Origin of the sequence: Mesobacillus zeae, from assembly GCF_003570705.1 — a bacterium.
In the GTDB taxonomy this organism is placed as follows: Bacteria; Bacillota; Bacilli; order Bacillales; family Cytobacillaceae; genus Mesobacillus_C; species Mesobacillus_C zeae.
Genome location: NZ_QWVT01000029.1, coordinates 113,762 through 171,432, shown reverse-complemented (window position 1 = coordinate 171,432; position 57,671 = coordinate 113,762). Strand labels below are relative to the sequence as shown.

58 protein-coding genes, 1 pseudogene and 1 riboswitch (1 of these 60 cut by a window edge) are annotated in these 57,671 nt (G+C 44.4%); of the genes and pseudogenes, 16 read left to right on the top strand and 43 right to left on the bottom strand.

All coding sequences use genetic code 11. The features are described 5' to 3' along the window. Positions 1-100: 100 nt before the first annotated feature. The 5 genes from D1970_RS16775 to D1970_RS16755 all read right to left on the bottom strand — a co-directional run bounded on the left by D1970_RS16775 (position 101) and on the right by D1970_RS16755 (position 5,121). Positions 101-577, bottom strand: a complete 477-nt coding sequence (locus D1970_RS16775; RefSeq protein ID WP_119114017.1) for a MaoC/PaaZ C-terminal domain-containing protein — start codon at positions 575-577, stop codon at positions 101-103. A 116-nt stretch (positions 578-693) separates the two neighbouring features. Next, positions 694-1,632: a malate dehydrogenase gene (gene mdh / locus D1970_RS16770; RefSeq protein ID WP_119114016.1), complete on the bottom strand. Its 939-nt coding sequence runs from the start codon at positions 1,630-1,632 to the stop codon at positions 694-696. Between the two features lie 99 nt (positions 1,633-1,731). Next, a complete protein-coding gene (gene icd, locus D1970_RS16765; protein ID WP_119114015.1) occupies positions 1,732-3,000 on the bottom strand; it encodes an NADP-dependent isocitrate dehydrogenase in 1,269 nt (422 codons plus the stop codon). Positions 3,001-3,188: 188 nt separating this feature from the next. Beyond that, a complete protein-coding gene (gene citZ / locus D1970_RS16760) occupies positions 3,189-4,307 on the bottom strand; it encodes a citrate synthase (protein WP_119114014.1) in 1,119 nt (372 codons plus the stop codon). Positions 4,308-4,659: 352 nt separating this feature from the next. Continuing rightward, positions 4,660-5,121 carry a DUF441 domain-containing protein gene (locus D1970_RS16755; RefSeq protein ID WP_119114013.1) on the bottom strand — a complete coding sequence of 154 codons (462 nt, stop codon included), beginning with the start codon at positions 5,119-5,121 and terminating at the stop codon, positions 4,660-4,662. A gap of 191 nt (positions 5,122-5,312) precedes the next feature. On the opposite strand from D1970_RS16755, the gene ytvI reads away from it, so the two are divergent. After that, entirely contained in the window at positions 5,313-6,419 is a 1,107-nt protein-coding gene (gene ytvI / locus D1970_RS16750) for a sporulation integral membrane protein YtvI (protein WP_119114012.1), read from the top strand. Between the two features lie 64 nt (positions 6,420-6,483). On the opposite strand, the gene D1970_RS16745 is transcribed toward ytvI, so the two are convergent. From D1970_RS16745 to dnaE, 8 genes are all read right to left on the bottom strand, one after another. Beyond that, entirely contained in the window at positions 6,484-6,867 is a 384-nt protein-coding gene (locus D1970_RS16745) for an FxsA family protein (protein ID WP_119114011.1), read from the bottom strand. Positions 6,868-6,972: 105 nt separating this feature from the next. Further along, on the bottom strand, positions 6,973-8,733 hold the full coding sequence (gene pyk / locus D1970_RS16740) for a pyruvate kinase (RefSeq protein ID WP_119114010.1): 1,761 nt from the start codon (positions 8,731-8,733) through the stop codon (positions 6,973-6,975). Between the two features lie 43 nt (positions 8,734-8,776). Next, positions 8,777-9,736 (bottom strand): 6-phosphofructokinase, encoded by a 960-nt coding sequence (gene pfkA / locus D1970_RS16735; protein WP_119114009.1) that lies wholly within the window; start codon positions 9,734-9,736, stop codon positions 8,777-8,779. A 351-nt stretch (positions 9,737-10,087) separates the two neighbouring features. Continuing rightward, positions 10,088-11,065 carry an acetyl-CoA carboxylase carboxyl transferase subunit alpha gene (accA, locus tag D1970_RS16730; protein ID WP_119114008.1) on the bottom strand — a complete coding sequence of 326 codons (978 nt, stop codon included), beginning with the start codon at positions 11,063-11,065 and terminating at the stop codon, positions 10,088-10,090. Then, positions 11,050-11,928, bottom strand: a complete 879-nt coding sequence (gene accD / locus D1970_RS16725; protein WP_119114007.1) for an acetyl-CoA carboxylase, carboxyltransferase subunit beta — start codon at positions 11,926-11,928, stop codon at positions 11,050-11,052. Before accD ends, accA begins: the two co-directional genes overlap by 16 nt. A gap of 195 nt (positions 11,929-12,123) precedes the next feature. After that, complete coding sequence (locus D1970_RS16720; RefSeq protein WP_119114006.1) at positions 12,124-12,747, bottom strand: FadR/GntR family transcriptional regulator; 624 nt, start codon at positions 12,745-12,747, stop codon at positions 12,124-12,126. 5 nt (positions 12,748-12,752) lie between these two features. Continuing rightward, the gene (ystJ, locus tag D1970_RS16715) at positions 12,753-13,991 is read right to left on the bottom strand and encodes an NADP-dependent malic enzyme (protein ID WP_119114005.1); all 1,239 of its coding nucleotides are present in this window, start codon (positions 13,989-13,991) and stop codon (positions 12,753-12,755) included. Between the two features lie 116 nt (positions 13,992-14,107). Then, positions 14,108-17,470 carry a DNA polymerase III subunit alpha gene (gene dnaE, locus D1970_RS16710; RefSeq protein ID WP_119114004.1) on the bottom strand — a complete coding sequence of 1,121 codons (3,363 nt, stop codon included), beginning with the start codon at positions 17,468-17,470 and terminating at the stop codon, positions 14,108-14,110. 163 nt (positions 17,471-17,633) lie between these two features. Here dnaE and ytrH point away from each other — a divergent pair, with 163 nt between their 5' ends. Beyond that, a complete protein-coding gene (gene ytrH, locus D1970_RS16705) occupies positions 17,634-17,963 on the top strand; it encodes a sporulation membrane protein YtrH (RefSeq protein WP_119114003.1) in 330 nt (109 codons plus the stop codon). Continuing rightward, positions 17,964-18,467, top strand: a complete 504-nt coding sequence (ytrI, locus tag D1970_RS16700) for a sporulation membrane protein YtrI (RefSeq protein WP_119114002.1) — start codon at positions 17,964-17,966, stop codon at positions 18,465-18,467. It abuts the gene before it with no gap. A gap of 39 nt (positions 18,468-18,506) precedes the next feature. Here the strand turns inward: ytrI and D1970_RS16695 are convergent, their stop codons facing one another. Beyond that, positions 18,507-19,457, bottom strand: coding sequence for a DHH family phosphoesterase (locus D1970_RS16695; protein ID WP_119114001.1), 951 nt, complete (start codon positions 19,455-19,457; stop codon positions 18,507-18,509). A 108-nt stretch (positions 19,458-19,565) separates the two neighbouring features. Between D1970_RS16695 and D1970_RS16690 the strand changes: the two genes are divergently transcribed. Further along, entirely contained in the window at positions 19,566-19,871 is a 306-nt protein-coding gene (locus D1970_RS16690) for a YtpI family protein (RefSeq protein ID WP_119114000.1), read from the top strand. A gap of 53 nt (positions 19,872-19,924) precedes the next feature. On the opposite strand, the gene D1970_RS16685 is transcribed toward D1970_RS16690, so the two are convergent. From D1970_RS16685 to D1970_RS16675, 3 genes are all read right to left on the bottom strand, one after another. Further along, on the bottom strand, positions 19,925-21,244 hold the full coding sequence (locus D1970_RS16685) for a CBS domain-containing protein (RefSeq protein ID WP_119113999.1): 1,320 nt from the start codon (positions 21,242-21,244) through the stop codon (positions 19,925-19,927). A 131-nt stretch (positions 21,245-21,375) separates the two neighbouring features. Continuing rightward, entirely contained in the window at positions 21,376-21,618 is a 243-nt protein-coding gene (locus D1970_RS16680) for a hypothetical protein (protein ID WP_119113998.1), read from the bottom strand. Between the two features lie 212 nt (positions 21,619-21,830). After that, entirely contained in the window at positions 21,831-22,511 is a 681-nt protein-coding gene (locus D1970_RS16675) for a metal-dependent hydrolase (RefSeq protein ID WP_119113997.1), read from the bottom strand. 161 nt (positions 22,512-22,672) lie between these two features. On the opposite strand from D1970_RS16675, the gene D1970_RS16670 reads away from it, so the two are divergent. Further along, entirely contained in the window at positions 22,673-23,770 is a 1,098-nt protein-coding gene (locus D1970_RS16670) for a M24 family metallopeptidase (protein ID WP_119113996.1), read from the top strand. A gap of 75 nt (positions 23,771-23,845) precedes the next feature. Here D1970_RS16670 and queF read toward each other — a convergent pair whose 3' ends face one another. Further along, the gene (gene queF, locus D1970_RS16665) at positions 23,846-24,343 is read right to left on the bottom strand and encodes a preQ(1) synthase (protein ID WP_119113995.1); all 498 of its coding nucleotides are present in this window, start codon (positions 24,341-24,343) and stop codon (positions 23,846-23,848) included. Between the two features lie 91 nt (positions 24,344-24,434). Continuing rightward, a riboswitch (PreQ1 riboswitch) is annotated at positions 24,435-24,480 on the bottom strand. A 184-nt stretch (positions 24,481-24,664) separates the two neighbouring features. Here queF and deoR point away from each other — a divergent pair. The 5 genes and pseudogenes from deoR (at position 24,665) to D1970_RS16640 (ending at position 28,903) form a co-directional block, all read left to right on the top strand. Next, positions 24,665-25,615, top strand: a complete 951-nt coding sequence (gene deoR, locus D1970_RS16660) for a DNA-binding transcriptional repressor DeoR (protein ID WP_374978560.1) — start codon at positions 24,665-24,667, stop codon at positions 25,613-25,615. Positions 25,616-25,797: 182 nt separating this feature from the next. Beyond that, positions 25,798-26,472, top strand: coding sequence for a deoxyribose-phosphate aldolase (gene deoC / locus D1970_RS16655; RefSeq protein WP_119114149.1), 675 nt, complete (start codon positions 25,798-25,800; stop codon positions 26,470-26,472). A gap of 42 nt (positions 26,473-26,514) precedes the next feature. Next, positions 26,515-26,913: a cytidine deaminase gene (locus D1970_RS16650; RefSeq protein ID WP_119113993.1), complete on the top strand. Its 399-nt coding sequence runs from the start codon at positions 26,515-26,517 to the stop codon at positions 26,911-26,913. Positions 26,914-26,973: 60 nt separating this feature from the next. Next, positions 26,974-28,156: pseudogene (locus D1970_RS16645) on the top strand (NupC/NupG family nucleoside CNT transporter). Positions 28,157-28,276: 120 nt separating this feature from the next. Continuing rightward, positions 28,277-28,903: an AmiS/UreI family transporter gene (locus tag D1970_RS16640; protein ID WP_119114148.1), complete on the top strand. Its 627-nt coding sequence runs from the start codon at positions 28,277-28,279 to the stop codon at positions 28,901-28,903. 50 nt (positions 28,904-28,953) lie between these two features. Here the strand turns inward: D1970_RS16640 and D1970_RS16635 are convergent, their stop codons facing one another. The 3 genes from D1970_RS16635 to D1970_RS23115 form a co-directional block, all read right to left on the bottom strand. Further along, positions 28,954-29,886, bottom strand: a complete 933-nt coding sequence (locus D1970_RS16635) for a manganese-dependent inorganic pyrophosphatase (protein WP_119113992.1) — start codon at positions 29,884-29,886, stop codon at positions 28,954-28,956. 167 nt (positions 29,887-30,053) lie between these two features. Beyond that, positions 30,054-31,175, bottom strand: coding sequence for an alanine dehydrogenase (gene ald, locus D1970_RS16630; protein ID WP_119113991.1), 1,122 nt, complete (start codon positions 31,173-31,175; stop codon positions 30,054-30,056). A 228-nt stretch (positions 31,176-31,403) separates the two neighbouring features. After that, positions 31,404-31,529: a hypothetical protein gene (locus tag D1970_RS23115; RefSeq protein WP_259339695.1), complete on the bottom strand. Its 126-nt coding sequence runs from the start codon at positions 31,527-31,529 to the stop codon at positions 31,404-31,406. A 105-nt stretch (positions 31,530-31,634) separates the two neighbouring features. On the opposite strand from D1970_RS23115, the gene D1970_RS16625 reads away from it, so the two are divergent. Further along, positions 31,635-32,093: a universal stress protein gene (locus tag D1970_RS16625; protein ID WP_119113990.1), complete on the top strand. Its 459-nt coding sequence runs from the start codon at positions 31,635-31,637 to the stop codon at positions 32,091-32,093. A 62-nt stretch (positions 32,094-32,155) separates the two neighbouring features. On the opposite strand, the gene argH is transcribed toward D1970_RS16625, so the two are convergent. Together argH and D1970_RS16615 are read right to left on the bottom strand one after the other, a co-directional pair. Then, positions 32,156-33,550: an argininosuccinate lyase gene (gene argH / locus D1970_RS16620; RefSeq protein WP_119113989.1), complete on the bottom strand. Its 1,395-nt coding sequence runs from the start codon at positions 33,548-33,550 to the stop codon at positions 32,156-32,158. Next, positions 33,547-34,752: an argininosuccinate synthase gene (locus tag D1970_RS16615; protein ID WP_119113988.1), complete on the bottom strand. Its 1,206-nt coding sequence runs from the start codon at positions 34,750-34,752 to the stop codon at positions 33,547-33,549. Before D1970_RS16615 ends, argH begins: the two co-directional genes overlap by 4 nt. 220 nt (positions 34,753-34,972) lie before the next feature. Here D1970_RS16615 and D1970_RS16610 point away from each other — a divergent pair, with 220 nt between their 5' ends. Further along, positions 34,973-35,293, top strand: coding sequence for a hypothetical protein (locus D1970_RS16610; protein ID WP_119113987.1), 321 nt, complete (start codon positions 34,973-34,975; stop codon positions 35,291-35,293). 39 nt (positions 35,294-35,332) lie between these two features. Here D1970_RS16610 and D1970_RS16605 read toward each other — a convergent pair whose 3' ends face one another. The 9 genes from D1970_RS16605 to sppA all read right to left on the bottom strand — a co-directional run bounded on the left by D1970_RS16605 (position 35,333) and on the right by sppA (position 43,102). Then, positions 35,333-35,845, bottom strand: coding sequence for a MogA/MoaB family molybdenum cofactor biosynthesis protein (locus D1970_RS16605; protein ID WP_119113986.1), 513 nt, complete (start codon positions 35,843-35,845; stop codon positions 35,333-35,335). Further along, positions 35,842-36,684 (bottom strand): EcsC family protein, encoded by an 843-nt coding sequence (locus D1970_RS16600; RefSeq protein ID WP_119113985.1) that lies wholly within the window; start codon positions 36,682-36,684, stop codon positions 35,842-35,844. The genes D1970_RS16605 and D1970_RS16600 overlap by 4 nt, the downstream gene beginning before the upstream one ends. Positions 36,685-36,817: 133 nt before the next feature. Then, positions 36,818-38,005: an acetate kinase gene (locus D1970_RS16595; RefSeq protein WP_119113984.1), complete on the bottom strand. Its 1,188-nt coding sequence runs from the start codon at positions 38,003-38,005 to the stop codon at positions 36,818-36,820. A gap of 262 nt (positions 38,006-38,267) precedes the next feature. Next, the gene (locus D1970_RS16590; RefSeq protein WP_119113983.1) at positions 38,268-39,257 is read right to left on the bottom strand and encodes a class I SAM-dependent methyltransferase; all 990 of its coding nucleotides are present in this window, start codon (positions 39,255-39,257) and stop codon (positions 38,268-38,270) included. 111 nt (positions 39,258-39,368) lie between these two features. Next, positions 39,369-39,869, bottom strand: a complete 501-nt coding sequence (gene tpx / locus D1970_RS16585) for a thiol peroxidase (RefSeq protein WP_119113982.1) — start codon at positions 39,867-39,869, stop codon at positions 39,369-39,371. A gap of 314 nt (positions 39,870-40,183) precedes the next feature. Continuing rightward, entirely contained in the window at positions 40,184-40,642 is a 459-nt protein-coding gene (gene ytfJ, locus D1970_RS16580) for a GerW family sporulation protein (protein WP_119113981.1), read from the bottom strand. 16 nt (positions 40,643-40,658) lie between these two features. Continuing rightward, the gene (locus D1970_RS16575) at positions 40,659-41,357 is read right to left on the bottom strand and encodes a DUF2953 domain-containing protein (protein ID WP_119113980.1); all 699 of its coding nucleotides are present in this window, start codon (positions 41,355-41,357) and stop codon (positions 40,659-40,661) included. A gap of 79 nt (positions 41,358-41,436) precedes the next feature. After that, positions 41,437-41,904, bottom strand: a complete 468-nt coding sequence (locus D1970_RS16570) for an RDD family protein (RefSeq protein ID WP_119114147.1) — start codon at positions 41,902-41,904, stop codon at positions 41,437-41,439. A gap of 187 nt (positions 41,905-42,091) precedes the next feature. Further along, positions 42,092-43,102 (bottom strand): signal peptide peptidase SppA, encoded by a 1,011-nt coding sequence (gene sppA, locus D1970_RS16565; RefSeq protein ID WP_119113979.1) that lies wholly within the window; start codon positions 43,100-43,102, stop codon positions 42,092-42,094. 131 nt (positions 43,103-43,233) lie between these two features. On the opposite strand from sppA, the gene D1970_RS16560 reads away from it, so the two are divergent. Further along, the gene (locus D1970_RS16560; RefSeq protein WP_119113978.1) at positions 43,234-44,034 is read left to right on the top strand and encodes an NAD kinase; all 801 of its coding nucleotides are present in this window, start codon (positions 43,234-43,236) and stop codon (positions 44,032-44,034) included. Positions 44,035-44,094: 60 nt separating this feature from the next. Here the strand turns inward: D1970_RS16560 and rarD are convergent, their stop codons facing one another. The 6 genes from rarD to ezrA all read right to left on the bottom strand — a co-directional run bounded on the left by rarD (position 44,095) and on the right by ezrA (position 51,361). Continuing rightward, positions 44,095-45,024, bottom strand: a complete 930-nt coding sequence (rarD, locus tag D1970_RS16555) for an EamA family transporter RarD (protein ID WP_119113977.1) — start codon at positions 45,022-45,024, stop codon at positions 44,095-44,097. A 136-nt stretch (positions 45,025-45,160) separates the two neighbouring features. Next, positions 45,161-46,744, bottom strand: coding sequence for an acyl-CoA synthetase MbcS (gene mbcS, locus D1970_RS16550; RefSeq protein WP_119113976.1), 1,584 nt, complete (start codon positions 46,742-46,744; stop codon positions 45,161-45,163). 148 nt (positions 46,745-46,892) lie between these two features. Next, positions 46,893-47,093, bottom strand: a complete 201-nt coding sequence (locus D1970_RS16545) for an alpha/beta-type small acid-soluble spore protein (RefSeq protein WP_119113975.1) — start codon at positions 47,091-47,093, stop codon at positions 46,893-46,895. 93 nt (positions 47,094-47,186) lie between these two features. Then, positions 47,187-48,395 carry a tRNA uracil 4-sulfurtransferase ThiI gene (gene thiI, locus D1970_RS16540; RefSeq protein WP_119113974.1) on the bottom strand — a complete coding sequence of 403 codons (1,209 nt, stop codon included), beginning with the start codon at positions 48,393-48,395 and terminating at the stop codon, positions 47,187-47,189. Next, positions 48,392-49,537, bottom strand: coding sequence for a cysteine desulfurase family protein (locus D1970_RS16535; protein ID WP_119113973.1), 1,146 nt, complete (start codon positions 49,535-49,537; stop codon positions 48,392-48,394). Before D1970_RS16535 ends, thiI begins: the two co-directional genes overlap by 4 nt. Before the next feature lie 129 nt (positions 49,538-49,666). Continuing rightward, positions 49,667-51,361: a septation ring formation regulator EzrA gene (ezrA, locus tag D1970_RS16530; RefSeq protein WP_119113972.1), complete on the bottom strand. Its 1,695-nt coding sequence runs from the start codon at positions 51,359-51,361 to the stop codon at positions 49,667-49,669. A gap of 201 nt (positions 51,362-51,562) precedes the next feature. Here ezrA and hisJ point away from each other — a divergent pair, with 201 nt between their 5' ends. After that, positions 51,563-52,375, top strand: coding sequence for a histidinol-phosphatase HisJ (gene hisJ / locus D1970_RS16525; protein ID WP_119113971.1), 813 nt, complete (start codon positions 51,563-51,565; stop codon positions 52,373-52,375). 7 nt (positions 52,376-52,382) lie between these two features. On the opposite strand, the gene refZ is transcribed toward hisJ, so the two are convergent. Further along, on the bottom strand, positions 52,383-53,018 hold the full coding sequence (gene refZ / locus D1970_RS16520) for a forespore capture DNA-binding protein RefZ (protein ID WP_119113970.1): 636 nt from the start codon (positions 53,016-53,018) through the stop codon (positions 52,383-52,385). A gap of 162 nt (positions 53,019-53,180) precedes the next feature. Between refZ and msrC the strand changes: the two genes are divergently transcribed. Then, positions 53,181-53,666, top strand: a complete 486-nt coding sequence (msrC, locus tag D1970_RS16515; protein WP_119113969.1) for a free L-methionine (R)-S-oxide reductase MsrC — start codon at positions 53,181-53,183, stop codon at positions 53,664-53,666. Between the two features lie 225 nt (positions 53,667-53,891). On the opposite strand, the gene megL is transcribed toward msrC, so the two are convergent. Beyond that, complete coding sequence (gene megL, locus D1970_RS16505) at positions 53,892-55,070, bottom strand: methionine gamma-lyase (protein ID WP_119113967.1); 1,179 nt, start codon at positions 55,068-55,070, stop codon at positions 53,892-53,894. A 331-nt stretch (positions 55,071-55,401) separates the two neighbouring features. Here megL and D1970_RS16500 point away from each other — a divergent pair, with 331 nt between their 5' ends. Next, entirely contained in the window at positions 55,402-55,836 is a 435-nt protein-coding gene (locus D1970_RS16500) for a hypothetical protein (RefSeq protein ID WP_119113966.1), read from the top strand. Between the two features lie 177 nt (positions 55,837-56,013). On the opposite strand, the gene clpP is transcribed toward D1970_RS16500, so the two are convergent. The 3 genes from clpP to D1970_RS16485 form a co-directional block, all read right to left on the bottom strand. Further along, positions 56,014-56,595 carry an ATP-dependent Clp endopeptidase proteolytic subunit ClpP gene (clpP, locus tag D1970_RS16495; protein WP_119113965.1) on the bottom strand — a complete coding sequence of 194 codons (582 nt, stop codon included), beginning with the start codon at positions 56,593-56,595 and terminating at the stop codon, positions 56,014-56,016. Positions 56,596-56,615: 20 nt separating this feature from the next. Beyond that, on the bottom strand, positions 56,616-57,314 hold the full coding sequence (locus D1970_RS16490; protein ID WP_119113964.1) for a sigma-70 family RNA polymerase sigma factor: 699 nt from the start codon (positions 57,312-57,314) through the stop codon (positions 56,616-56,618). A 206-nt stretch (positions 57,315-57,520) separates the two neighbouring features. Continuing rightward, a protein-coding gene (locus D1970_RS16485) for a sensor domain-containing diguanylate cyclase (RefSeq protein ID WP_119113963.1) crosses the window boundary here: on the bottom strand, positions 57,521-57,671 show its 3' portion. The gene runs 1,727 nt beyond the window's last position; the window shows 151 of its 1,878 coding nt (coding positions 1,728-1,878); the start codon falls outside the window, past its right edge; the stop codon is at positions 57,521-57,523.

The window sequence follows — 57,671 nt, the reverse complement described above, 5'->3', positions numbered from 1 at the left end:
ATAAAAAAATTACCCCTGTCTTCATCCAAAATGCTTATTACTATTATAGAGTTAAAATTGAAAACAAAAAAGAGGTGTACATTTGTACACCTTGAGGAAATTAAAAATTCTCAAGAATGTGACCCTCCATTTTTTGTGGCGCGTAAGGAGGGCAAACAAGAAGTTTCCCTTTAATCACAGTTTCATTCTCGTCATCGGTAGCTTGAACTTCAATCACAAGTGTATGTTTTTTGCTGTCAACCTCTTTGACTTCAAACAAAAACTGGATTGTGGCATAGTCATAAACAGGCTTTGTAAATTCAATCTCCTGCTTTAAAACATGGCTGCCGGGGCCCGGCAAATATTTGGATACTGCCGATGTTAAAATTCCTGAAAGCATGATGGACGGGACAATAGGCTTTTTGTAAGGAGTCTGGGAAGCATAATCATGCTGAATGTACAATGGATTTGAGTCATTTGTCAGCCCAAGGTACAACAGCAATTCCTTGTCTTCAATTTTTTCCGTCAAAGTCAACTTTTCCCCAACCGATATTCCATCAATGGTTCTGCCTAACTTTCGTTTTTTTCCTAGCAACACAGTCATTCCCCCTTGAAAAAATCTCCCGGATTTGTTCATTGTGTGAAGTTGTATTTGTAAAAAAATCGGGGAAAACTCCCCGATTTTTTATAAAATCCCCAGATTAATTGACTATATTAAGCAAGTACTTCCATGACCTTTTTTACTGACTCTGCAGATTGGTCAAGGGCAGCCTTCTCATCGGAAGTTAAATCAAGTTCGATGATTTTTTCGATTCCGCCTGCTCCCAATACAGTTGGGACGCCAAGGTAAATCCCTTCATAACCGTATTCACCTTCAAGGTATGCAATGGAAGGAAGAACGCGACGCTGATCTTTCAGGATTGCTTCAACCATTTCCACAAGGGAAGCAGCAGGTGCGTAATAAGCGCTGCCATTGCCAAGAAGGTTGACAATTTCACCGCCGCCTTTGCGTGTGCGTTCTACAATGCTGTTTAGGCGGTCTTTGGGAATTAAGGTTTCAAGCGGGATACCGCCTGCATAGGAGTAGCGGACAAGCGGAACCATGTCATCTCCATGGCCGCCTAGAACAAATCCTGTTACATCCTTAACGGACAAATTCAGTTCCTGTGCAACAAAAGTACGGAAGCGGGCTGTATCTAGAACCCCTGATTGTCCAATTACGCGGTTTTTCGGGAAGCCTGATTCCTGGAAAACTGTATATGTCATAGCATCTACCGGGTTAGTCAGGACAACAATAAAGCAGTTTGGAGAGTATTTCACGATTTCCTGTGTAACACTCTTCATGATTTTTTGGTTCGTCTGTACGAGGTCATCGCGGCTCATGCCAGGTTTGCGTGCAATGCCGGCAGTAATGACGACTACGTCGGAATCCTTTGTGTCTTCATAGTTTGAAGTACCAGTAATATTCGCGTCAAAGCCTTGTACAGGAGCGGCTTCAAGCATGTCAAGAGCCTTTCCTTTAGTCGGGTTTTCCATTTGCGGAATATCGACAAGGACTACGTCTGCAAGCTCTTTTTGTGCCAGCATGAAGGCAGTAGTTGCTCCAGTAAATCCTCCGCCAATGACGGAAACTTTTTTACGTTTCATAGACATAGGAATTCCTCCTGTAATTTCAATGATTCTGCTTTCCTATTGCTTTGTTCATTTTTTATGTAGAGGGCCATTCCATTGTCGGAACAGCCCTCCAAAATACTATTCCATGTTTTTGATTAATTCATTACCGAACTCTGAAGCTTTCACTTCAGTCGCTCCATCCATCAGACGGGCAAAATCATATGTGACGACTTTAGATGCAATCGATTTTTCCATCGATTTGACAATCATATTTGCAGCTTCTGTCCAGCCAAGGTGTTCAAGCATCAAGACGCCTGAGAGGATGACGGAAGAAGGATTCACTTTGTCAAGACCTGCATATTTTGGAGCCGTTCCATGAGTAGCTTCGAAAATCGCATGTCCTGTTTCATAGTTGATATTTGCTCCAGGTGCGATTCCGATTCCACCTACCTGTGCAGCAAGAGCATCAGAAATGTAGTCACCGTTGAGGTTCATTGTTGCTACTACATCAAACTCGCGCGGACGTGTAAGGATTTGCTGCAGGAAGATATCAGCAATAGAATCTTTCACGATGACCTTGCCAGCTGCCTCTGCATCTGCCTGTGCTTGATTTGCAGCATCGCTGCCCTGTTCTTCCTTGATGCGGTCATACTGTACCCATGTAAACACTTTTTCTCCGAATTCGCGTTCAGCAAGCTCGTATCCCCAGTTCTTGAAGGCACCTTCTGTATACTTCATGATATTGCCTTTATGTACAAGGGTCAGTGATTTTCGGCCTTCTTTAATGGCATAATTGAGTGCAGCGCGTACAAGACGCTCTGTTCCTTCCTTGGACACTGGCTTGATTCCGATGCCGGATGTTTCAGGGAAACGGATCTTCGTTACGCCCATTTCATTTTGAAGGAAGTCGATTACTTTTTTCGCTTCGTCGCTGCCGGATGCATATTCGATTCCAGCATAGATGTCTTCCGTATTTTCACGGAAAATAACCATGTCTGTATCTTGTGGACGCTTAACTGGCGATGGTACTCCTTCAAACCAGCGGACAGGACGCAGACATACGAAAAGGTCAAGCTCTTGGCGCAGCGCTACATTCAATGAGCGGATCCCTCCGCCAACTGGTGTAGTCAAAGGCCCTTTGATTGCTATAAGGTATTCATTGATTGCTTCAAGTGTTTCCGCAGGCAGCCATTCGCCTGTCTTGTTAAATGCTTTTTCGCCTGCAAGTACTTCCTTCCAGACAATTTTGCGATCGCCTTTGTATGCTTTTTCAACAGCAGCATCCAAGACTCTTACTGATGCAGCCCAAATATCTGGGCCAGTGCCGTCCCCTTCTATAAATGGAACGACTGGATTGTTAGGTACATTCAATACTCCGTCTTTGACCGTGATTTTTTCACCTTGCATCTGTATCTCTCCCTCTTTAGTTCATTCGGCAGAATGGAAGGAACCTTACGGAAACCTTCCATTCTTTCCAATACTTGATTTCCGTCAATCCAAATCACCAGTTTGGAGCCGAAAATCCTTTTCTATACCATTCTATTACAGCAGTTTCTATCAAAAAAGTAAAACGCTGCGCACTGCAATTCTATTAATTAACCACGCAGCGAAACTTCCACATACTTCTGCATGCCAGGACCGTTGTATTCTGCACGCGGACGGATCAAGCGGTTGTTTTCATACTGTTCCAGGATATGCGCAAGCCAACCGGAGACACGGCTGACGGCAAAAATCGGTGTGAACAGATCATGGTCAATTCCGAGGCTGTGATAAACGGACGCCGAATAGAAATCAACATTTGGCGGCAGATTCTTTTCCCCGGTGACAATTCCTTCGATTTGTGTGGACATTTGGTACCAGTGCGGCTCTCCTGTCAGTTCAGTAAGCTTCTGGGACATTAGACGCAAGTGCTTTGCCCTTGGATCGCCTTTTCTGTACACACGGTGGCCAAAGCCCATGATTTTTTCTTTATTTTCCAGTTTTTTACGAACATAAGGTTCAACGTTTTCCAGAGTACCGATTTCTTTCAGCATCTTCATAACGGCTTCATTTGCCCCGCCGTGTAATGGCCCTTTCAATGCACCGATTGCAGCAGTAACGCCGGAATATATATCTGACAGTGTCGCAACGCATACACGGGCGGTAAATGTAGATGCATTCAGCTCATGGTCAGCATGAAGCACAAGCGCTTTGTTAAAAGCTTCAATTGCAATTGGTTCAGGCTCTTTTCCTGTCAGCATATAAAGGAAGTTTGCCGCGAAGTTAAGATCCTCTCTTGGCGCAATCGGTTCAAGCCCTTTCCGGATACGGGCGAAAGCAGTTACAATTGCAGGCATTTTCGCCTGGAGGCGGACCGCCTTTCGGAAATTCGCTTCTTCCTCCATCACATCAGCTTCTTCATCATAAAGGCCGAGAAGGGATACAGCTGTACGAAGCGCCGCCATCGGATGCACTGATTCGATAGGATACATTTTGAAATGCTCAAGAACTTCCTTCGGTAGAGCCATATTCTGTGCTAGCTCTTTTTTCAATCCGTCTAGTTCCGACTGAACCGGAAGCTTTCTATGCCATAAAAGGTAAATTACTTCTTCAAAGCTTGCATTTTCAGCCAAGTCATCGATATCGTAGCCTACATATGTCAGTGTGTCATCAATGATAGAACTGATAGAGGAGGTGGTTGCCACTACCCCTTCAAGACCGCGTGTTACTGTCATCCTCAATCTCTCCTTTGTGTAGTAAATTTCCCCATACCATTTGCCTGTATTTCTCTCAGTTCGAAACCCTCGGATTCCGGCTTCATAAAAAATAAAAGTTTCAATCCTTAAAGATCGCCCAATAATTTGCTCCGCTTTCAGCCAATTTTCAAAGGAAACCGAGCGTTTGCTCGGAAGGCCGGCATAAAAAGAAAATGCTTACATTTCTTCTTTCCTAAAAACCGGTTTGGGTCATCGGGCATTTCCAACCATTTAACTATGGTTATAAATACAAGTCCTATTATAAACAATAATCAGACTTTTGTGAATGAAAACAACTTATTTGAAAAAATTTTATTATTGTACAAAAAAACTATTTGATCCATTCAAACAGCCTCATTGCTGCAAAGGCTATTCCCGCTCCAATTAACGGTCCAACCGCAACTCCTTTAAACAGGGACACCGCTAGGATGGTTCCAAGGACAAGAGCAGTGGTGATATGCGGGTCCTCCGCCAATAGCGTAACCCCTCCTTTGGCAAGCAGAGCAACAAGCATGCCGGAAATGAGTGCAATCCAGGCATATGGGGACTTGAAAGCTCCCGACAGGTCTTTAAAGCCGATTTCACCGCTCGCAATCGGTGCAAGCACAGCAATTGTAATGATCGTCACTCCCCAGTTGATCCCTTTTCCCTGAAGCGCGGAAAAGACTTTTGAATCAACACCTGCAAGCTTCATGATGAGGAGTACACCTACCGCTACAATAAGCGACTGGTTTTTTGCAATAAGAGAAATGGCCAGCAGGAGGCCTAAAAAAAGAAGCGGCTGATATCCCAATATTTCTCACCTTCCTAAAATTATTTTAGCATAACGTGAATGTTGCTACCAATAATTGAGACTCCATCAAAATTGTTTAGCCATTGAGAAGCATTTTGGCGTAAATGAATCTTTTGGCGTACATGCCCATATACTTTATGGAAAACTGCCTTCGTCAGCTAATTGCCGTTGGACAAAGGAGTGATAAAGAATTGAATCAGGTTTATCTTTCAAGGACATTCAGGCTTTTGTTAGTAGCAGGGACTGTCACTGTTTGTGTGTTTTCGTTCTATTACCTATCTAAAATAATCTACCCATTTCTCATTGGGTTTTTCATTGCTTTTTTGATTAATCCGCTCGTCAACCTCCTCCAAACAAAAGGAAAGCTGCCCAGAAGCCTCGCTGTTCTTCTGTCTTTGACCATGCTGTTCGCTGTCTTTGCAGGCCTTTTGACATTGCTTGTAGCCGAGATTGTATCAGGGGCTGAATACCTGGCACAGGTTGTTCCTATTCATCTGGATACGCTGATCCGTTTTATGGAAGAGTTGTTTGCAGCACAAGTGATCCCTTTCTATAACAACCTTGCGGGAATTTTCCAAAGCCTTGATGCAGGGCAGCAGGATACTATTTTGGCGAATATCAAAAATGTAGGAGCAAGAATCGGGTCGACCGCCGGGGAGTTCATCAAAGCGTTCTTTGAAAATATCCCCAATATTCTTTCATGGTTCCCAAATGCAGCAACGGTGCTGATTTTTTCGTTGCTCGGCACCTTTTTCATCAGTAAGGACTGGTACCGCTTATCAGCTATGAGTAACAGCATTTTGCCAAAGCGTGCCAAAGCTAGTGGAAAAACAGTGTTCGAAGATTTGAAAAAGGCTTTGTTTGGTTTTATTAAAGCCCAGGCAACCTTAGTTTCAATGACTACAGTCATTGTCCTCATCGGCCTCCTGGTTCTAAAGGTGGACTATGCGATTACCATCGCCCTGGTCACAGGAATAGTTGATATCATCCCGTATCTTGGAACAGGGGCTGTTTTCGTTCCCTGGATAATATACGAAGTCGTCGCGGGTGAAATAGGTCTGGCTGTAGGCCTTGGCGTCCTTTATGTTGTTGTCCTTGTCCAAAGACAGATCATGGAGCCGAAAATCCTCTCTTCCAGCATCGGGCTCGATCCCCTTGCTACTCTGATCGCTTTGTTTGCAGGCTTTAAGCTTCTCGGGTTTGTCGGCCTTATTGCCGGCCCTGTCCTTCTTGTCATTCTTAACGCACTGCAGAGAGCCCATGTGTTCCGCGATCTCTGGACCTATATCAAGAGTTGAAGAAAAAAATGATGAGATTCCATTCCTTCAAAAAACGCCCGCTTAGATGCGGGCGTTCTCGTGTCTATCGGATAATGATCGTGTTCCGGTTCATCCAGCGGCGGAAAGTTCGCTGCAATAAAGGCTTGAACAGCCTCCTCGTCGGAGGGGCAAGAAGGAAAAAACCCATAATGTCTGTCAGAAATCCAGGTGTTAGCAGGAGAGTTCCCCCTACAAGGATACAGATGCCATCAAGGACTTCCTCACCCGGCATAACGCCCCTGCCCAGATTGTAGCGAACTTTATTGAGTGTTTCCATGCCCTGCTTCTTGGCAAGAGCAGCTCCTATTACACCTGTCAGAATAATCATCGCAATGGTCGGAATTAACCCTATAGTTTTCCCTGAAAACATTAGTATGCCAATTTCAGCAGCTGGAACTACGATGAGAATCATCAGGAAATACCTCATTTAGCACGCCCCCTATCAGTTCATTTTACCGGGGAATACCGGTGAATAGCAACAAGCGTATCAGAGAAGTACGAAAAAAAGGACGGAAAATCCGTCCCTGTTTCATTACAGTACGCTTGCATGCCCGTTGTATATAACTCCTCTTGATGAATCGACAGTGATTTCCTGGCCGTCTTTGAAAAGATTCATGGCATTTTCGACGCCAACGATAACAGGAATGCCAAGATTCAAACCGACAACTGCCGCATGGCTAGTCAGTCCGCCTTCTTCAGTGATCAGGGCACTGCACTTTTCAATTGCAGGTACCATGTCCCGGTCGGAACCGATTGTCACAAGGATGCTACCTTCCTTTACTTTAGTAAGTGCTTCCTGCGCATCTCTTGCAAGGACCACTCTTCCATAGGAGGATTTCCGACCGATTCCCTGTGCCTTGGCAATAATATCCCCAACCACATGAATCTTCATCAGATTAGTCGTGCCGGCTTCACCAACAGGAACCCCTGCGGTAATGACAACTAAATCGCCATGTTTTACATGTCCGCTGTTCACACTTTCCTCTACAGCTGTGGAAAGCATCTCATCCGTTGTTTCCGCTCCTTTTCCAAGCTGCGGATACACGCCCCATACAAGCGCCAGCCTGCGGCAAACATGGTCTTTCGAGGTAACCGCCACAATCGGCGCCTTAGGGCGGTACTTAGAGATCATCCGTGCAGTATGACCGCTTTCGGTTGGAGTGATAATCGCATTTACGTCAAGATTTAGAGCAGTATGTGCCACCGATTGTCCAATCGCGTCCGTGATGGTATGTTCGGATTCCTTGCTGAGGGATGACAGCAAATCCTTATGATTCAATGCCTCCTCCGTACGGGAAGCAATATTGTGCATCGTTTGAACTGCTTCAGTTGGATATTGTCCAGCTGCCGTTTCCCCGGAGAGCATGATTGCATCTGTTCCATCAAAAATAGCGTTAGCCACGTCACTTGCTTCCGCACGTGTTGGCCTTGGATTGCGCTGCATCGAGTCAAGCATCTGAGTTGCAGTAATGACAGGCTTCCCGAGTGCGTTGCATTTTTTAATCAAACGCTTTTGAACAAGAGGAACTTCCTCTGCCGGAATTTCCACCCCAAGGTCACCGCGCGCTACCATCAGGCCTTCAGAAACCTCAAGGATTTCGTCGATATTGTCAACGCCTTCCTGGTTCTCGATTTTAGGGATGATATTGATGTATGTAGCGTTGTTTTCTTCAAGCAACCTACGGATTTCCAGAACATCGGAAGCCCTGCGGACAAAAGAAGCAGCAATAAAATCGACTCCCTGCCCGATTCCGAAAAGGATATCCTGGGCATCTTTTTCGGTAATCCCAGGCAGCTGTACGGATACACCCGGAACATTGACACCTTTTTTATTTTTCAAAATGCCGCTATTAAGAATTTTTGTCTGGATTGCTCTGTTCGCTTTATCGATTCCAGTCACTTCAAGGCCAATTAAGCCGTCATCAAGCAAAATCTTTCCTCCGACTTGAACGTCGTCGATCAATCTGTCATATGTAACAGAGAATTTTTCAGCTGTTCCAAGCACTTCTACCATCGAGACAATGACATTCCCGCCCGCCTTTAGTTCAATAGCCCCGTTTTCCATGTCGTTTGTACGGATTTCCGGACCTTTTGTATCAAGCAGGATTGCAACATTTCTTCCAGTTTTAGCAGCTGCTTCACGAATATTCACGATACGCTGTGCATGCTCTTCATGGTTCCCGTGGGAAAAATTGAGTCTTGCAACATTCATACCGGCTTCTATGAGTTGTGTAAGCATTTCGATACTTTCACTTGCAGGGCCAATTGTACACACTATTTTCGTTTTACGCATTTTATTTGACCTCCTGATTTTTGAAAAGGAATTTAAAAGTTTATTAAATGGAAAGCTCTTTTGACAATTTGTACAGGTTCAGGTCAACCGTATGTTTCTTCGCCAATGCTTCAATGATATCATAGTCAACCATTTGGTTTTTCTCGATACCTACTGCTCTGCCTCCGCGGCCTTCCATTAGAAGTTCCACAGCTCTGGCACCAAGGCGGCTTGCAAGCACCCGGTCAAAGGCAGTCGGCGTTCCTCCTCGCTGGACATGACCAAGGACCGTCACCCTTGTATCAAAGTCGGTCTCTTCCTTTAGCTGTTTGCCGAACTCATAGCCGCTCATTACGCCTTCAGCGACAATAATGATACTATGCTTTTTACCGCGCTCATGCCCTTTTTTAAGCCGGCTCGCGATTTCTTTCATGTCATACTCGTCCTCTGGAATCAGAATGGTTTCGGCTCCGCCGGCGAGACCAGCCCACAGAGCGATATCGCCGGCGTTTCTTCCCATTACTTCAATAACAAATGTGCGATCATGGGATGAAGCTGTGTCACGGATTTTATCGATTGCATCAATGACAGTGTTAAGTGCTGTATCAAAGCCAATAGTGAATTCCGTCCCCGGGATATCATTGTCAATTGTTCCAGGAATGCCTACACATGGAAATCCATGCTCTGTAAGAGCTTTTGCCCCCATATAGGACCCATCTCCACCTATGACAACAAGCCCTTCAATTCCATGTTTTTTTAATTGTTCAATGCCTTTTCCCTGGCCTTCTTTTGTCTTGAATTCCTCACAGCGTGCAGAATACAGAAAAGTTCCTCCACGGTGGATGATATCCCCGACAGATCCAAGTTCCAATTTTCTAATATTTCCGCTGATTAAACCGGCATAGCCACCAAAAACACCATAAATCTCAACGCCATGGTAAATGGCCTTCCTGACTACAGCCCTCACTGCAGCGTTCATGCCAGGAGCATCGCCGCCACTTGTCAAAACACCAATCCTTTTCATGATTACTCACCTCATTTAGAGTTCTATGTATAACAAAATAATCCCATAACCGAAATGCAGCCATCTGACCGAAGCAATATCTACTAGTATAAACATCTTGCCTTTTAATATTTCTAAAATACCACGAAGGTAACCCTATCTCAACAGAATCCTTGAGTTCCTTGCATAGACGGAATTGTCGGTATAATGCAAGCGTTTTATATCGTTGCCAGTCTCCTAAATTTTATACAAAAAGGTGAATCGCCCGTTTCAAGGAGCAAAATCCAGGCGAAGGTGATAAATCTGGACAATCCTCGAAGTGATATTTTATCCTACCTTTTTAAAAAAAGAAGCGTGCCCTTTGGCACGCTATTAATTTACCCTTATATACTCATTCAGAAACGAATATTGTCCAATCAATTTATATTTATCATAGCGGTGATTCACAAGTTCTTCCTCTGAAAAAGTGCAAAGCTCTTTTAGTGAGTTTGTCAGTACCGTATCTATCTCTCTTGCCTGCATGGAAACATCCCTGTGCGCGCCCCCCTTGACCTCGGGGATGATACAATCGACAATGCCAAGCTCTTTCAAGTCTGGAGCGGTTATTTTCATGGTTTCAGCGGCTTTCCTGGCAAGACTTGCATCTTTCCAAAGAATGGCTGCAGCTCCTTCAGGAGATATAACAGAGTATGTCGAATTTTCGAGCATATGGATGCAATTTCCTACACCAAGTGCAAGTGCGCCGCCGCTTCCGCCTTCACCGATAACAATGCATACAACAGGGACACGCAGTCCGGCCATTTCAAACAGGTTCCTTGCAATGGCTTCACTTTGTCCTCTTTCCTCTGCAGCTTTTCCCGGATAGGCTCCTTTTGTGTCAATAAAGCAGATAATGGGCCGCCTAAATTTCTCTGCCTGTTTCATCAGCCTTAAGGCTTTTCTGTACCCTTCCGGATGAGGCATGCCGAAGTTGCGGCGAATATTTTCCTTTGTATCCTTCCCGCGCTGGTGTCCAATAACGGTGACGGGCAAGCCATGAAATTTGGCAATTCCAGCAACAATCGCCTCGTCGTCCCCATACGTTCTATCACCATGGCACTCAAAAAAGTCCGTGAACAGGCGGGAGATATATTCAAGTGATGTCGGCCTTTCGGGATGGCGTGCAATCTGGACACGATCCCAAGGCTGAATGTTCTCATAAATATCCTTTTCAAGCTTTTCAAGACGGGCTTCAAGCTTCTCGATCTCGGAAGAAAGATCCACATTTGTATTTCGTGTAAATTCCTTAAGCTCCGCAATTTTCTTTCTAAGCTCAATCACCGGTTTTTCAAATGCTAAATCTCCTGCCAATCGAACCGACCTCCTGGCTGATGAATTTGTAGAATGCCTGTCAACTTCTCTTTCAGATCCAGCCTTGAAATGACAGCATCAAGCTGCCCGTGCTTAAGCAGGAATTCTGAAGTCTGGAAATCCTCCGGCAGGTCCTCGCGAATCGTCTGCTCTATGATTCTTCTGCCCGCAAAGCCTATCAAAGCCCCAGGCTCTGCAAGGTTAAAGTCACCAAGCGAAGCAAAGCTCGCGGAAACGCCTCCTGTTGTCGGATGGGTCATGATTGAAATAATAAGTCCCCCATGGTCACTGAACCTTTTCAGAGCCACACTGGTTTTCGCCATCTGCATCAAGCTTAAGACGCCCTCCTGCATCCTGGCTCCTCCCGATGCGGTGAAAATAATAAATGGAACGCGAAGGTCATCCGCTTTTTCAATGGCCCTTGTGATTTTTTCACCTACTACAGAACCCATACTCCCCATCCTGAAGGTGGCATCCATAACAGCGATGACCGCCTCTTGTTCCCCGATTCTCAAAGTCCCGATGACAACAGCCTCATTAAGCTTGGTCTTCTTTCGGTCCTGCTCAAGCTTTTCCTCGTACCCCGGAAATCCAAGAGGATTTTCTGAAACCATCTCCCTGTCCAATTCCTTGAACGTTCCCGGATCGGCAATGCTATGTATCCGTTCCTTTGAATCCATCTGATGATGGTAACCGCAATGGAAGCACACCTTCAAGTTCTTTAAAAGTTCCTTCGTGTACATAATCTTTTTGCAGTTAGGACATTTCGTCATGATTCCTTCTGGAACATCCTGTTTCGCACTTTCAGAAGGTATTGTTGCATATTTCTTCTTCTTTGATTTTGTAAAAAGCTCTTTCAGCAAGGTGAAACCTCCCTCAATAATCGCTGTTAATTTCGAAAGCCTAGTATCCAATCCTATTCCAGCGTGGCCAGACCACTGATAAGAAAAAAATCGGCCAAGCCGCCAAAATAAAAATAAAGGATCCCTTTATCTTTTTTTAGAAGCATGTCCTATACTATAAAACAAGACAAAATAGATGTCTGTAGTAAAATGTCGTTAATCCACCGACAAATTCCGCAACTTTCTGTACGCAGCTAGGATTGTCTCTTGATCTCCGCTTTCGAGCGCTTCTGCAAGCTTGACGTATAATTCACCCGAAGGCTCGGAAATTTCCATTTGAAGGGAATGGTAGTAGTCTTTAAGAATTTGCCATATCCTGAACAGGAGATGGTTATTCGCAAGCTCTGCTACCTTTTGAAAAAAACAGTCATCCTTTAGGTCTTCCTGCTTCAGCACCCATTCTTTCAGGCCATATGATTCGTGGCCTCTTTTTAATGAAGCTAGCTGAAGACAGTCCATTTCAATCAGTTTTTTTGTTTCCACAACATCTTTTTTCGCCTTTTCATCCTGAAGGATAAAAGTGCTCAAAAGCTGCACAAGCTGGTTGCCCCGAAAGTCCCTCATAAAGGTTCCCTCTCCCCGCCTTGTCTCAATCAGGCCGAGAAGTTCAAGCGCTCTTAAAGCCTCCCTGACGGAGGAGCGCCCCGCATTGAGGCGCTCTGAGAGTTCCCGTTCAGAAGGAATTTTGTCCCCGGCTTTCAGGCCGTCTTTTTCAATCATGACCCTCAGCTGTCTGACAATCTCAATATATACCTTCGTGTTTGATTCAGGCTGGTTCATCCGAATCACTCACTTTTATCAATGATAGCGAGCTTTCTCGTCCGCTCTTTGATCTCTTCCGGATCTACTTTGATTCTCGCTACGCCTGTTTCCATCGCTGCTTTGGCTACTGCTGCCGCCACTTCTGGAGCTACGCGCGGATCAAACGGCCCGGGAATGACATAGTCGGATGATAATTCGTCAGCGCTAATAAGGCCGGCTATGGCTTCCACTGCAGCCACCTTCATCTTTTCATTGATATGAGTCGCCCTTACATCAAGCGCTCCTCGGAAAATCCCAGGGAAAGCAAGCACGTTATTGACCTGGTTCGGGAAATCCGAACGACCAGTGCCGATGACTTTCGCCCCTGCAGCCTTTGCTTCTGAAGGCATGATTTCAGGATCAGGATTGGCCATTGCAAAGATTATAGGATCCTGGTTCATAGTTTTAACCATTTCAGCAGTAAGTGCCCCGGCTGCTGAAACACCGATGAAGACGTCTGCTCCCTTGATGGCATCGCCAAGGCTTCCTTGCACGCTGTCCCTATTTGTAAACTTCGCTACCTCATTCTTAATATTGTTCATACCGTGCGGGCGGCCCTCATAAATAGCGCCTTTCGTATCGCACATGATAATGTCCCTAACACCATAAGTGTAGAGCAGCTTAATGATGGCTATGCCGGCAGCTCCTGCCCCGTTAGCAACCACTTTTATTTCATTCATTTTCTTTCCGGTCAGTTTCAATGCATTGACAAGCCCTGCCGTTGTCACGATTGCGGTTCCGTGCTGATCATCATGAAAGACAGGGATATTTGTTTCCTTTTTTAGCCTTTCTTCAATGGCAAAACAGTTCGGTGCAGCGATATCCTCGAGATTAACTCCCCCGAATGTCGGCTCAAGCAGCTTCACTGTTTCTACAATTTTATCAATGTCGGTTGTCCCAAGGCAAATCGGGAATGCATCCACTCCTGCGAAGCTCTTGAACAAGACCGCTTTGCCTTCCATAACCGGAAGGGCAGCTTCCGGACCGATATTTCCGAGTCCGAGAACGGCCGTTCCATCTGAAACGATAGCAACCATATTTCCCTTCATCGTATATTCATATACAGTTTCCGGCTTGTCATAAATCTCTTTGCACGGTTCTGCAACGCCTGGTGAATAGGCAAGACTCAAATCTTTGGCATTCCGGACGGATACCTTTGATTTCGATTCAAGTTTTCCTTTATGCAGCCTGTGCATATGTAATGCTTCTTCGCGTAATGTCACGATTATTTCACTCCTTAGTCCATAAAAAGGAATGCCTTATTAGATTTTGGCATCTCCCTGGTGGTCTGACCACAGTCTTTTTATCAATATAACATATCTATTAAGGTTGTAAAGGTCTATTTTTTCAGGACAACGTGTTTACTCCCGAGATAACTTCCGAGTTCTTCGAGGCAGCCGGCGCTTCCATCCACCTGATATTCTTCACTTAGAAGAACCGTTTTATCTATTGATGCATAATGGAGGATCACCGGTATACAGCCTTTATACTTTTTCAGGATGAGCTTCAAATTATTCAGCTTTTCAGGACTAGACAGTTCCTTTTCCACCTTCAAATACAGCTTATGTTCCTTGGATGCGGCCTGGCTGGCTTCCTTTTCAATGTCAAGGACACTTTGAATAATAAACTGGCTGTTTCCTCCCCTCTCCTCAAACTTCCCTTCAAGGAGAACGACCTGTCCCTGAATAAGTAACTGACTGAATCGCCTGTAAACATCCGGAAAAACGACAGCTTCCGTTTCTCCGCCCGCGTCGCTTAAGGTCAAAAACGCCATCGATTCTCCCTTTTTTGTACGGATTTTTTTCAAACCGATCATATAGGCTCCAACCCTGGCTTTTCTTCCGGCACTTCCTCCCGAAGCAGGGACGGCGCCTGCCGCAGCAAGTTCTTTTTCAAACATCGAAACGGGGTGTGTCGACAGATAAATGCCCAGAGCCTCTTTCTCTAAAGCAAGCCTGTCTTCAACCCGGAGTGGGTCGACCTGGACGTATTTAGGAACGATCTTGAACTCATTGCCGTTAAACAGGTCCGCCTGTTCGTCTCCTTCTGGCGCGACCAGCTGGGCATGCTCCGCTGCAACGTCTAGAGTAGCCAGCAGGACTGCCCTGTCATGGCCAAATTCATCGAATGCACCTGAGTTTACGAGAGCTTCCATCGTTTTTCGGTTAATAGCCTTTTGAGGGACACGAATACAAAAATCGAAAAGGTCAGTAAAAGGCTTTTGTTTCCTAACTCTGAAAATTTCTTTCAGGCTGGCTCCGCTCACACCTTTGATTGCTGCGAGGCTGTACCTGATTCCTCTTTCCTCCTGCAAAAAGCTGTATCCGCTCTTGTTTATCGACGGCGGGAGCAACGAATAGCCCATATGCTTCAGTTCTCTAGCATATTGGGAAACCCTTGCTTCATTGCCGGCAGAAGAAGACATGAGTGCAGCCATGAAGTGGACGGGATAGTGCGTCTTCAGGTAGGCCAGCTGGTAGGAAATGAAACTGTAGGCAACTGCATGGCTGCGGTTGAACCCATAGTTGGCAAACCGAACAATATAATCATAAACCGTTCCTGCAACTTTGGCATCGTATCCTTTTCCGGCGGCTCCCCGTAAAAAGTGCGCCCTTTCCCTGTCAAGCACGTCTTTCTTCTTCTTGCTAACCGCCCGGCGAAGCAGGTCAGCTTCTCCAAGTGAAAAGCCTGCCATCCTCGAGGCAATCTGCATAATCTGCTCCTGATAGACGATGACACCATACGTGTCTTCAAGGATATCCTTCAGGTCAGCATGGGGATATTCTATTGGTTTTCTTCCATGCTTTCTGTCAATGAACAGCGGAATATTTTCCATAGGGCCAGGGCGGTAGAGGGCGTTCACGGCAACAATATCTTCAAAAGCCGACGGAAGCAGCCTTGTCAGCACTTTCCTCATTCCATCTGATTCGAGCTGAAAAATCCCTGTGGTCTCTCCCCGGCTTAACAGCTTATATGTTTCTTCGTCCTTGAGCGGTATTGTCCTGATATCAATTTTGCGTCCCGTTTTTCTTGCAATGGAACTTAGGATCGTTTCAATGAGGGAAAGATTCCGCAAACCTAGGAAGTCCATTTTAAGCAATCCTGCTTCTTCTACATCCTCCATTGAATACTGGGTAAGAAGGACATCTCCATGACCTTTCTGAATGGGAATGACATCTGGAAGCGGTTTTTCGCTAATGACCACACCAGCCGCGTGCGTCGACGTATGCCGCGGCAGCCCTTCAATTTTCAGGGCTGTTTCAAAAAGCTTTTGATTTGTTTCAGATTCCTTAACAAATGTCCTGAGCCCTTCCGATTCTTTGTAGGCACTTTTCAGTGTGATTCCGGGCTTTGACGGGATTTGTCTTGAAAGCCTGTCAAGTTCATTGCTGTTCAGGCCAAAAACCCTGCCAACATCCCTGGCAGCTGCTTTTGCCGCAAGTGTCCCGAATGTGGCAATCTGGGCTACATGCATCCTGCCGTATCTTCCCGCTACATAATCAATGACTTCGTCTCGCCGGTGGTCGGGAAAGTCAATATCGATATCCGGCATCGTAATTCTTTCAGGATTCAGAAAACGTTCAAAAAGGAGCTTATGCCTAATGGGATCGACGTCTGTTATATAAAGGGAATATGCTACAATCGAACCCGCTGCCGAACCACGACCTGGCCCTGTAAGGATGCCGTTATCTCTGGCAAATTTCATGAAATCCCAGACAATCAGGAAGTAGTCGCTGAAATTCATTTTTTTGATAACGGAAAGTTCGTACTCAAGCCTCTCCTTATGCTCTTCTTCAGGATGGCCATATCGCTCTGTCAGTCCTGCCCTGCACAGCCGGTCAAGAATCTCTTCTGCCGTTTCCCCCTTTCTAACTGGAAAACTCGGCAGATGCCTTGATCCAAGATCTATCATGACATTACATTCATCCGCAATCTTCAAGGTGTTTTCCAAGGCGTCGGGATAGTCAGAAAATAACTCAGCCATTTCCGCAGATGTTTTCAAGTAAAATTCGCTGCTGCCAAGTTTCTCCCTGTCATCATCTTGAAGCTTCGTCCCATTTTTGATTGCCAGAAGGCACTCCTGAGCAAAAGCATCCTCCTTTTGAAGATAATGGACTGTATTGGCAGCAGCTGTTTTGACTCCTGCCTCGCGAGCAAGAACAGCCAGCCTTTCCATAACATCCCTCTGACCTTCCAGCCCTTGGTCATGCAAGGAAATGAAAAAGCGCCCCTTACCAAAAATACCTTCATAAAAAAGTGCTGCTTCTTTTGCCCTGTCGTCTTCTCCCTGTTCGGCCCAATGTTCAATTTCCCCTGCATGGCCTGGTGACAGCGCAAATAGTCCGGAAGCATAGTGCCTCAGCCATTTCACAGGAATTCCTTCGGGCGACTTTGTCTGGACTGCGCTCGTTATCTTAATCAGATTCCCGAAACCTGTATTGTTGCTAGCAAGGAGTACAATTGGATAAGATTTGCCGCTTTCATCCCTTCCAGCGACATCTACCGTCACCCCGAGTATCGGTTTAATGGACCGCTTGGAACATTCCTTATAAAACTTAATAGCTCCGTACATGTTGTTCATGTCCGTCAGTGCAAGTGCAGAGTATCCTTTTGCCCCTGCATTGGCGACAAGCTGCTCAACGGAAGCCGTGCTTGCCAGCAGGCTGTATGCGCTATATACATGGAGATGGATAAAAGACACTTTGCTCACACCCTTTTAGTATTCTCTTGTTTCATTATATTGCTATATAGGCAAAAAAGAAAATATGTTCTCATTTTCGAACGGGAAAGTTTTAACATAATTTTTTTACTTTGTCCATAGAATGAATTATCCGGGACAAATATGTGGGTAAGGGGATAATCATATGAATCAGCCGTTTTTCGCACATTTGCTCGAAAGTTATTTTATCGCACTCGGTGTCTTGCTTGGCGGCTCGCTTATCGGGGGCATTGCTTCATTCCTCACCGGTCAGCCGCTTATGACGGAGATTTCGCGATTTTCAGATTCCATCCGCATCTGGGCAATCATCGCAGCGATCGGGGGAACATTTGATACTGTCTATAGTTTTGAACGCGGCTTTCTTGAAGGAGAAACAAAGGATATTTTCAAGCAATTCCTGCTGATCATAGCAGCGATGGGCGGAGCGCAGACAGGGGCCCTTATTATTAAATGGCTGACGCTGGAGCACATATAGATGAGGATTCCTCCCTATTACCGGAATCCCGCATGGAAGCGGTTCTTTTCAGGCATGGCGCTTGGAGGAGCCATAAGCTGGCTTATTTTCCTTTATGTACATGGGGTGTGGATGGAGGAGAAATCCATGAAGATTGCAGAACAAGCTGAAGTGATTGAAAAGCTTGAAAGTGGATTGAAAATTTATCAAGAAGATGACCGGAAACTGAACGACAAAAATATCGAACTGTTGAAAGTCCAGGATATTAAAGTGGAAATTTCCAACGCTGAAAAATACGAACTTGATACACTCGGTGTTTTCGAGTCAGAGGAAGAAGTGAAGGACGATTTAAACGTGTTTATTGCCAAAGACTTGGATTTTGTCTATAAAAGCAGGGACATGATCCATAAAATGATCGGGAATAAAGTCATTAAGCTGAACGGAAAGCGATACAGGCTTGAAACAAAATCGATGCTGTTTTTTACCACGGTCACCATCATACTTGAAGTGCACCTTGATGAATAAAAGCCGCCCCCATATGAGGGCGGTAATTCATTTATAAGGTTATTTTGAATGCCCATGCGCGCCGCACAATTCGACGAGGTTTCCAATGACATCTTTTGATTCAGCCCAGCTATGTATGGATGCTCCAGAAGCGAGCGGGTGGCCGCCTCCTCCGTACTTCCTGGCCAATCCGTTGATCACAGGGCCCTTGGAGCGCAGCCTGACACGGATTTGATCTTCTTCCTCGATGAAAAAGACCCAAGCTTTCACTCCTTTAACGTTCCCAAGCTCACTGACAAGAAGCGATGCTTCGGAAGGCCTGACGCCATATTCCCTCAGAAGTTCCAACGTCATTTTGACCGAAGCAGCTCCGTTTTGATGGACAGTGAAGTTCTGAAGGACATAGCCATTCAGCTTGACGACATTCGGGGAGAGCTCATACATCCGGTCAAACAATTCGGTTCTCGAGAAATTATAATGGATCAGTTCACCTGCATAGGCGAATGTTTTGTCAGTGGTACTTGGAAATAGAAACCTGCCAGTGTCCCCCACAATTCCTGCAAATAGAAGCCTTGCTGCCTCATCCGAAAATCCGAGGCCCCTGTAGCGGAACTCCAGGTAAAACTCATAGATCATTTCACTTGCAGAACTGGCATCCGTGTCAACCCAGAGAAGGTCGCCATACGCATCTTCATTCGGATGGTGGTCAATTTTGACCAATTTCTCTCCAAGCGTGTAGCGACTGTCACAGATCCGCTCCTGATTCGCTGTATCACATACAATCACCAATGCCCCTTTATAGGTTTCATCAGGGATGGAATCAAGCCTTCTCATAAAATTGAGTGTTTCTTCTTCAAGTCCGACAGTATATATATTCTTTTCAGGAAAAGAGGCTTTTAAAATTTCGGCTAGCCCTCCCTGCGAACCATAGGCGTCAGGGTCTGGTCGAACATGCCGATGGATAATAATTGTCTCGTATTTTAATATCGCTTGATAAATTTGCTCTTTCATAACTGGCTCCTTTAATGTTTATAGGTTTCACCATAAAACAGAATGATGGCTTTTCAACCGAAAAATCGTTAAAATTAAGAGAAGATTTTTCAGATGGGGGAAATATCAATGCCAATACTCGTTCTGTTTATCGTAATTTCATTTTCTATGTATGTATTCTATAAAATAAAGTTCGTACGGAGCACTCTTCCTGCCGAGAGACAATTCTTGACCTCAAAATCGGGAATCGCATTGGGTTTGTTCGTCTCCCTGTTTGGAGTGAACCAGATCTTCCTGTACCAAACGACCGTTACTTATATTATATCAGCTATTTTCGTCTTGCTGGGCGGCCTGAATATTTGGGCGGGATATAAGTCGTATCGCCATATCCTTCCAATTGCGGCTGAGGAAGCGGAAAAAAGCAGAAATCTATAGAGATGCATAAAAGCCGGTCGACTCAGACTGGCTTTTATGTTTTTCCGGAGCGCTTAGTGTCGGTCAATCAACTGACACATCATCATCGCTTTTCCAACGAGCGTCCCGTCATTATAAACTTCTACATCCACCTTGCCGAATTTCCTGCCTACTTCGAGAATTTTTGGGTAAATATCGAGCGTACTGTCAATTTGGACGGGCTTGATAAAATAAATCGTGATATTCTCGACTACGAGATCACCCTTCTTATATCCTCTCAATACCCTGTTCGCAGATTCGGCTACAATTGTTGTAAATACCCCATAGGAAATCGTGCCGAGATGGTTCGTCATCTGCGGAGTAACAGCACACCTGAATATATCTTCTTCCTTTGTCTTTCCCTTTGATAAAGTCATTTGACTTGTCACCGTATCATCGATCGTTTCCCCAACCTGCGGCTGACGCTGAATCATTTGAAGTGCCTTCAGCACATCCTGCCTGCTGATCATTCCTTGAAGGCGGTTGGAGTCATCCACCACGGGAAGCACTTCTATTCCTTCCCAAACCATCATATGGGCGGAAGAAGCGACACTCGTTTTCCCGCCTACCGTCATCGGGCCCTTTGTCATAATCTTCTCGATAGGAGTTTCAGGATCGTCCCCCATTATATCCTTTGAAGTAACCATGCCCTGCACTTTCATGTTTTTGTCCACGACCGGAAAACGACTGTGAAATGTCTCTTCCTTATATCTGAACCAGTCGCCGACAGTATCATCCGTTTTAAGATAGACAGTATCTTCTACAGGCGTTAGGATGTCCTCGACCAGAATGATTTCTTTCTTGATAAGTTGGTCATAAATGGCCCGATTGATCATTGTGGCAACGGTAAAAGAGTCATAACTGCTGGATATCACAGGAAGCTGCAACTCATCCGCGAGCTTCTTCACATGGTCCTCAGCATCAAACCCCCCGGTTACCAGGACAGCCGCCCCAGCTTTCAGGGCTTGTTCATGGGCCCTGTCCCTGTTCCCGACAATCAGAAGATTTCCGGCACCGGTATAGCGCATCATCGCTTCAAGTTTCATTGCACCAATGACAAACTTGTTCAGCGTTTTATGAAGTCCTGCACGCCCTCCGAGAACCTGGCCGTCAACGATATTAACAACCTCGGCATATGTGAGCTTTTCAATATTCTCTTTCTTTTTTCTTTCGATCCGGATGGTTCCGACCCGTTCAATGGTGCTGACATACCCTTTGACCTCAGCGTCCTTGATAGCACGGTAGGCTGTTCCTTCACTGACACTCATCGCCTTGGCGATCTGGCGAACGGATATTTTTTCGCCGATAGGGAGTTCATCTATATACTGCAAGATTTGTTCATGCTTCGTTGCCAAGACTTTCACCCTTTATAGTTAGAATTCCGGACAAATACTTTTTTCCTATTCTTCATTATAAAGTGTAAAAAGCCTGTATTCAATTCATGGCGCTATTATTTATTCCAATCGCTCAATTAACACTCCCGTCCCTACCCTCTTCCCCTGGCCTCCAAATTGCTGTATGGAAGTTTTTGGGCTGGCTTTTCCTTGCGTTTTCGAGGGGTGTACAAAAAAGCAGAAAGGTTGCCTGCAGCTGTCAGCATTGCCAGCAGCAGCCATGCCCAAGTAAAAAGCCGTTCAGGCCCCAAAGCTGTGAAAGACAGCCGCGGCAAGGCATAATAAAGCATCAGCCCGCACAGGAGGAAGCATAAAAGGTATCGATTTTTGTTCATAATCATCGCCTCCGGTATAATTAGTCTTTTTATACCTTATGCATGTCTTAACAAAAAATCACCCTGGCCCTGTTTCGGAATAAAAAATCGACCTACAAAATAAAGCTGGCAGCCTTCAAAATGAAACCTGCCGGCTTTTCTTCGTAAAGTTTTCCAATCTTTTTTTACTGATTTTTGACTTCCAGGCAGCGGGGTGCGTAGCCTCTCTATTTTTACAATTCCATACTTTCCCCAGGATGCAGCACTTTTCCGTTCTTCCTTTTGAGCATTCCGATAAACGCTTCAGGATCCTGTTTGATCGGCGGGAAAGTATTGTAATGGATAGGGACGACTGTTTTTGCCTGCAAAAACTCTGCCGCGATTGCAGCATCCTCCGGCCCCATTGTAAAGTTATCCCCGATTGGAAGAAAAGCGAGGTCAATTGGGTGTCTTTCAGCGATCAGCTTCATATCAGAGAACAGCCCAGTATCTCCTGCATGGTAAATCGTTTTTCCTTCAGCCATAATGAGAACGCCAGCCGGCATGCCGCCATAGATAATTTGCTTATCATCTGTGGCGTAGCCTGATCCGTGAAAGGCCTGGGTAAACTTCACTTTCCCAAAATCGAATTCATAGGCACCGCCGATGTTCATGCCATGTGTTTGAGCACCTTGCCATCCAAGATAGGTTGCAAGGTCAGCATTCGCAATCACCAGTGACCCATTTTCCTTGGCCAGCGGGACTGTGTCTCCAACATGGTCGCCATGCGCATGTGTAAGAATAATGTAATCCGGTTTTTCACTGGCGGCGTCAAGATCTGTTAACTCGTTTCCAGTAATAAAAGGATCAATTAATATTGTCTTTCCGCCTGTCAAAATCTTTACAATAGAATGTCCGTGATAAGAAATCTTCAATCCAATCTCCCCTTTCACTTAGCTCATTAATCATTTTCGTCAGCCATAGCAAGTTCTCCTTCAATTTATACCCGCCACGGCGAAGGAATAAAAGTTTACTTTTACTCGTTTTGTTGCTAACCTCAATATAAAACGACTTTAAGAGATAGGAGTGTTTCCTTTTGAATGAACGAATTGAAAAGCTGTCACAATGGATGAAGGAAAAAGAGGTAGACGTGTGTCTCGTCACTTCTCCCGAAAACGTTTTTTATTTAAGCGGTTTCCTCAGCGATCCGCATGAACGGCTTCTCGGCATTGCTGTGTTTCAGGAAGCTGAACCTTTTCTTATTTGTCCAGCCATGGAGAAAAACGAAGCAAAAAACGCGGGCTGGAACTATGAGATCATTAGTCACAGCGATACAGACCGTCCATGGGAACTTGTAAAGGCAGCTATATCTTCAAGAATTTCTTCCATACATACTGCTTCAATTGAAAAAGAACATTTGAACGTTGAACGCTATGAAAGCATGCTGAATCTGTTCCCGGATGCCAGTTTTGTACCTGCTGAAGAAAAGCTAAGGCTTTTAAGGCTGAAAAAGAATGAGCATGAGCTTGCAACAATCCGTAAAGCGTGCGCCCTTGCGGACTTTGCGGTCCAAACAGGCATCGAGGAGCTAAAGGAAGGCAAAACTGAACTTGATATTATTGCAGCCATTGAGTTTGAACTAAAGAAAAAAGGCGTTACTGCCATGTCCTTTTCAACAATGGTTCTGACAGGTAAAAATGCGGCATCGCCTCATGGAAACCCGGGACTCACGAAAATTGCGAAGGGTGACCTTGTCCTGTTTGACCTTGGCGTCATCGTTGACGGCTATTGCTCAGACATTACTAGAACTGTTGCTTTCGGACAAGTTTCCGGGAAACAGACTGAGATTTACGAAACAGTCCTGAGAGGCCAGCTCGAAGCGCTAAAGGCCATCAAGCCAGGCACAGCTTGCTCACAGGTGGACCTAGCGGCACGAAATGTGATTGCCGAAGCCGGCTATGGAGAATACTTCCCTCACAGGCTTGGTCATGGTTTGGGCATCAGTGTCCATGAGTATCCTTCCATTACGGAAACAAGCCCCCTTCTACTTGAAGAAGGAATGGTGTTTACCGTTGAGCCAGGTATCTATGTTCCCGGTATAGCTGGTGTACGGATAGAGGACGATGTGATGGTAACAGCTGATGGGGTTGAAATTCTGACAAAGCATCCAAAAGATTTGCTGATCATAGAGTAGGTTGATAAATATAAGCAAAAAAAGGCCGTGTCCTTCCATTTTTAGCGGAAGGACACGGCCTTTTCACATCTGAGTTCAGCGGTTATCGATTGTTTCCGGATACATATCATGATTCATCAGCCGGTAATCTGCCATTTGTTCATACTTAGTTCCAGGTTTTCCGTAGTTGGTATAAGGATCAATCGAGATTCCGCCTCTTGGCGTAAATTTCCCCCAGACCTCAATATAGCGCGGAGCCATAAGTTCGATTAAATCATTCATGATAATATTCATACAGTCCTCATGGAAGTCTCCATGATTGCGGAAACTGAACAAATACAATTTAAGTGACTTGCTTTCAACCATTTTCACATCTGGAATATAGCTGATATAAATAGTTGCAAAGTCAGGCTGCCCTGTTTGCGGACATAGGCTAGTGAACTCCGGACAATTAAACTTAACAATATAATCTCTGTCCTTATGCTTGTTTTCAAATGTTTCGAGCAAATTCGGGGCATACTCAAAAGAATATTTTGTCCCCTGGTTCCCGAGCAGCGTCAAATCCTTTAGTTCTTCATCTTTCCTTCCGCCCATTACGGCTGCCTCCTTTTCCGCTTTACATTCGGGAGCATAGACAACCTCAAAAAACAAAGCCATACCCGGCTGGATTTGGCCTTACACGATCACATCCATAGTTTTTTATAGAGGGTGCAGCTATGAACCTCTCCTGTAAATACGGTTTTATTATTTTTTAATTACATTTGAAACTATAATCAAAAACACTGCCCCAGTCAAAGTTTTTTCCCATAAAAAAAGTCTTGAAGACAAATGGCTCCAGCGTTACAATCATTTTGAAAGCGTTTAACATTTGTTCACCGGTGTTGAAATATTGTAAATTCATAAAAATCAGAAGAGATGGTGCACATGGATGAAAAAATGAAAAAAGTCATTGAAGCTGCAAAGCTTTATTATCTCCTTGATAAAAACCAGAATGAAATAGCTCGCATACTTGGCGTCTCCCGCCCTACAGTATCAAGGCTTCTGCAGACAGCAAAGTCGGAAGGCATTGTGGAAATAAGAATCAAAAATCCAGTGGAGGACAGCGAGAATTTAGCAAAGGAACTGGAGGGGAAATTCAATATAAAGAAAGCAGTTGTTGTTCCAATCCCACAATATGAAGACACTTTGATCAAAAACTACCTCGGAAAGCGTGCATCCTACTTTCTTCATGAGATTGTGAAGGACGGTGACATTATCGGTGTTACCTGGGGAACCACACTGTACCATATTGCCGTTGAACTGCAACAGAAACCTATTAACAATGTCAAAGTGGTTCAACTGAAAGGCGGGATCAGCCATTCGGAAACAAATACATATGTTTCCGAGATTCTCTACCTTTTTGGAAAAGCATTCAATACAGCTCCTGTCCACCTTCCGCTCCCAGCGATTGTCGACCATATTGTCGTCAGGCAGGCGATGGAAGCCGACAGACATATCAAAAGGGTATTGGATTTAGGAAAACAGGCAAACATAGCAATGTTCACCATTGGGCCGATCAAGCCTGATTCACTTCTGTTCCAGCTTGGATACTTCAATGATGACGACCTTAAAGAAATCTATTCGAACGCTGCAGGCGACATATGTTCAAGATTCTTCGACCGCCAGGGGTACCTGCTTAATGAATCCCTGAATGAGCGTACGCTAGGTATCGGTCTTGAGGACTTAAAGAAAAAAGAGTACAGCATTCTTGTTGGCGGAGGCTCGCAGAAAATAGACGGAATTTACGGGGCGCTTAAAGGCGGCTATGCCAATGTGATTATAACCGACCAGTACACAGCTCGTTTCCTCCTTGATAAAAAAGGGTAAACTAATTAGTGAACAAATCGTGAAATGAAAATTGTTCCAGTTTACATCCGTTCATTTTGTTATTTACATTTGTTCATCCCACTGTTATATTGTTCTTGTAAAACCTTTTGTTCATAATTGATGAAGGTTTGTAAGCGTTTCAACCATTTCCATATTTATTAATAGAAGGGATTGTTGTCATGATGACAAAAGAACTAGCTCACATGATTGACCATACTTTATTGAAAGCCAATGCCACCGAGGATGAAATTATTAAGCTTGCACAGGAAGCTAAAGAGCATTCTTTTGCGTCTGTTTGCGTGAATCCAACATGGGTAAAGACAGCCGCAGAAATACTTAAGGATGCAGAAGGCGTAGAAGTTTGCACAGTAATCGGCTTCCCTCTCGGTGCCAGTACGCCAGAAGTGAAAGCGTTTGAAACAGCTAACGCGATTGAAAACGGTGCAACTGAAGTGGACATGGTCATTAATATCGGTGCTATAAAAGGAAAAAATTATGATCTTGTAGAGAAGGATATCCGTGCGGTCACAGAAGCAGCCAAAGGCAAAGCATTGACAAAAGTCATCATTGAGACATGCCTTCTTTCCGATGAAGAGAAAGAAATCGCATGTAAGCTTTCTGTGAAAGCGGGTGCTGATTTCGTCAAAACATCAACAGGATTCTCCACTGGTGGTGCAACCGTTGAAGATATCAGGCTTATGAGGAAAACAGTGGGTCCTGAAATCGGAGTAAAAGCTTCAGGCGGCGTAAGAAGCCTTGAAGATGCACAGTCAATGATTGAAGCAGGAGCAACAAGGATTGGAGCAAGTTCCGGTGTTGCCATCGTAAACGGTCTTACTTCTGACTCTTCTTACTAATCAGGAATCAACCAACTAACTTTATGATTGGAGAATGAATCTATGGATGCAAAAATGCTCGTTGAAAAAGCAATCGAGGCCCAGTCAAAAGCATATGTTCCATATTCCAATTTCCAGGTCGGCGCAGCTGTCCTGACTGAAAGCGGCAACGTCTATCTTGGCTGCAATGTTGAGAATGCTTCATATGGACTGACGAATTGCGCAGAACGTACCGCTATTTTTAAAGCTGTCTCTGAAGGAGATAGAGAAATTAAAGCAATCGCAGTTGTCGGCCGAACAGACGGACCAGTTTCCCCATGTGGGGCGTGCCGCCAGGTTATCGCGGAATTTTCTACAGACGAAACCAAAATTTACCTCGCCAACAATGACGGTGCGATACAAAAAACAACGATTGCAGAAATTCTTCCAGGCTACTTCTCCTCAAAAGATTTGAACAAGTAATCCATACTGTCCCGCTTACGGGACAGCCATCAGGAAAAATTACATCATGTGGAGGCTCTCATGAAATATATTATCGCAATTCTAGGACTCATCATTGTGATTGCATTGGCGTTCGCAGGGAGCAAAGACCGAAAAAATATAAAGTACAAACCGGTCTTCATAATGATCCTGCTTCAGATTGTCCTTGCTTATCTTCTATTAAATACAAAATTCGGCCTGGTGCTCATCAAGGGTGTTGCCGGGGTATTCAGCAAACTCCTTGAGTATGCAGCAGAAGGTGTCAACTTTGTCTTTGGCGGCCTTGCAAACGAAGGGGCAATGCCATTTTTCATGAATGTATTGCTGCCAATTGTGTTCATTTCAGTTTTGATCGGTATATTCCAGTATTTAAAAATCCTTCCTTTCATCATGAAAGGAATTGGACTCCTGCTCAGCAAAGTCAACGGCATGGGCAAACTTGAATCATATAACGCTGTGGCTTCGGCAATGGTTGGCCAATCCGAAGTGTTCATAACAGTAAAAAAACAGCTTGGGAAGCTGCCTGAGCATAGACTATATACTTTATGTGCATCTGCAATGTCAACGGTTTCCATGTCTATCGTCGGTGCTTACATGACAATGATTGAACCAAAATATGTTGTGACAGCGCTTGTCTTGAATTTATTTGGGGGGCTTTATCATCGCTTCTGTCATTAATCCATATACAGTTGATGATAGCGAAGATATCCTTGAAATCCAGGAAGAAGAAAAACAGTCGTTTTTCGAGATGCTCTCAGAGTATATTCTGGATGGATTTAAGGTAGCAGTCATAGTCGGTGCCATGCTAATCGGTTTTGTTGCTTTGATTGCGGCAATCAACAGTGTGTTTGACATGATATTCGGAATTTCATTCCAGGAAATACTGGGCTACATTTTCGCCCCTGTTGCCTTTATCATGGGTGTACCAATGTCCGAAACAGTCAGGGCTGGAGGAATTATGGCAACAAAGCTTGTTACTAATGAGTTTGTCGCTATGATGCAGCTTTCTGATGTTGCCGGAACTTTTAGTGCAAGAACACTTGGAATTATTTCCGTATTCCTTGTTTCCTTTGCCAATTTTTCCTCAATCGGAATCATTGCAGGAGCCGTAAAAGGATTGAATGAAAAGCAGGGCAATGTTGTGGCAAGGTTTGGTCTCAAGCTTCTCTACGGCGCAACCCTTGTTAGCGTATTGTCAGCCATTATCGTAAGCATTGTGCTCTAGGAAATAAGTTTGCATAAAAGACTATCTATAGAAAAGGCATTTCCCCCAGCGTGAGGATTTGCTTTTTCTTTTTTAAAGGAGGATAAGGCCATCCATCTATAATTGGGATGGCATAACATCATGGGAGACGCAGGTTTATTAATATCAGGTGCTGCATTGTTTTTAAACAGTTTGATGCTCCTCGGAAAGGCCGAGGAAAAAAGCGTGGCCGTTTTCAATATTTTTGCCGGGTTCCTCCAGGTCGCCGTACCATTTTATCTAATCGCGGTATCAGACCAACAGAACTGGACAATCTACAGCCTTGCTACCATTTTTTTATTTGGGTTTACGTATTTATATGTTGGATTCACACTATTCAAAGGCTTGGATGGAACCGGACTCGGCTGGTATTCCCTGTGGGTATCCATTATTGCCGTTATCTATGCTGTTGTTTCTGCAGTCCATTTTCATGATATGGTAAATACTCTTACATGGATAATGTGGGCTTTTCTATGGTTCCTGTTCTTCCTGTCAATGGGGCTTGGGAAAAAAATTGACAAGTATGTTGGGAGAGTTGCGTTTATCCAGTCATGGATCACGCTTACCTTCCCCTCCCTCTTGTCGATGACAGGCGTTTGGAAATCTCCTGAGGTCATCACTATTTGGATATGGGTGTCCGCACTCGCTATCTCTTATTTTATTTTTTCCGCCATCAGATTCCGCTTTATCAAGGTTACATCCAGCCAGCCTGTTTTGAGCGATGACTAAAAAAGACAGCTCCGGATTAAAAATCCGGGCTGTCTTTTCTTTATAGCATATTACTTTGCAGCTAGAACATTGGTTAGCACAGGCACAACCTGCTTTTTACGCGAAACAACACCTTGAAGGACTGCGGTGTTGTTGACAAGCGGAACGTGGAATGCCTCTTCAATGGAAGCTGATGCGCTTCCAAGTGCCAGCACTGCAGAATCGTTTGTCAAAATATCTGTAATAATAAATGCAAACAAATCTAGGCCTTTTCCGTCAATCACTTTATTAAGCTCGGCCTCAAGCTCTTCCCTGCGGGCTAAAAGCTCGTTAACATCGACGGTATTGACCTGTGCGATTTCAACCTTGAAATTGCCCATGTTAAATTCTTTTGCATCAAGTGAGATTAGTTCAGCAATTGTCTTGCTGCTTAGGTCTGCTCCTGCCTTAAGCATTTCAAGTCCATATACTTCTGCATCTACTTCTGCAATTTCAGCCAACTCGCGAGCCGCAAGTACATCCTGCTCCGTGCATGTCGGAGATTTGAACAAAAGGGAGTCGGAAATAATCGCAGAAAGCATGAGCCCTGCTGTTTGCTTGTCAATCTCGATATTGTTTTCCTTGTACATTTTGTTCAGAATTGTAGCTGTGCAACCAACAGGCTCTACCCGGAAATATAACGGGTCGCTTGTTTCAAAATTCGCTACACGGTGGTGGTCAATGACTTCGGTGATTCTAACCTCTCCAATATCGTTGGCGCTTTGCTGGCGCTCATTATGGTCGACCAGGATGACATTGTTCACTTCTTCCGCCACTTTTTCAACAAGGCGGGGATCGTCAGCTTTAAAATAATCCAGCGCAAACCGGGTTTCGCCATTGATTTGGCCGAGGCGGACTGCTTCAACAGGTTCCCCAATCTTTGATTTAAGGTTTGCATAAGCAAGCGCAGAGCAAATTGAATCGGTATCAGGGTTCTTATGCCCGAAAACTAGTGTTTTTTCCATCATGACACTCCTTGGTTCCTTTTTGTGCGTGCGATTATAAGGCCGCATCTTTACCCATAAATAATATACTCCATATTACAACCATTTTACACCCTTTAGTTTCTGAAATACAGACTGACAGAACATTAAGAGAGGGCACAGTCCCATGACCGTGCCCCCCTGTTCTATTAAGCTTGCTCTAGCAGCTTGCGTGCTTCCGCATATTCTAGGCCTTGATCTTCCGCAACGGCCTTGTAAGTAACGAATCCTTCGAGTGTGTTGATGCCCTTCAGGAGAGCTTCATTGTCCAGGCAAGCCTGCCTGAAACCTTTGTTTGCAATTTGTACTGCATATGGCACAGTTACATTTGTAAGCCCTATTGTCGACGTGCGCGGAACAGCTCCAGGCATATTGGCAACAGCATAATGGACAACGCCATGCTTTTCGTACGTCGGGTTATCATGCGTTGTGATTCTGTCGGTCGTTTCAAATATTCCACCTTGGTCAATCGCAATGTCGACAACAACTGATCCAGGATTCATTGATTTAATCATTTCCTCTGTTACAAGCTTTGGCGCCCTTGCACCTGGAATCAGCACAGCGCCGATTACAAGATCAGATTCCCTTACTGCTTCTGCGATATTGTATGGATTTGACATTAACGTTGTAACATCTTGTCCAAAAATATCGTCAAGCTGGCGAAGACGCTCAGGATTTAAATCAATCATTGTTACCTGTGCTCCTAGGCCAATTGCCATTTTTGCTGCATTTGTTCCAGCTACGCCACCGCCAATAATGGTTACTTTGCCTCTCTGTACTCCCGGAATACCGGAAAGTAAGATGCCTTTTCCGCCATAAACTTTTTCGAGGAACTGTGTCCCTATTTGTGCGGCCATTCTTCCTGCCACTTCGCTCATCGGAGTCAGAAGAGGAAGTGCTCCATTTGGAATTTGAACCGTTTCGTAGGCAATTCCCACTACTTTCTTTTCAGTTAAAGCTTTTGTCAATTCTGGCTCTGGAGCTAAATGAAGGTATGTAAACAAAATCATGCCCTCTCGGAAATTTCCATACTCTTCCGAAAGAGGTTCTTTTACTTTCATGACCATGTCAGAAGACCAGGCTTCTGAAGCAGTCCCAACGATACGAGCGCCTGCAGCTTCATAATCTTCATTGGTAAACCCTGAACCAATTCCCGCACCATCTTCGATGAATACTTCATGCCCGAATTTCAGCAGGTTTACTACTCCGGCCGGTGTCATCGCGACACGGTTCTCGTTATTCTTAATCTCTTTGGGTACACCAATACGCATTTTGCATGCCTCCTATGTATATTACTAATCATTTTCCTGGCCATTTCCAATATACCATTTTTAACTTTAATAATGAAAGAAATCTGGTCCACTATTCCGGCAATTGAAAACACTTACATTGTAGATGATAAATTTCGTTTTGCAAAGCAAAAAGTTTTTCTGAAAAATAAATTAAATTATCTGTAAAAAGAAAAACAAGCTGCAAACATGCAGCTTGTCCCTTTAGAGCTACTTGTCCTTACCAGGGTTTATAACCCCGCTGTTATAAGCATCCATAATCTGGCGCCCAATTTCTTTTTCAGCTTTATTTTCCCTTGAATAGGCAATTTCTTTTTTCGGCTGCTTCTTTTCCATCTCAATCCTCCTTTATTTTTTCACTCGTCTATATTTTTCGTCATTTTGTAACAGGTATACACCCCATTCATGTTGTATAATTAAGGTAAAGGGAGGATGAGAGAAATGGGACTAACGTACAAGAACATTTTAGTAGCAGTTGACGGTTCAAAGGAAGCAGCATGGGCATTCAAAAAAGCGATCGAGATTTCAAAGCGGAACGATGCGAGTATCGTTATGACACACATCATCGATCTTCGTACATTTGCAACAGTTGAGGCCTATGACCGAACAATCTCCGAAAGGGCTAACCAGTTTGCGACAGAACTTATGGAAAGCTATAAGCAGCAGGCCCTGGATGCAGGTGTAAAAGAAGTAACATACGAAATTGACTATGGTTCTCCAAAAGTGAAAATCGCCAAAGACATTGCAAAAAAATACAATGCTGATTTGATCATCTGCGGCGCAACAGGCATGAACGCAGTCGAAAGGTTTTTCATCGGCAGTGTCTCTGAACATATTGCAAGATATGCTTCATGCGATGTGCTTGTTGTCAGGACTGAAAAAGAAGAAGGACAAGAATAGATATTTAGCAGGGGATGAGACCCCATTCAACAAATTAAGAGTAAAAAAAAGTGCGCAGCCTGTCAGGTTGCGCGCTTTTTCACTTCTTCGAGTATGGCTTCCGCTTTTACCAGCTGTGCCCGTACTTCTATAAAACCGGTTCCCCCCACGCTGTTCCGGCGTTCGACGGCAGTGTTCGGGTCAAGGGCTTCATAAATGTCATGTTCAAACAGCGGATGGGCATCCTGAAATGCTTCAAGGGGAAGATCGGCAAGATAGCAGGAGCGCTGTATACAAGTAAGCACGAGCTTTCCGACTATTTCGTGGGCTTCCCTGAACGGTACTCCCTTTGCCGCTAAATAATCAGCCAACTCTGTTGCATTAGAAAAATCTTTGGTTACCGAAGAATGCATATTGCTAGTTTTCACTGTCATCGTTCCGACCATTCCGGAAAAAATCCGGAGTGAGCCTTTTAATGTTTTAACAGTATCAAACATGCCTTCCTTATCCTCTTGCATATCTTTGTTATAGGCAAGAGGAAGGCCTTTTAATACAGTCAGCAGCCCAACCAGGTTCCCGTATACCCGGCCTGTTTTCCCCCTGATAAGTTCAGCCATATCAGGATTTTTCTTCTGCGGCATGATGCTGCTTCCAGTTGAAAACGTATCGGACAGCTCAATAAACTGGAATTCCTGGCTTGACCACAGGATGATCTCCTCAGCAAACCTTGATAGATGCATCATCATGATTGAGGCCGCAGACATGAATTCCAGGATAAAATCACGGTCACTGACTGCGTCCAGACTATTTTCATACATTCCTTCAAAACCAAGAAGGGCAGCCGTACAGGAACGATCAATTGGGAAGGTGGTACCTGCAAGAGCTCCTGCCCCAAGAGGGTTTTTATTAATCCGCTTCAGCATTTCCTCAAACCTTTGGCGGTCTCTCTCCAGCATCCAGAAATACGCCAGTAAATGATGGGCAAATGAAATAGGCTGTGCCCTCTGCAGGTGGGTATACCCTGGCATGATGGTTTCGACATGCTCACTTGCCCGGCCGGCAACCGTCTCCTGGAATTCTGCTATCAGCAAAATCAGTTCCTTTACCTGCTCCCGCAAATAAAGATGCATATCCGTCGCTACCTGGTCATTCCGGCTTCTGGCAGTATGAAGCTTTCCTCCCGCTGAACCGATGAGTTCGGTGAGCATGCGCTCAAGATTTAAATGGATATCCTCATATTTCGCTGAAAACTCAAGCTCATCATTTTTAGCTTTTTCTTTTAACAATCCGAGTCCTTCCCTGATTTTCCCGGCCTCTTCACTGTGAATGATTCCGCACTGTTCCAGCATGGCAGCATGAGCCATGCTGCCTTCAATATCTTCGTTCACCAATTCCTTGTCGAAGGAAATGGAAGCCCCGAATTCGTCCACCCATTCTTCCGCTGAAAGGGTGAACCTTCCTCCCCACAGCTTTTTCACACAGTCACCTTCTTGCCTTGCACCATGCTCTGGACTTTTGTCGGAAGACCCCAGAGATTGATGAAACCAACAGCCGCAGCATGGTCGAATTCATCCTCGGACGTGTATGTTGCCAGCTTTTCGTTATACAGGGAATAAGGGGACTTTCTGCCTTCAATGATGGCATGGCCTTTGAAAAGCTTGACTCTCACCGTACCCGTTACATATTTCTGAGTCGAATTCAGGAAGGCAGACAATCCATCGCGCAATGGCGAGAACCATAGTCCTTCATAAATCAGTTCTGTCATTTTCTTCTCAATAATCGGTTTGAAATGTGCAACTTCCTTGACAAGCGTAATATCCTCAAGCTCCTTATGGGCTTTGATTAGGGTAACTGCCGCAGGGCATTCATAGATCTCCCGCGACTTTATCCCAACGAGGCGATTTTCCACATGGTCAATTCTGCCGACCCCATGCTTGCCTGCAAGATCATTCAGTTCAAGAATCAATTGTGCCAATGAAAGTGCCTTTCCATTCAAGGCTATCGGAGTGCCTTTTTCAAATTCAATTTCAATAACATCGGGAGTATCAGGCGTTTTCTCAAGGCTTGCTGTCAAATCGTATGCTTCTTCCGGAGGTGCTGCCCACGGATCTTCCAACACACCGCATTCATTGCTTCTTCCCCACAGGTTCTGATCAATGGAGAACGGGCTGTCGAGATTGATTGGAATCGGGATATTGTTCTCCTGGGCATAGTTGATTTCTTCTTCACGGGACCATTTCCACTCACGGACCGGTGCGAGTACTTCAAGATCCGGGTTCAATGCCTTAATCGATACTTCAAAGCGGACTTGGTCGTTTCCTTTGCCAGTGCATCCGTGCGCTACAGCGACGGCTCCTTCTTCCTCGGCCACTTCCACCAGTTTCTTGGAGATCAACGGGCGGGAAAGGGCCGATACGAGCGGATACTTTCCTTCATAGAACGCATGTGATTGCAGTGCGGTAAGTGCATATTCCTGAGCAAACTCTTCCTTCACATCCAAAACGTAGGATGCAACGGCACCAATTTTTAGTGCCTTTTCTTTTACAAATCCCAAATCCTTGCCTTCTCCAACATCCAAGCAGCAGGCCACAACGCTGTACCCTTGATCCTGGAGCCATTTAATTGCGACTGATGTATCAAGCCCGCCGGAATAGGCGAGCACCACTTTTTTTGCTAACATTTCCTCTCTCTCCTTCTGAATAAATATTCATATTAATATATTTTTATTCAATGTTATTTAATAACTTATCAGGTTTTATCTTTTTTTTCAATGGATTAATTTACTTTTTCGATAATATTTTATGCGTTCGCCTGGAAAAGTGACTTTGTTTCTTCTGCGTGGAAGATTGGCTGTCAATATTGTAGAATGGGATTAGCAGACAATAGCGGAGGCCATCTGAATGGAAAAATTTTTTAAGAACGACAGCCGGCTGGGCATTCCCGTTCCGGATCTGGACAGAGAGTGGGAATGGGAAGCGTATCCAGCCGAAGTACAGGATCGCATTCTTTTGCATTGGGAAAACATACGAGGAAGCATCCCAGACCGAATCGTCGATTTGGAGAAAATCATTAATAAGAAGCAGTCACAGCTGGAAGATGAACAGGATTTCAAAAAATCCTGCTGCCTTAATAGCGAGATCGCCGAGCTGGCTTCGGTCATCAATGAACTCTGGCTGTGGTACCGAACTAGCCAGGATGTTACCGGCAAAATCCATCTTTAGAAATAACAAGACCCCCAGCTAACGAGTGGGGGTTTTTGATCATAAGTCTTTTTTCAGTTCTCTTACAACATGTCCGAGTTCCGGCAGAATCAATCTAGTCATGGCTAGCTTTACCGCGCCTGTCGATCCTGGAGTCGAAAATACAGCCCGGTCTTTTACCACACCTGCTGTTGCCCTCGAAAGCAAGGCCGCCGAACCGATATCTTCCTGATAGCTGAGCATTCTGAACAACTCTCCAAACCCGGTGATTTCCTTGCTGAACAGTTTCTGTACGGTTTCGATTGTGACATCCCGCTTCGCTATTCCTGTGCCTCCGTTAATCAATACAGCATCAATATCTTCCCTGCCGCACCCTTTTAGCACTTCCTCGGAAATCTGAGCACTTTCATCCTTTACAATCACATAATCAGCTGCTGTATGACCAGCTTCCTCAAGCATGGTGATCATCAGCCGGCCGCTTTTGTCGGTATCCTTATCTCTTGTATCGCTTACTGTTATGATTTTGCAGCGGACCTGCCCCGGTGCATTTTCTTTATGTTCCTTCGTACTCACAGACCGTCCACTCCCTTGTTGAAAAAGTATCTCGCCTCGTAATACCTTTGGGCAAAGTCGGTGACTTTTCGTGTCAGCTGATAGTTTGCGCCTGCACCGATGCCCATGCTGATAAGAGGAAGGCCTGAAAGGCGTTTCTTCCTGAAGATCATGATTGCTATCCCTTTGAACATCTGCCTGAGAGGCTGTTCAAGCCAGGTGATATTCGTGAGTTCATCTTTGCCTTCATAAAAATAATAATCCTCAGCCTGCTGAAGATCATTCATCAGTTCTTCCCATCCGGCAGCCTGCATCCGTTTGGGCATCATGGCAACATGAAACGCCTTAAGGGCAGACATCATCTCGAATGGAGTATTGACTTCAAAGCCATAAGACATCGCAATAAGCTGGACTGCGCGCAAATTGATGACGGCCATTGCAGGAATGTCTACTCCAAGCACTAAATTTCCCCCGCTTCCAGCCATTCCGCCCTGTACAAAGGAATAAAGCCTGTGCCTGGCGGTCTGCTGTCCTGCTATATATTCAATCTGCTCGATTGACAGCTCTCTCATTCCCTCGACGTTTTCCAGCTTGGGCTGAAAAACACGACCTGCTGCCAGAATTCTTTCCCTTGCATCCAATTGAAGCTGCGACCCCTGAATGAGTGCATGAAGATGGAAAAGCCAATCATCCATCATGGAGAAAAAACGATCCTGCACATCCTGCGGCAAGAGGGAGAAAGAGCGGTCAAGATACCTGTCATAAACAAGTTCAAAATCGTTGGGATCATAGCCGCCAAGAGCTGTTTCCCAGTCTTTCAGTTCATTCAGCACCTTTTTCTCCCGTTCGGTTAATTGCATCGTATAACCTCCAGCGATAAGAATTTATTTTCAGTATAGCATAATATACCCAATGTTGATTGCGGGGAAGCAGTCACGAAAAAAAAGCAAAAGCAGGATAGGCCCGCTTTTGCTTTGAGTATCAGATTTTCCACTATTTCGTCAAACGTACAATGTCCCTTGCAATCATGACTTCCTCGTTTGTCGGGATGACCATTACTTTGACAGGGGAATGCGGATAGCTGATGAACGCTTCTTCGCCACGCACTTTGTTCAGTGCCGGATCCCAATAAACTCCCATGAATTCAAGGCCTTTCAGGACACGTCCACGGATTGCAGAACTATTTTCACCAATTCCTGCTGTAAAGATGATAGCATCTACACCGCTCATACGCGCAGCATAAGAGCCGATATACTTGTGGATTCGGTTGCCGAACACCTGAAGTGCAAGCTCAGCCCGTTCATTGCCTTTTTCCGCTTCATCCTCAATGTCGCGAAGATCACTGGAGAATCCAGTCACGCCGAGCATCCCGCTTTTTTTATTCAGGACATCAAGTACTTCGTCTGCTGTCATATCTGTTTTTTCCATAATGTACGGTATAAGGGCCGGATCAATATTTCCTGATCGCGTGCCCATTGTCACGCCCGCAAGCGGGGTGAATCCCATTGACGTATCGATGGATTTTCCTCCCTCGATGGCCGCAATGCTGGCTCCATTTCCAAGGTGACAAGAAATAAGGCGTAGTTGTTCAACAGGGCGTCCAAGCATCACGGCAGCCCGCTGAGAAACGTACTTGTGTGATGTACCATGGAAACCGTATTTCCTCACTCCAAACTTTTCATAGTATTCGTACGGAAGACTATAGAGGAATGAGTTTTCAGGCATAGTTTGGTGGAATGCAGTATCGAAAACTGCTACCTCAGGAACATTCGGAAGCGCGTGCTGGAATGCTTTGATGCCTGTAACATGCGCCGGATTATGCAAAGGCGCAAGCTCGGAAAGGTCTTGGATTTTTGCAAGGACTTCGTCCGTTATGACAGCAGAGTCGCTGAAAGTTTCCCCGCCATGCACGACGCGGTGCCCAACACCTTCGATTTCATCAAGAGAGTTGATAATGCCAAGTGAAACAAGCTTATCAAGCAGCATTTTGACCGCCACTTCATGGTTTGGTATATCCAATGTCTCTTTGATTTTTTTATCATTCACCGTAATCGAAAAGATTGAATCGGGCAACCCAATCCTCTCAACAAGTCCTTTTGTAATAACTTCCTCACTCGGCATTTCAAACAGTTGGAATTTTAGTGATGAACTGCCGGCATTAATCGCAATCATTTTCGCCATAGTATGTTAACGCTCCTTTTAAGTAACAGCCTTCGTTTATTTTTAATATTTCATATACAAAATTCTAACGTGAAGCTGAAAATCTATCTTTTATTTTTCAATTAAAACATTGTGACTGTTACATTTCAAGCCAGTATCTCACAGTTTTCATCTTTTATACAAATGTATTTGTATTCAGACATTTCTGCTATATCTGTCATTAACTTTAGGACTATGTATATACAAAAATAAAAGGCCGGCATTCCAGCACCGGCCTTATCTTCTATGCTTTTTTGTTTTCGGCAAACCATCCGTCAATCCTTGCAAGCATGCTTCCCATTGCCCTGCTGTCCGACATTGGCGGAAGCTCTGCGAGAAGCGCTTGTTTAGGCGCTTTGACACCTTCGCCTTTCTTCTGCAATATCAGGATGCTTTTTCCGGCATGTTTGTGTTTGAACATGGAATCCGGAAGCTGAATGACTCCCTGAATGATTAGATTATTTTTGATATAATCGTGCAGCTTGTTTGCCTGCTCACTCTCGAACAATCCATTCGGAATGACAAATAACAAGCATGCGCCCTCTTTGGCATGCCGCGTGCTTTGTTCTATAAAGAGATGGTGAGAGTAAGTATGTCCACTGTCGACACTTACCTCAAAATCTGCTGCCTTGTTGTCAGCAGGGTAAAAACCGACAGGCAGGTCACAGATGACCGCGTCAACTGGATCGATAAACAATGGCTCAAGAGAATCCTGGTTAAACAGCTCAACATCATGCCCAAGGAGATTGGCATTGATGTAGGCAAGCCTAATCAGTACCTCATCAATTTCCGACCCAGCAGCAGCAATTTTCCTGCCTTGCTGCTGGTTCATGACAGTTGCAAGAAGATTTCCCGTTCCTGCTGCAGGATCAAGAAGACTGTATTCCTCCGCAGTGATGAACTTATCAAGCAAATATCCGATAAACATTCCGATAGAGTCGGGTGTCATTTGGTGGTTTGGTTGGATATTCTCCTGCATCCCTTTCAATATTGCCAGCTGGAATCCCCTGCGGATTTCTTCTTTCGCAAAGTCTTCAAGATGAATTTCTTGATAAGATTTCTCAAGGCGTTTTATGGCAAACTCATTCAAGCCTTCCTGGAGAACGGAACCATGAAAAAGATTTTCTCCCGTCTCGGCAAGAGCCTCTAAATATGTACAATCAAGCTCTTCCTTTAAAATATCTGCTGTAACGTTAAATGCTGTAAAAAGCTTTTCTACCTGTGAAACGCTCAACTTTATTTCCTCCCGCTGCGGATTCGTCTTGTTCTATTTTAACTCTGATTCCCGGCCCCTACAAGGAAGAAAAAAAGCCACGGGATTCCCGCGGCTTCTTCTCTCCAAGTTTTACTTAGCAGTTCTTGCAGCTTCGATCGCTGCCTCGTAGTTTGGATGGTTTGTAGCTTCACCGACATATTCTGCATATGTCACTTCGTCATTTGAGTTCACGACGAATACTGCACGCGCCAACAGGCGAAGTTCTTTAATTCCCACCCCGTACGCTTCTCCGAATGAAAGTTCGCGATGGTCTGAAAGTGTCACAACTTTATCAATTCCATTTGAGCCGCACCAGCGCTTTTGAGCAAATGGTAGGTCCACGCTGACCGTGAGGATTTCCACATTGTCAAGCTTGGCTGCCTCTTCATTAAAACGGCGTGTCTGCGCATCGCATACACCGGTATCCAGTGAAGGAACAACGCTGATCAGCCTTACTTTACCAGCTGTATCCTGAAGTGTCACCTCAGACATATCATTGCCAAGCACCTTGAAATCCGGTGCCATGTCACCAACTTTCACCTCGTTGCCAAGCAATGTAACCGCGTTCCCCTTAAATGTAATACTCGCCATATTCATTCATCCTCCTATGTTCGTATATGTACACAGTGTTAATATATCTTTTCGAGAGTGACTTTTCAAATAATTATCCTTGAGGACAGAAAAAGCGGATGCACCTTGCACAGAGTTATCTGATAAGACGAGCCGGCGAGAAGGTTGCTCCTTGACTTTCTTGGCAGATTTGCAGCCCCTAAATCCTGAAGCGAAACAACACGAAATAGCAAGCATCCGTTAAGCTAAACCCACAAGTTGTTTTGCCAAAGTTTGTATAATTTCTTATCTATAAAAAAATGGCAACTCCGTAAAGTCACCATCCTCACCTGCTTTTAAATATCTAAATCATGCTTTGGGCCGTCATAATCACTTTTTTTGTCATTCTTCTGGCTTTCATTTTTGCCGCCGTTGCTTTTGGACATCATATTCTGTACCTTCTCGACAGCCTGCGGGGCAAGATCAAGAATTTTTTCAAGCAAATGGGTATTTTCATCGAGATGAAGCATTCGGACTCCACTACTGCTAACTATAAGGAAAGCGATCGGAGTGATGGAGACACCGCCCCCGCTTCCGCCTCCGAAAGGATGTTTAGACTCTCCGCCTGAATTCTCCCCATCCATGATAAACTCGCTTCCGCCCGCCGCAAACCCGAAACCCACTTTGGAAACAGTCAATATCACACTTCCGTCGGGTGTTTCAACAGGATCGCCAATGATTGTGTTTACATCAATCATTTCTTTCAGATTTTCCATGGCGGTCGTCATTAGCCCCTGAATTGGATGATCAGACATATTTATTCCTCCTTTATCACACGGTGTTTGTTTTATCATTGGATAAGACAGAAAGGGCAGAGCTCCTGAATTCAGGCATACCGCCCTTCCAGTACTTAATTAGCTTTGTTCCTGCCAGAATAGCATGCCCTGCTCTTACCTGAAAAATACATGAAAGCTTTGTCTGTGAAACAGTGCCCTGAAAGCAGGGAGTCACACTGAGCACTGGTTTAGCCTGAAGCTTCATATAACGGCCGATTGTCGCCATCAGCCCCCCTTTTGCTGCCCAAATCCCTCCGCAGATTACCGCTGTTGTAGCGGCATCCCCAATACCTGCAACTGTATGCCAGGAAAATTTTCTGACAGCGACCTTCCGCAGGAAAAAACGGGTTAGCCTGTTCAGCCCTGCAATATGTTCAACGAAAACTTTAAAATCATGAATGGAATCTCTCACATCCCCGCGGTCGACCTTACCCTCATGTTTTTCATCCTTCCGAGGTCCCTTAACCCTCCCTTTGACAGCAATTGCCGAAGTGTCGGGCTCAACTTCAATGACAGGATATTCAATTTTACGCCAAATCATCCCTGCCCAGGCTTTGATCAGGATACATAAGCGGTCATCATTTTTACCATGGTAATAATCAACAGAAACTGTGATTTTCGTCAGCATAACAATCAAGAGCAATATCAAAAATAGCGCCAAAACCCCAGCTGCCGGTATAAGCCAATACACCATTGTTCACATCCTTCAGACACCCATTATTGGCATATGCGAAAAAAAATAAACCTGCCTCAAAAAGGCAGGTTTATTGCTGTTATGTTTCATGTACAACCGTTGTATCCGCAAACAAATCATGGAGACCCTGTTTTTTGGGAAGGAAAGCAACAATTAAATAGCCGATAAATACTGTTACCGAGATAAACCTTCCGATCCATTCACGAAACAATACGGTACTCCACGATAATCTCCGGCCCTTAAGGTCGACAACCTTCAGTCCAAACACCATTTTTCCGAGCGTCTGGCCAAGGTACTTCGTCATGAAAACAAAGTATAGGTAGAAGGTGACAGCTGTAGCAATGTTTACAGGCTTAAACAATTCTTCGCCGGAAACAGATAAGTCAAGCGCTCTGAAAACCGGGTAAATCAATAAACCGTTAATGCTCCATATCACAATAAGATCAAATAGATATGCCCAAAACCTCATCCAAAAGCCTGCGTACCTAAAAGTAGCAAGAAGGTCTTCCATTGCAGTTGACTCATTTTGCAAGCTTGTGACCGGCATAGGGGTGGGCTGGCCGCTCTCCTCGGTAAGCGACGGCTGGACCGTTTCTTCCGCTGTATGATCCGACAAAGCGGCCTGCTCCTCAACAGCAGTATTCTCAGTAAGGTTCTCTTTGTCTTCGAGATGCTCCTCTTCCGGATTAGCTCCATTTCGTGCAGATTCATCTGAATTCAAGACTCAGCACCTCCTATTCTGAATAAAGGTACATCAACCGTGGAGAATTCGGCTGGGAGAGAATCTTCATCAGCCCTGACATTTCCAGGTCTTTGCCCATCATTTTTTGCGCTCCCAAGCTAAACAATGAGCCAAAGCCCATATCTTCCTCATAGCTGACCACTTGTGCATCTGGAAGGTTTTCATGTTCCTTAAGTGTGTCCACCACATCTTCAAAATGACCAAAATCATCAATCAAGTTCAGTTCTTTCGCCTGGCGGCCATCATAAATCCGGCCATCAGCAATTTTCCGGACTTTTTCAGCTGGAATGCCGCGACCATCTGAAATTACCTTCACAAATCCCTGGTAGGAATTATTGATCATCGTTTGAAGAATTTTCCGCTCTTCTTCAGTCATTTCCCTCGTCGGGCTCATGATGTCTTTATACTGTCCGCTTTTGATTGTGACAAAATCAACGCCGTACTTTTCTGCAAGACCTGAATAGTTCACCCCCTGCATGATCACCCCAAGAGACCCTGTAAGTGTTTCCGGGCTGGCAAAGACTTTGTCGGCAGGTGCAGAAATATAATAGCCTCCTGAAGCCGCTATGCTGCCCATTGATATGTAGACAGGTTTTTTCGTTTCTTTTTGGATTTCAATAATTTTGTCATGGATTTCCGCACTTTCCACGACTCCTCCGCCTGGAGAATTTACTCTGATGATTATGCCTTTCACATTATCATCCTCTTTTGCATTGTCCAGCTGCTTCAAAAATGAACGGTGATTATAGCCTGGACTTTGCATGAATGCCGATGGCTCCCCTGTATCCTGGATTACGCCATCAACTGCAAGTACTGCGATCTTCCGAAACGCGTTTCCTTCCTCAATGACTTCCTCGCCAAACGTCTGTCCACTGGCTTCCATCAGTTTATCCAAAGAAGACTCCTCTTTTTTTGTAGACATGAAAGATAGCGAGTTTACAACGACCGATATAAAAAATAAACCTGCGGCAATGCCAAGCGCCGCCCACCTTTTTCCATTCATGCTGTTCCCCCTTAAAGATTTGGCTTGGTCAAAATGTATGTTAAAATTGTGTCAACCCTTCTTATTTTAGCAAAAATGGGGGGGAAAAGGGGATTTAATACTCAAAACTCAAAATGTTTGGAGGAATGATGATGCCTGACCGCCGTAACCTGTTTTTTTACCACAAACCAGATACAGACAAAGAGGAAAGTATCTCGTCATTGTACGAAATAGCAGAAAGATATGGTTTTAACATTATTAAGGATTACCGAAAAGCCAATATCATTGTATCAATTGGGGGAGATGGCACCTTTCTCCAGGCTGCAAGAAAGACAGGGTTCAGGCAAGACTGCCTTTATGCGGGCATATCGACAACCGGGAACCTGAATGTTTACTGTGATTTTCACATCGGAGACCAATCAAAAATGATTGATGCAATTACAAATGTAGAAGTTGAAGTAAGACGCTACCCTACTATCGAAGTAACAGTCGATGATCAAATGAAGTTTTTATGCCTGAATGAATTCAGTGTCCGATCAGGAATCATCAAGACATTCGTGATGGATGTATTCATTGATGACCTGCATTTCGAAACATTCAGAGGAGATGGCATGATTGTAGCAACGCCAACAGGCAGCACAGCATACAATAAATCAGTCAACGGTGCAGTTGTCGACCCAATGCTTCCATGCGTGCAGGTGAGCGAACTGGCATCCGTCAATAACAACCATTACCGTACACTTGGTTCATCCTTCATTTTAAGCGGGAACCGCAAGCTTTCCTTGAAGGTGGTACAAGACGGAAATGATTATCCGATCATGGGGATGGATAACGAAGCATTAAGCATCCAGCATGTCGAAAAAATTGATATCCGGCTCAGCGAACAAATAATCAAAACGGTAAAACTGAAGGATAACTCATTCTGGGAGAAAGTGAAGAGGACATTCCTTTAATAAATCCGGCAGTTCAATTGTGAACTGCCGGATTTCATTTTTACAGGATTTCTCGTTTTTTCAGGCACTTTTTCTCCTGCGAATCTTTGATTCCCAATCCGCTGCCTTCCTTGTCCTTGAAAAAGTGTAAAGAGCCAAAGCGGTCCAAATGAAGGAAAAAGCAATGAAATGCGTTTTCGTGAATTCTTCACCATATATGAATACACCAAGCAGGAGCGTCAGGGATGGAGCTATGTACTGGAGGAAGCCGAGCATGGAAAGCGGGATTTTTTGCGCCCCTTTCGCAAAATACAGCAGCGGAATAGCAGTTACGGCTCCAGCGCCAATCAGCAGAAGGCTTTCCGAAACCGGACCTGCAAACAGGCTAGCTTTATGGTTAATGAACAAGGAACCCATATAAATGGCCGCTAGCGGTGTCATAACCATTGTCTCAAGTGCCAATCCAACAGACGAATCTACTTTGATTAGTTTTTTTGCCAGGCCGTAAAGTCCAAAGGACAACGCAAGAGTAATAGAAATCCACGGAAACTTGCCATATGAAACGGTCATAATCACTACCCCTGCAGCTGCGAGGAAAAATGAAAGGATTTGGGCACGTGACAGCCTTTCCTTGAAAAAGAAAATGCCAAGCAACACACTTACAAGCGGATTGATATAATAACCAAGGCTCGCTTCAATCATCTGGCCCGTATTAACTGACCAAATGTAAATGAACCAGTTGATGCTGATGAGCACAGATGCTGCGGCGAGGACCATAAGCTGACGCTTATTATTTGTAAACCCTTTGATCGTGGCTGTGAAAGGCTGCCATCTGTTGGTAATCGCCAAAAAAACAAGCATAAAGAAAAATGACCAAAACACCCGGTTCGCAAGAATTTCTTCGGCGTTGACATCACCGAGAAACTTCCAATATATCGGCAGTATTCCCCATAAAAAGTAAGAAAACGCGGCATATAGGACTCCTTTTTGCTGTTCTGTTCTGTCGGACAAGCATTTCACCCCTTTTCTTTCTATAATCGAAATAATATCATTATATCGGGGATGGCGGTCCGCTGACAATCATTTTAGTTTTCCACTTCAATCGCCAATAAAAAAATGCAGGCATGATCCGCCTGCATTTCTCGGTTTATTTTGTTTCCGCTCCCTCAAGCTCGCGCTTCCTTAATTCAATTCGCATGATTTTTCCGGAAGTTGTTTTAGGCAGCTCATCGAGAAACTCAATTTTTCTTGGATACTTGTAAGGTGCTGTCAACTCCTTTACGTGCTCCTGGAGCTTTCCAACGAGCTCCGGATCACTTTGGTCAACTCCATCACGGAGAACGATAAACGCCTTAACGATATTGCCCCGGATTTCATCTGGAGATGCAACCACTGCACATTCTTTTACCATTGGATGCTTTACGAGAGCATCCTCCACTTCGAATGGTCCGATTGTGTATCCTGAACTGATGATTATGTCATCTCCCCGTCCTTCGAACCAAAAGTAGCCTTCTTCATCCTTTTTAGCCTTGTCTCCGGTAACATAGTAATCTCCCCGGAACTGCATTGCTGTCCGCTCAGGATCTTTATAGTAATTTTTAAACAGTGCTGGAGTTTCGATATGGACTGAGATATCACCAACTTCTCCTACCGGGCACGGATTGCCGTTCTCATCGATGATCTCGACCCTATTCCCTGGAGTAGGTTTCCCCATAGAACCTGGCCTCAGCTCCATATCCTTTGTCACTCCAACAAGTAAAGTATTTTCAGTTTGTCCGTAACCATCCCTTACATCGACATTGAAGTGTTTTTTGAACGTGTCAATGACTTCCCGGTTCAATGGTTCCCCTGCTGACACTGCACTGTGGAGGCCTGGGAGCTTGTACTCATCAATCGTTGAAACTTTAGCCATCAGGCGGTACTCAGTCGGCGTACAGCATAAAACGTTGATATTGTACTTCTCAAGCAGGCGTAGATATTTTTCCGGCTCAAATTTACCGTGATAGACAAATCCTTCAGCACCAGAACCGAGCACAGACAAGAATGGGCTCCATATCCACTTTTGCCAGCCAGGTCCAGCGGTTGCCCATACAGTGTCCCCTTCTTCAATACAAAGCCAGTTTTTAGCAGCTGTCCTTAAATGCGCATATGCCCAGCCATGGGTATGGACAACACCTTTTGGATTGCCTGTTGTCCCTGATGTATATGACAGGAACGCCATATCATATTTATCCGTGTCGGCAAGCTCAAGCTTGTCCTGGGCACTTTTCATTTCCTCGTCCAGGAAAATCCATCCGGCAGATTCTTTGCCTATAGAAAACTTTACAAGCTGGTCGATTTCGTCTATTTCCTCAAACTCTTCAATGTACGGGTAGTAGCTGATGACCGCCTTTACATCCCCGTGGCCAATACGGTATTTCAGGTCTTTGGCCCTAAGCATCTCGGAGCTTGGAATCACTACAAGCCCAAGCTTTAGTGCTGCGGTATATACTTGGTATGCCTCGATGAGCCTTGGAACCACAACAAGGACCACGTCCCCTTTTTTTAGGCCCGTTCCTGAAAAGACATTTCCAATCCTGTTCGCATTTTGAAGCAATTCATCGTATGTAGTGCTCGTTGTCTCTCCTGCTTCGCTCTCCCAGCAAAGGGCTGTTCTGCCTTTTTTAGTATATTTCTCGAATTCAGAAACAAGATTATACTTTTGCGGGGCAATTAACTCTTCTGTATTCATTGCCTCTCCCCCTAATATTTAAATTCTTAGATAACATTATTATTATACAAAATTATTCAAATATTTCAAATTATTATTTCTTATTTTTATAAAAACAGAAAAGAGACAGGAATTTCTTCCTGCCCCTTGTAGCCATAATTATTTATTTTTATTTAGAAAATCCGCTCATTTGCTGTTGAGCCATAGATACAAGACGCTTGGTGATTTCTCCACCAACAGATCCGTTGGCACGGGAAGTTGTTTCTCCACCAAGGTTAACACCAAATTCAGAAGCAATTTCGTACTTCATTTGGTCAAGTGCCTGCTGAACTCCTGGAACCAAAAGGTTGTTTGAGTTGTTGTTTGCCATGTGATTTCACCTCCTTGTGAATATAGAGTGTGTAAAACCACATGTCTTAATACTGGATTAAGTTTGGTAATTGTTCACAATTTTATTTACTGTTTAAAACAGGTCTTCGTCGATGACATCCAAAGTATTTCGGCCTGGCTTGATGAGGATTGTCTCGGTTTCTTCTACAGCTTTTTGGATCAGCGGCTCAAAGTCAAAAAAGCTTTCAAACCGCTGCACTTTCTCAAGCTTTGGCTTTGTCTTCGGCGAAGCAGGAACAAAGACCGTACAGCAATCTTCATAAGGACGGATAGAAATATCATGTGTTTCAATCTGCTGTGCAATCTCCATTATTTCTGATTTATCCATCATAACCAGCGGTCTTAGGACTGGAGTGCTGGTCACTTCGTTAATAGCATACATGCTCTCGAGCGTCTGGCTGGCCACCTGTCCGACGCTTTCGCCAGTGATGATGGCAAGGCCGCCATTCTTCTTGCGTAATTCATCGGTAATTTGGAGCATGATTCTTCTTGTCGAAGTCATGGTGTAGTTTTCCGGAACCTGTTTGTGGATCATTTGCTGGACCTCTGTGAAAGGAACGATGTGCAAAACAAATTGTCCGCTAACTTCGGCAAGTTTTTCCGAAAGGTCGATCACTTTCTGGCGAGCCCGTTCACTTGTGAATGGCGGACTGAAAAAATGAACTCCTTCCACCTCAAGACCGCGTTTCATGGAAAGGTGGCCTGCAACCGGGCTGTCAATCCCTCCCGACAGCATGAGCATTGCTTTGCCGCCAGAACCTGCTGGCATACCTCCAGCACCAACGATATTTTCTGCGGAAAGGTAAATACCTTCTTTCCTGACTTCCGCCTGCAGATTAATATCAGGATTGCGGACATCCACAACCAATCCGGGAATATTCCGAAGCAAATGTCCACCCAGTTCATGGTTGATTCCGTTTGTATCAAGCTCAAATGTTTTGTCTGCTCTTCTTGCAGAAATTTTGAAAGTATTCCCTTCTTTATAGACCTGCTGGAACAAAACCAGCGCTGCATCCTTCATTTTCTCCTTGTCCTGTTCCGTTTTGACAGCAAGGCTGAATGATTGAATTCCAAATATTTTCTTCAGACAGTCGGCAACCCGAATTCCATCTTCCCCATTTAGGAGTACAAACATCCTGTCACGGTCAGCCTTTACGGAAGCCTTTGGGAAGTCTGCCAGGGACTTTTGGATGTTTTTTCTTAGTCTGTCGATAAACTTATTCCTATTTTTCCCTTTAGTTGAAATTTCTCCATATCTTATCAGTATTCGGTCATATATCATCTGTTCATTACCTCTCCCAACCTGTTAACAGTCTCCTTAATTGCATTGCCAACGATTTTAGCTTCTTCCAGTGTATTCTCATATGAAAGACTGATTCTTACGGCACTTGCTGCCAATTCATGCGGAACTCCCATGGCCAGCAGCGTTTTGCTTCCTCTATTCTTTTTCGATGAGCAGGCGCTTGTCGTAGAAACAAAGATGTTTTTCTCTTCAAGCGCATGAACAAATACTTCTGTTTTCAGCCCTTTTATGGAGAAATTCAGAATATGCGGGGCATTGTTCCATTCAGAAGAGTGAATAGTAACGCCCGGTATACTGCCAAGTTCACTGCGCAGTTGTAGGTTCAGCTTCTCCATTACCAGCACCCCTGCTTCCCTTTTTGCAAGAGACATGCGCAATGCCTTGGCCAGCGCCACCGCACCGGCTACATTTTCAGTACCGCTCCGCCTTGCCTTTTCCTGGCTTCCACCTGAAAATAACGGAAAGAGCCTTACTCCTTCCCTTACATAGAGAGCCCCTGTCCCTTTCAGACCATGGAATTTATGGCCGGATAGCGAGCAGAGGTCTATTCCGCACAAATGAAAATCGAGCGGTACCTTTCCAGCCCCCTGGACGTAGTCAACATGGAAAAGTACCTTGGGATAATCACGTACAATCGCTCCAATTTCCTTTATCGGCTGTATTGCCCCTGTCTCATTATTCACATGCATTACTGACACAAGTATTGTATCGTTGCGCAATTCCCTTCTGATATCTTCCGGATTAACAAACCCAAAGGCATCTACTGGCACAAAGGATACTTCAAACCCCAATTTTTCGAGCTGTTCCATTGCAGTCGAAACAGAAGGATGTTCAATCTTTGATGAAATGATGTGCCTTCCCCTGTTTTCCCCGGCTAGTGCCACACCCTTGATGGCAAGGTTATTGCTCTCAGTGCCGCCTGAAGTGAACAGGATTTCATCAGGCTTTACCCCAAGGAGTTCTGCCGTTTGCGTCCTCGCCTGATTCAGGAGCTTCTCAGCCTGGCCTCCGACACCATGCAGTGAAGATGGGTTGCCAAAATAATTGCCTGCTACTTTTATAAATGAATCCAGAACTTCTAGGTATGGTTTCGTCGTTGCGCTATTATCAAAATAGATCATGTTATGTTCCCCCCTATAGCAAAAAAACTTTGCTGCCAACATATCATCTTAGCATAACCCTGTTTATTTTTAAATTCTCGTTCAGCCAAAAAACAAGGCCTCCAATCGGGATTGGAGACCTACCTGGCCTTACGCCTGCTTTTCATAAATCAACTCTTCAATTTTCTTCAGCGCACCGGGTTCAACTTTTTCTATTGCGGTAGCAGCCTCTTCAAGCGCCCGGCGATAATCATAGCTCCTGAATGATTCTTCCGCCTGCATCAAACCTTTTGCAACGGATTGGTGCTTACTTCGGTAGCGATTCCCATATTGAATTACTTTTTCTGCAAGCATCACATTTTCTACCATCTCGGTTGTCGTGTTTGACAATTTCTCCACTGTTAATACAGCGATTTCGAGGTGCTGCTGCACGACAGGAATATCCAGCGGCTTATCTTCTAATTTACCGGCGACGTTTTGAATGCTTTCCCTGGCATCTTCGAGAAGATCCTTATAGGTTTGCGAGAGTCCCGGTAGGTTGCTCTTTGAAACAAGTCTAATCATTTCTGTTATCTGTCTTGACAATTCCTTCACTTGTTCCCTGGCAGCCAGCTCATCTTTCCTTAGCGCATTTAGTTTTTCTTTAAATGCAAGCTGGTCCGATATAACGCTGTCGAGCTCCTCTTTCAGCTTTAACAGCTCTTCATTCAGAAAGCTTTGAGCCGTTTCACTCTGCTGGATCTTTGCTGAAAGCAGTTCAAATCTTCTCACCAGTTCATCAAGCTGGCCGTCGCAGGATCGCTGTGCATCAAGTTCTTTTTCATTTAAATGGTAGCTTTCCTGGATAATCTGCAGTTCTTGGTGAATTCTTTCCTGTTCTTCCACAGCCTCATCCAAACATTTTTCTGCTGCCGGATGTGCTTTCATGATCGACTGTCTCCCGGCTACCTCATTTTCCAGAAGATCAAAAAGAGAATCAATCGCTTCTTTCATTTTTTCAATTCCCTGTTCGACCTTGCCGATCTCCGTTCCATAAATCAATGTATGGAATTCATCCATACCCTTTTCAATTTCCTTCATCTCTGCATCGAAACCAATGTGTTCAAGGCTGTAGCCTTGCCCTTCCATTTCCTTGTAGCCTTCCTTCAAATCATTGATCTGGGAAGGAATAACGGTTTGGCACTCATGGAGAAGCTGAGGAATTATATTCATTCTTATACTGATTTGTTCAAGCTGTCCATTAATGGTAAGAACGGTTTCCCTTGCTTCAAGATAATCGCCGTTCATAGTCTTTTCATCAAACTCAACGAATTTGGCATTAACCTCATCAAGCTGCTGTTCAAGGTTTTCCTCGGCCTTGCCGAAACTATGGCGATGCGCAAGAAGATTTTTCCTGCTCCCACGATACAGCTCCTTCAATCCTTCAATCTCACTCCTGTTTTTCTCTTCGCTTCCGACCAGTTCATTCAATTCACTAAGAATTTTATTGATGACTTCTTCTATTTCGTTAAGCTTACTTTCCATAACTGAAAAAGTCTCTTTTGCTTTTCTGAACCTGAGTTTATCTGAATACTCCTCGGCATCAAACAGGTTTTCTTCAATTCCTGGCAGCCCGACAGTGACAATTTCATCCCACTCCCGCCGCCATCTCTCAAATAATTCTTCAGTCTGTCCGGTCATATTCAGCTGCTTGACCTTCGACATTTCCTCAAGTACAGGCCTGTTCAGGATATCCAGCTTCCATGCCTCATACCTGTCAACTTCCCCGAAGTATTTCCGTTTCAGTAAAAATCCGGCCAAAAATAAGCCCATGATTAAAACTATTCCACCAATTATATATTCCATGCTAATCCTCCCGGTCTATCGCAAAAAAAAATCGGATCGCCATTCTATCTATACAAATAAATGAAGTAAATGTTTTTTTAATGTATTTATGATACCATGTAAACGACATTTTTTGACCAGTTATTTCTTTTTTTTGTTAAAATTATCGAAAATAATCTAAAGCTGTCAAGGTATTGACGAAAAAACTTACGGAGGCGCCCTATGCTGATAGACGGTCATGTACATACACCATTCTGCCCGCATGGAACAAAAGATGTGCTCGATGACTATGTCGAGCGTGCCCTTTCAATTGGGTATACCGAAATAACGTTTACAGAACATGCTCCGCTCCCCGAAGGATTCGCGGATCCGACCCCTTTAAAAGACAGCGCAATGAAAAGAGAGGACTTGGAACAGTATTTTTTTGAAATAGACAAGGTAAAAAATAAGTATAAAGGAAGGATCAGGATACATACAGGCCTGGAAGTGGATTATATTGAGGGATTTGAAAAAGAAACTGCGGCTTTCCTTGATCAAACAGGAAAAAACCTGGATGACGCTATCCTCTCGGTTCACTTTTTAAAAGACCGGAACGGGGACTATTCCTGCGTTGATTACAGCCCTGCCAATTTTGAGAAAATGGCAGGTCATTACGGTTCTGTGGACAAAGTATACGAGAATTATTACAGGACTGTCCTTAAGTCAATTGAAGCAAACCTTGGGCTTTATAAGCCGAAGAGGATTGGACATATCACACTTGTCCATAAGTTCCAGCTAAAATATCCTCCAGAAAAAACATTTACGAATGAAATTCATCATATTCTCGAAAAAATCTGCAGCTGTGGATATGAGATTGATTGTAACGGGGCAGGAACAGCAAAGCCCTTGTGCCGTGAGACTTACCCTCCCTCCAACGTCATTGAAAAGGCAGCTGACATGGGTATCCCTCTTATTTACGGTTCCGATGCCCATCAGGTGAAAGAACTGGGCCAGGGTATGAATTTTATCAGGAAATCATTGCATGCTGCAGATTGATATTCCATCAGACCGACACTACTCTCATTACATGAGGATGTGCTGGTCCGCACAGGAAAGCTCTCAGCCAGCTGGCTACTTCCCGGCTGTATTTTTCAGCAAAATAGTTTTCATTCGGCAGTATATGGAGGACTTCACTTACATAGTCGGAGTTCAAAAACGGCATATTCAAAAGAGATTTCAGCTGAAGAATCGCATAGTGGATCGGGCGGCTTGAGAACTCCCCTGAGTTCATCCCTGTTTCTAGCACTTTTTTCAAGTAATAGCGCTCCTTGGCCATATAGGTAGACATTACTTCCCGGACCATTTGCGAGTCGATGGTCATTTCCCTTAATACAAATCTGGTGAGTTGAAGATTTTCACACTGGTATTTCATGAGCCTGTCCACAATATCCTGGAGGCATTCTTCCGCTCCATCATCGAGCACCGCGAAACCCTCCTCCACTTCTTTCAGGTAGTTCTCGAAAAACACTGTAAAACAATACTCTAGCAGCCCGTTTTTATTATTGAAGTAATAAGCGATATTGGCGGCATTCACCTTGGCCTTGGCAGCAATGTCCCGAATCGATGTTCCACTGTAGCCTTTCGTATTAAAAAGGTAAACAGCTGAGTCTACGATTTTATCCCTGGAATTTTTCCGCATTCTTTCCACCCGCCTTTTACTATTTTACATTTATTCACTCTTATCTATTAGTTTATAGGAAAAGCCCGCAGTTTCCTTGGAAAACCTGTCGACAAAGTCTCCATTTTTCCCCCACATTCTGTTAAAATGAAAGGATATTTTCAGACAATAAGGGGGAAAAACATGTTTCAGGTCGAATCGTACAAAGGGGATCGGGCAGAAAAATATGATTTAATGATCAAACAGCTAAGAGCACTTCTTCACGACGAAAAGAATGTCACAGCTAATTTAAGCAATGCCTCAGCCCTTCTCAACCATTTTCTTGATAGAATCAACTGGGTGGGCTTTTACTTGATGGATGAGGGTGAGCTTGTTTTGGGACCTTTCCAGGGTTTGCCTGCGTGTGTCAGAATCCCCCTTGGAAGAGGCGTTTGCGGAACAGCTGCAGAAAAACGGGAAACATTGAGAATAGCGGATGTACACGCGTTTCCCGGTCACATTGCCTGTGATTCCGCTTCACAGTCTGAAATTGTCATTCCTCTTGTTGATGATGGAAAGCTTGTTGGAGTGCTCGATATCGACTCGCCGGAGAAAGACCGGTTTGACAACCTTGACCAAGAGAGACTCGAAAAATTTTCAGCCGTGCTTATGGAGCTTTACAGAGAATAAATTATATTGAGAGACAGCGGTGCAGTTTCGTGCACCGCTGTCTTTTGTTTTCAGTATTGGTGCTGCTTTGCGGAAATTTTGTTTTCCTGGAAATGAATTCTGCAGTCCTCGATCTTCCTGTTCGGCCATTTTATTTACTTGAAGATGACATTGGAGGAAGCTTCAACAAAAAAATCGGCACCTTTAACCGGTTCCGATTTTTCTCATTCCTAAAATATAATTTTATTAAATGCTTTTAAAAGCTGCATCCAAATCTTCTCTGATATCCTCCCATGACTCAAGGCCTACAGAAAGACGAAGCAGGTTGTCGGTAATACCCATTTTCATTCTTGACTCTTCCGGGACGACAGCGTGTGTCATTGTTGCAGGGTGCTGGATCAAAGTTTCGGCATCTCCAAGACTGACTGCAATCTTTATCATCTGTAGCTCGTCCATAAATCTTTGCGCTGTCTCTTTCGTCCCCTTCACGTTAAAAGAGATCAATCCGCCTGGCTTTCGCATTTGTTTTTGCGCAAGCTGGAAATCTCCCGAGGATGGGTCGCCCGGATAGAATACTTTCTCTACCATTGGATGTCCCAAAAGAAATTCTGCCAATTTCTCTGCGTTATCACTGTGCCGATCCATTCTGACAGGGAGTGTTTTCAGCCCCCTCAGTAAAAGCCAAGCATCAAACGGGGAAATAACGCCGCCAATATCTTTTTGTGTTGTCCGGGCGATTCTTTCCATCATTTCGCTGCTCCCTGCCGCAATTCCAGCGATGACATCCCCATGCCCGCATATATACTTAGTCGCGCTGTGTACGACAATATCGCATCCCAAGACAATTGGGTTCTGGAGATAAGGTGAACAGAACGTATTGTCAACAACAACCGGAACTCCTTTTTTCCTAGCTACCGTTGCCACCATTTCGAGGTCGACTAGCTTCATTGTCGGGTTGATTGGCGTTTCGACATAGATGCAGGCAGTTTCTGGAGAAATCAAAGCTTCCACTTGTTCACTCGTTTCCATTGCAGAAAAATCATGAGTGATCCCAAACTTTTCTTCCATTAGCTCCAGCAGTCCAAATGTGCAGCCATAAACACCTTGCGAGCAAAGAATATGGCTCCCATTTTTCACCAACGAAAATAGAACTGCCGATACTGCAGCCATTCCAGAACCGAATGCTAGCGCCTTTTCTGCTCCTTCGAGCACCGCCATCCGCTCCTCAAGCACAGTTACAGTTGGATTTCCAAGCCTCGAATAAATATAACCGGCTTCCTCTCCTGAAAAACGGGCAGCCCCCTGTTTCGCATTATCAAACGCAAAAGTGCTTGTTTGATATATTGGCGGAACAAGGCTCCCGCTGAATTGTTTTGAATCATATCCAGAATGGATGACTTTTGTTTCAAATTTTTTCTCCCGCATGATGATCCCCCTTTATGTTGAAAACGCATACATTTCTCTTACAGCATATGACAGGAATGGAAAATGCGAAAGTATTTTGCATTGAAATCTTTTTTTGAGGATGAAGGATCCAGAGTTTCTATAACTTGAATAACCTCTAAATGTATGAGCCTTTCTGCTCCTGGTAAGTCTTTTGCTGCATCGCCTTCCCACAATACCTTAGCCCATCCCGAAATTTGCATGGTTTTACGATTATTGAAATCAATAAAAATTAAGCCTACATTTTTGAAAAAATAAAAGACATACAGGGGCTAACATCTTATGCCTTTTTATAGAAGATTTTAAAAATAACATGGATGAAAACGTTCCAAATTTCAGTGAAATAGACGGAATAATCACGACTTTAAATCATTCAAATGTAGTTAAGGACTATTTTAATAACAGCAAAAAACCAATCTATACGATTGGCTCCAGAATTTCCCCTAAAGATTTAATGAATATCGCAAAGTTAAAAGAAGGAACCAAAGTTGCATTTATTTGTCTTGGGAATAAAGGTGGTGAGTCGCTGGCAAATAGAGTAGACGAAGCTGGCATTAAACATATTTCAAGTATAACTGGAGGAATTCCAGAAAAGGATCACCTTAATAAAATGATTAATACTGTTGACTATATATATATATCTGAAGCAGCTTGCCAGGAACTAACTAACCTAGTTCCTGAAAAAGCCTCCATACTTCCCCTAGAGCTTGATAACACTAGTGAACAGATTTTAAAAGACCTAAAGTGATTTTATTACTAAAACCTTTTCTTAATAAAAATCTAGTCCCATGCATTTTTTTATAAAAATAAGCAGCTCAGTTAAGATTTGCTTAACTGAGCTGTTTAGGCTGGACTGTCTATTTAGGCTAAGTTAAGTTTTTCTAAGATGGCATAGGCTGCTTTGATTTGGGAAAATGAAGCGCAGCTATCTTTTCGCAATGATCTTATCGATGATCCCATATTCCAGAGCTTCCTGTGCACTCATGAAATAATCCCGGTCAGTGTCTTTTGCGATTTTCTCCACCGGCTGGCCCGTCCGTTCGGCAATGATTTGGTTAATGTGATCACGAAGTTTGAGTATTCTCCGGGCAGATATCTCGATTTCAGTTGCCTGCCCCTTTGCTCCACCCAATGGCTGATGAAGCATGATTTCGCTATTTTGAAGGGCATATCTCTTTCCTTTTGCCCCTGCAAGGAGCAGCATGGCCCCGAATGAAGCCGCCATCCCGACACAAATTGTACTGACATCTGGCTTAATATATTCCATCGTATCAAAAATTGCGAAACCCGCTGATGTTGAGCCGCCGGGACTATTGATATAAAGCGAAATATCCTTTTCTGAATTGTCAGCTTCAAGGAATAGCAGCTGGGCAATGATGCTGTTTGCCACCTGGTCGGTAACCTCATCTCCAAGTATGATGATGCGGTCCTTTAACAGGCGGGAATAAATATCGTATGACCGTTCTCCCCTGCTTGATTGTTCGATTACATACGGAATTGTACTCATTATTTTTCCTCCCTTTTCGATTAGGCTGCCATCATGCAAGAAGAGAGAGGAGAGCTTGAATGCATTGCCATGACAGGTTTCGAAGCACTGGCAAGTGACGGGATATCAGAAAGTTTTTCAATCAGGACCGCGGGATCTTCCGCTTGTATGGATTTGTAAAGCAGGCTGGATAAGCGCTGCTGCTCGGATTCATCCTGCGCCGTACCCACCGGGCGGAGTGATTCCCCTCTTTCAAGCCTTTTTTTTGCCCGATGCAGGGCCGCCTTGGCAGCCGTTTCTGTTGTGCCAAGCAGCTCAGCTATTTCTCCGGATTGATAGCGGAAAGCTTCTTTCAAAATGAAAATGACAGTCTGTTTTGGTGTCAACTTCTCCATCAGCAGTTCAACCATATCCATTGTGCTGTTCTTGAGAGACCTATCATCGATTCCGGCAATATTTTCAGGGATTCCGGCTACCTCATGTTTTCTCTTTCTCAACGTGTCTACCCAATGATGGTAAGCGATTCTTTTCAACAGGGCAGAATTTATTTCAGATAAAGGATAATGCCGAATCGCCTTCAAAACGGCTTCTTGAGCAAGATCATCACCATCCCAGCTGTCCTTGGCAATAAATCGGCAATATTTTTGGAGACTGGAATAATACTGTTGTATCCCGGTTGTGATACCCGCCTTCTCTTGTCCCGCTTTCCTATCGTCCTTTAAACACCTGCTGGTATACATTCTGTTCACTCCTTTTAACCCTCTCAGCCCCTATAACGAATGAAGGGGAGAAAAAGATACGGCCTGATAATTTTTTATTATAAAGATATTATTCCCTACAAAGACATTTTACGCTCCTCTTTGCGATTGGTACTCCCGATAAATGGGTATAAAAAAAATCCACAGCCTAAAAGACTGTGGAAGAGCAATTTTAAGATTTCCTTGCTTTAATTTTGAATGCGGTACTCTTTTTCTTCACTAACCACCACTTTGTTCTTCCCGGAAGTCTTTGCTTCATACAGAGCCTGGTCAGCCCGCCTGAACAGCGAACCTGTCGTATCTTTGCACCCCTTGGTCCAGCGGGAAACACCGCATGAA

Bases quoted from the DNA above. Each gene is read 5' to 3' on its own strand.
- sppA (WP_119113979.1), bottom strand. From the start codon at position 43,102: ATGAATGGAAAAAGGTGGGCGGCGCTTGGCATTGCCGCAGGTTTATTT.
- D1970_RS16690 (WP_119114000.1), top strand. From the start codon at position 19,566: ATGCCAATACTCGTTCTGTTTATCGTAATTTCATTTTCTATGTATGTA.
- deoC (WP_119114149.1), top strand. From the start codon at position 25,798: ATGACAAAAGAACTAGCTCACATGATTGACCATACTTTATTGAAAGCC.
- D1970_RS16535 (WP_119113973.1), bottom strand. From the start codon at position 49,537: ATGATCTATTTTGATAATAGCGCAACGACGAAACCATACCTAGAAGTT.
- D1970_RS16570 (WP_119114147.1), bottom strand. From the start codon at position 41,904: ATGCCGGTCACAAGCTTGCAAAATGAGTCAACTGCAATGGAAGACCTT.
- D1970_RS16680 (WP_119113998.1), bottom strand. From the start codon at position 21,618: ATGAACAAAAATCGATACCTTTTATGCTTCCTCCTGTGCGGGCTGATG.
- D1970_RS16640 (WP_119114148.1), top strand. From the start codon at position 28,277: ATGGGAGACGCAGGTTTATTAATATCAGGTGCTGCATTGTTTTTAAAC.
- D1970_RS16625 (WP_119113990.1), top strand. From the start codon at position 31,635: ATGGGACTAACGTACAAGAACATTTTAGTAGCAGTTGACGGTTCAAAG.
- D1970_RS16490 (WP_119113964.1), bottom strand. From the start codon at position 57,314: ATGTATACCAGCAGGTGTTTAAAGGACGATAGGAAAGCGGGACAAGAG.
- pfkA (WP_119114009.1), bottom strand. From the start codon at position 9,736: ATGAAAAGGATTGGTGTTTTGACAAGTGGCGGCGATGCTCCTGGCATG.
- D1970_RS16635 (WP_119113992.1), bottom strand. From the start codon at position 29,886: ATGGAAAAAACACTAGTTTTCGGGCATAAGAACCCTGATACCGATTCA.
- D1970_RS16650 (WP_119113993.1), top strand. From the start codon at position 26,515: ATGGATGCAAAAATGCTCGTTGAAAAAGCAATCGAGGCCCAGTCAAAA.
- queF (WP_119113995.1), bottom strand. From the start codon at position 24,343: ATGGGCGGAAGGAAAGATGAAGAACTAAAGGATTTGACGCTGCTCGGG.
- D1970_RS16720 (WP_119114006.1), bottom strand. From the start codon at position 12,747: ATGAACCAGCCTGAATCAAACACGAAGGTATATATTGAGATTGTCAGA.
- pyk (WP_119114010.1), bottom strand. From the start codon at position 8,733: ATGCGTAAAACGAAAATAGTGTGTACAATTGGCCCTGCAAGTGAAAGT.
- mbcS (WP_119113976.1), bottom strand. From the start codon at position 46,744: ATGAATACAGAAGAGTTAATTGCCCCGCAAAAGTATAATCTTGTTTCT.
- mdh (WP_119114016.1), bottom strand. From the start codon at position 1,632: ATGTCTATGAAACGTAAAAAAGTTTCCGTCATTGGCGGAGGATTTACT.
- D1970_RS16695 (WP_119114001.1), bottom strand. From the start codon at position 19,457: ATGAAAGAGCAAATTTATCAAGCGATATTAAAATACGAGACAATTATT.
- D1970_RS16600 (WP_119113985.1), bottom strand. From the start codon at position 36,684: ATGCAATTAACCGAACGGGAGAAAAAGGTGCTGAATGAACTGAAAGAC.
- ytrH (WP_119114003.1), top strand. From the start codon at position 17,634: ATGAATCAGCCGTTTTTCGCACATTTGCTCGAAAGTTATTTTATCGCA.
- ezrA (WP_119113972.1), bottom strand. From the start codon at position 51,361: ATGGAATATATAATTGGTGGAATAGTTTTAATCATGGGCTTATTTTTG.
- D1970_RS23115 (WP_259339695.1), bottom strand. From the start codon at position 31,529: ATGGAAAAGAAGCAGCCGAAAAAAGAAATTGCCTATTCAAGGGAAAAT.
- clpP (WP_119113965.1), bottom strand. From the start codon at position 56,595: ATGAGTACAATTCCGTATGTAATCGAACAATCAAGCAGGGGAGAACGG.
- icd (WP_119114015.1), bottom strand. From the start codon at position 3,000: ATGCAAGGTGAAAAAATCACGGTCAAAGACGGAGTATTGAATGTACCT.
- ald (WP_119113991.1), bottom strand. From the start codon at position 31,175: ATGCGTATTGGTGTACCCAAAGAGATTAAGAATAACGAGAACCGTGTC.
- ytfJ (WP_119113981.1), bottom strand. From the start codon at position 40,642: ATGTCTGATCATCCAATTCAGGGGCTAATGACGACCGCCATGGAAAAT.
- D1970_RS16560 (WP_119113978.1), top strand. From the start codon at position 43,234: ATGCCTGACCGCCGTAACCTGTTTTTTTACCACAAACCAGATACAGAC.
- D1970_RS16615 (WP_119113988.1), bottom strand. From the start codon at position 34,752: ATGTTAGCAAAAAAAGTGGTGCTCGCCTATTCCGGCGGGCTTGATACA.
- ytrI (WP_119114002.1), top strand. From the start codon at position 17,964: ATGAGGATTCCTCCCTATTACCGGAATCCCGCATGGAAGCGGTTCTTT.
- tpx (WP_119113982.1), bottom strand. From the start codon at position 39,869: ATGGCGAGTATTACATTTAAGGGGAACGCGGTTACATTGCTTGGCAAC.
- citZ (WP_119114014.1), bottom strand. From the start codon at position 4,307: ATGACAGTAACACGCGGTCTTGAAGGGGTAGTGGCAACCACCTCCTCT.
- hisJ (WP_119113971.1), top strand. From the start codon at position 51,563: ATGCTGATAGACGGTCATGTACATACACCATTCTGCCCGCATGGAACA.
- msrC (WP_119113969.1), top strand. From the start codon at position 53,181: ATGTTTCAGGTCGAATCGTACAAAGGGGATCGGGCAGAAAAATATGAT.
- D1970_RS16575 (WP_119113980.1), bottom strand. From the start codon at position 41,357: ATGGTGTATTGGCTTATACCGGCAGCTGGGGTTTTGGCGCTATTTTTG.
- deoR (WP_374978560.1), top strand. From the start codon at position 24,665: ATGGTGCACATGGATGAAAAAATGAAAAAAGTCATTGAAGCTGCAAAG.
- refZ (WP_119113970.1), bottom strand. From the start codon at position 53,018: ATGCGGAAAAATTCCAGGGATAAAATCGTAGACTCAGCTGTTTACCTT.
- D1970_RS16595 (WP_119113984.1), bottom strand. From the start codon at position 38,005: ATGGCGAAAATGATTGCGATTAATGCCGGCAGTTCATCACTAAAATTC.
- D1970_RS16500 (WP_119113966.1), top strand. From the start codon at position 55,402: ATGGATGAAAACGTTCCAAATTTCAGTGAAATAGACGGAATAATCACG.
- D1970_RS16610 (WP_119113987.1), top strand. From the start codon at position 34,973: ATGGAAAAATTTTTTAAGAACGACAGCCGGCTGGGCATTCCCGTTCCG.
- thiI (WP_119113974.1), bottom strand. From the start codon at position 48,395: ATGATATATGACCGAATACTGATAAGATATGGAGAAATTTCAACTAAA.
- D1970_RS16545 (WP_119113975.1), bottom strand. From the start codon at position 47,093: ATGGCAAACAACAACTCAAACAACCTTTTGGTTCCAGGAGTTCAGCAG.
- megL (WP_119113967.1), bottom strand. From the start codon at position 55,070: ATGCGGGAGAAAAAATTTGAAACAAAAGTCATCCATTCTGGATATGAT.
- D1970_RS16745 (WP_119114011.1), bottom strand. From the start codon at position 6,867: ATGAGGTATTTCCTGATGATTCTCATCGTAGTTCCAGCTGCTGAAATT.